Raw genomic sequence first — 57,671 nt, 5'->3', positions numbered from 1 at the left:
CTTGAAGCCCTGCAATATGAGATTCTGAATCTGCTGGACCTGTTCGGTCGCCTGACTCTCGGCGGTCGTAAAGGTGGGTGCGGCCGCGACGACCTTTTGCTTTACAGCCGGGTCCGCCACGTTCGACCAGCTCTTCAACATCTGCTGACGCCAGCTATTGCCCGCGTAGTTGTTCGAAAGCGCGATCTTGAGCGACGAAGTATCGCCCGTCGCAACTTGCGCCGATGCGCTTGCCGACAACGCCACGAAGCAGGCGCCGGCAAGAAACGACAATACTGTTTTCACGTTGCTGTCTCCTTGTAGATGTGTCTTTATCGTCCGACGCCACGCACGCTCACGGCCACGGAATAGAGTGAAGAAGTCGCCGCGATGAACAAGCGATCGCGATTCAACCCGCCGAAGGTCAGGTTCGCCACCACTTCGGGAATGAGTATCTTGCCGAGCAACGTCCCGTCCGGCGCATAACAGTGCACGCCGTCTTCCGCGCTCGTCCAGACATTGCCATGTTCGTCCAGACGCAAGCCATCCGGCACGCCGCTTGGCATGTCCACGAACACGCGGCTATTGCGCAGCGCTCCGTCCTTCGCGACATCGAACACGCGGATATGACGCGGCGCGGTGTCGTCGTGCGATGCCGCCGAATCGGCGATATACAGCAATGACTCGTCCGGCGAGAACGCAAGACCGTTCGGCTTGACGAAGTCATCGCAAACCAGGCGCACGTGCGTGTCGTCGGGGGAGACGCAATACACGTTGCATCGGCCGATCTCGCTTGGCGCACGATGCCCTTCGTAATCGCTCATGATCCCGTAATCGGGGTCCGTGAACCAGATCGCGCCGTGTGAATCGACCACCACGTCGTTCGGTGAATTGAGCCGCTTGCCTTCGTATTCCGATGCAATCACGACGATGCTGCCATCGTGCTCCGTGCGTGTCACGCGGCGCGCGCCATGCTCGCAACTCACGAGCCGCCCTTCGCGGTCGCGCGTATTGCCGTTGCTGTAATTCGACGGCGCGCGATACACGCCCACGCCCATGCCCGGCGCCCAGCGCAACATGCGGTTGTTGGGAATGTCGCTCCAGATGAGCATGTCCGCCGCCGGAAAATACACCGGACCCTCGGCCCACAGACAATCGCCCGTGATCTTCTGCAGTGGCGCATTGCCCTGCATCAGCCACTTGAAACGCGCGTCGTGAATCTCGAACTCTCCTGACTTCATGTGTCTCCTCCTTTTTTGAATCCGTTTCAGCGCATCACCTTGCCGCCCGCGGCCACCGTCACCGCGATGATGAGCACGCCATACACGATGGAGCGCACGCCCGCATCCGCACCTACCGCGTTGAGCACGGCATTCGTGAGAAAGAGGAACATGGATGCGCCCCACACGCCCGTGATGGTCGGCTTGCCCCCTGTCACGAGCGTGCCGCCGATCACGACCACCGCAATCGATATGAGCATGTACTCCACGCCCATGTCGAGCGATGCGCCGCCCGATACCGAAGCGAGCAGCAAGGCCGTGAGCGCGGCGATCATCGAAGAAAGCACGTACGCGATGCAGCGCGTGCGGTGCACGTTCACGCCCGCAAGCCATGCCGCGCGCGAGTTCTGACCGATAGCGGAAAGCTGGCGCCCATACACCGCGCGATGCAAGAGCACGCCCAGCACGAGGGATAGAACCAGCGCCACGAGCGCGATATACGGCACGTTGAGGAAGCGTCCCGTCGCAAAGGCTCCGAGCGCGGGAGGCGGCGGCGGCAGTTGCCGTCCTTGCGTGATGGCGACCGACTGAATGATGAAGCTCGACGACAGCGTGGCGATGATCGGCGGAATGCGCAGCAAGCGAATCAATGCGTAATTCACGATGCCGATCACGATCCCCACGCCCAGCACCGCCGCGATGCCGAGTGCAATGCCGCCGTTCGTGCCGCCCATCACGTGCATGCCGACGACGCCCGCAAGCGCTATCGTCGATGGCACCGACAAGTCGATATTGCCCACGCCCGACGTGATGACGAGCATTTGCCCGAGCCCGACGAGCACCATGAAGACGCCGTAAGTGAGCGCGGTCTGCGCGACATTGCTCGCAATGCCGAAGCCGAAGATCACGACGATGGCGAACCACACCAGCACCGCGCCGACGAACGACCAGGCCCAGGGCGCCTGAATGCTCTTGAGGCGCGTCCAGGTGCTTCCATTCTTGTCCGCGAGTGTGTTCATCGGCGCTCTCCACGTTGCAGCAGCACGCGCAACGAAAGCACGACGATGAGAATCGCGCCTTGCATGCCGACCTGCCAGTCCGACGAAATGTTGAGGAACGCGAGGAACGATGCCGCGAGCGTCAGCGTGATCGCACCCAGCACCGCGCCGATCACCGACACGCGTCCACCGACGAATTCGCCGCCGCCGAGGATCACGGCCGCGATGGAAAGTAGCGTGTAACGCAGTGCAAGGTTGGCATCGGCGGAAGTGGTGAGACCGAGCAGCGACAGACCCGACAGCACGCCGAACACGCCCGCTATGCCATACAGTGTCGCCTTGCTGCGCACGAGCGACCAGCCGAAGCGGCGCATTGCGCGCGGATTGCCGCCCGCACCACGAATGCGCACGCCCGCCGACGAGCGCATGAGCAGCAAGTGACCGATGATCGCGATCAGCACCGACCACACGATAGGCGCGGCGATGAAGGGCGTCTGATAATTCATTGCGTTGCCGAGCCACGTGGGACTCGTGCCGCCAGGCGACGGCAAGAGCACGATTGCAAGGCCGCTCCACACGAACGAAAGCCCGAGCGTGACGACGATAGACGGTATCTGGCGCAACTCGATGAGCGCGCCGACAGCCGCATATGCGAGCACGCAACCGACGAGCGTCAACGCGCCGAGCCACGGCGTCTTCACGAGCAGCGTCGCGCCGATGCACGCGACGAGACTCACGAATGGTCCGATGGAAAGGTCGAGGTCGTTCACGGTGATGATCGCAAGCTGCGCAAGCGTGGCGAGCACGATCGGCACGGCGAGATTCAGCAGCAGGCTGGAACCGAAGTAACTCATCACCGTGGGCTGCATGACGAGAATCGGCACCAACACGGCGACGAGCGAGATGGCGGGAAGCAAGGCGCGCAAACGTGCTTGCGTATTCGATGCGTTGGCGCGGGTGTTACTACTGGCGGGCGTCATGCTGCTTGCTCCTCGAAACTCGCCGCGAGCAGCGCTTCTTCCGTGCATTCGTCCGCATGCAGCACACGCGTGACGTGACTCGAACGGAACACGTAAGTGCGGTCGCAGTGCGACAGTTCCTCGTTTTCGGTCGTGTACCAGATGAACGTGCGGCCTTTCGCGGCTTCCGCATGCACGAGTTGATAGATGTCGCGTTTCGTGCCGACATCGACGCCGCGTGTGGGATCGTCCATCAGGATGAGTTCTGCATTCGATGCAAGCGCGCGGGCAAACAGCACCTTCTGCTGATTGCCGCCCGAGAGCGACAGAATGCCCGCGTTCATCGACGCACCGCGTATGCCGATCTTCGCGCGCCATGCTTCGACCACTTCACGGGCCGCCGCGAGATCGACCAGACCGCGCGCGCGTTTCATGCCGCCCGCAAGCCAGCGCAAGTCCAAATTCTGCGCAATCGACCACACCGGGAACACGCCGTCGCGAGCGCGATCGCCCGCCACGAAAGCGACTCTCGCATTATTCGTCGCGGCTTCGTAGATGGCGAGCAACGCTTCGGTCTGCCCTTGTCCCGCAAGTCCCGCAAAGCCGACGACTTCGCCACGCGCGGCATCGACGGATGTCTCGCGTTTGGCACCCAGCGTCCAGCGAAAATGCCGCTCGTCATTGCGCGCGTTCTGTTCGCGCACCGTGCCCGGCGTCTTGTCGGCTTCGAGATGCTGCCCCATCGCCTGGATGATCGATTCGCGCTTCGCATCGTCACGGCCCAGCACGCTGACGATACCGCCATCGCGCATGACCATCACGCGGTCCGCCACGCGCTCTATTTCACCCAACATATGCGTAATGAGCAGACACGTAATGCCGCTTTGCGCCGCCTTGCGGACGAACGCAAGCAACTGGTCGGCGGTGTGAGCATCGAGCGAAGACGTCGGTTCGTCGAGAATCACGAGACGCACGGGCGCATCCGTCACCGTGAAGCCGCGCGCGATTTCCACCATCTGTTGCTGAGTGAGGGTGAGATCGGAAACGAGCTCATTGCCCTTCAAACCATTGCCGGGAAAAATCTCTTCGAGCTTCTCGCGCATCAACGCCGTGGCGCGACGCCGCCAGCCGCGTCCATGCAATTGCGGGTGCACGACGCACATGTTCTCGGCGACCGTCAGGTTCGCGCATAGCGACAGTTCCTGGAAGACGCAGCGCACGCCTGCATCGCGTGCGGAGTTGGCGTCGTAGCCTTCGGCATGCTTGCCGTCCACTTCGATAGTGCCCTGCGTCGGTTCGTACACGCCCGCGAGCACGGCCATCAGTGTGGACTTGCCTGCGCCGTTATGCCCGGCAATACCCACGCACTCGCCTTGCAGGAAGGTGAAATCGACATCGGCCAGCGCGCGCACGCGGCCGAACGTCTTGCCGATGCCTTCGAAGCGAATCAGCGCGGCGCGCTTACCGGCATGACCGGTGCCGCCGCTGTTACCGGTATCAAAAGTTGCACTCATTCACGTGCTCCATGTGTGGAGAAAGCGGCGCGGCCCTTGCAGGCATGCGCCGCCATGGAGATCACTTCTTGTCGAGCAGCGCGACGGTTTGCGGCAACGTGTAGGTGACATCGCTGATGCCGCCCGGTGGCGTCGCCGCGAGCTTCGCGGGCAATTCCTGTTGCGAGATTTCAAGCAGCGGCACGTTGATGGTCACTTCCTTCGGGATCTTCTTGCCCGCCAGCACTTGCTGCGCGACCCAGAAAGCAAAGCTCACCGCGCCCGGCGGATTCGACAACGAACGCGACTGATAGCCGGTTTTCGTCTGCTCATTCCACCAGTTGAGTTCGGGATACGTGCTGCCGATAATCATCGGCGGCGTGGGGCGATTGGCTGCCTTGAACGCCTGCGCGATACCGAAGGACATTTCGCCTTCGGTCGCGACGCCATCCACTTGCGGCAGCGTCGGCAAGATACCCGCCACGGCCTTTTGCGCGACCGATTGCGTCCAGTCGCCATACACGGAGCCGACGAGCTTCATGCCCGGATGCTTCTTCATGCCTTCGAGCACGCCTTCATGCATGAGGTTGTCGACCGAGATGCCGGCCACGCCACGCACTTCGAGGATATTGCCCTTGCCGTTGAGACGCTGCGCCAGAAAATCGACGCCCTGTTCCGCCCAGCCCTTGAAATCGAAGTTGACGCGATACGCGCAGGGTTCATCGACGATGCCGTCGAACGACACCACGACCACGCCGGCTGCGCATGCCTTCTTGATGGTGCCGTTGAGCGCGGTGGGCGAGACGGCATCGATCACGATGGCGTTATAGCCTTGCAGGATGAGGTTCTGCACCTGTTGCGCCTGCTCCGTGACCTGATTCTCCGCCGTGGTGAACGCGGGCGCGGCGGCGACCTTCTTGTCCTTGACCGCCTGCTCCGACACGGCGTTCCAGCTCTTCAGCATCGACTGCCGCCAGGCGTTGCCGCCGAAGCTGTTGGACAACGCGATCTTCTTCTGCGAGGTATCGCCGGTTGCGACTTGCGCGTGCGCACCGGTTGCGATGAGGCATGAGGCCAGCGCGAGCGCGGCCGTCTTTCCATTGCGGAACATCCTTGTGTCTCCTTTCATGTCGCCTGCTATCGTTGATTGAATTAGCGTTTTGTCAGGCCGAATGCGTATGGACGATCAGGGCGCGTTCGGCCCTCCCCCTGTGTCGAGAGATAAAGAATGGTACGACTGTTCGAGAAAATTGCGGGCGTTGCGCGGGGCGAGGCCGAGGCTTTGAGACGACATCATGATCACACGCCTTTCGTAAGCGCACGGGCGCGAATGCCGGTGCGATGCTTGCCAGGAGTTGCCATTACCTTTGTCTGTCGCGGTCAGGCCAATTGCAGTGGTCAGGCCACTATACCGCCGAGGCAGTATAACGACTGCCTTTGGCTCGCGCAATTCGATTAACGGAACGGGTAAGGAGATGTCTCCGCGAGCGCGGAGCGCGGGCAACGCCGCGCCTGACGAAGATAAGCCTAGCGCGAACGCAGGCGCCGCTCGACCGCGCGGGTCGCGAGCGTCACCGGATAGCAATAAACGAAGAACAACGCGAGCGCGCTCATGTACATGAGCACGGTGAAGCTCGAATGCGCGACCGTCGTGCTGGCGATCTGCGCGGTATCGAGCACGTCGTGAATGCCGACGAGCGATGACAGCGCCGTGCCCGTCGTGATGATCGCGTAGACGTTCATCCATGGCGGCAGCATGCGGCGCATGCATTGCGGCAGCACGATCAGCAAGAGAATCTGCCGGCGCGACATGGCGAGCGAACCGGCGGCATCCCATTGCGTGGAGGGAATGGACTGCACCGCGCCGCGAAATACCTCGGCAATATTCGCGCTCGCCGGCAGCGCGAGCGCCGCAACCACCTTGAGCCAGTCGGGAAACGGCACGATATGTCCGCCGAGATCGAACTCGAACGGAAACACATAGGTCGTGAAAAAAATCAGCACGAGCCACGGCGCATTGCGAAACGCCTGCACCCAAAGCCGCGCCGCCCGCCCGACGATACCGCGAGCCAGCGAGAGCGAACCGACGAACACACCCAGCACCGTCCCGAATGTCAACGCGCCGATGCTCACCGCGACATTGATTGCGAAGCCATGCAGCAACGCGGGCAGCCATCGAACGAAATCGGCAAGCAGCTGCGCGCCGGGAATATCGCGCGGCGCCATGAGCCATAGCACGAGCGCGGCCACGGCAATGGTCGCGCCCGCATAGGCGCCGGGTCTATCGCTGACCATAACCGGGCACCGCAAGCCGCCGCTCTATCCAGCGGCCCGACACGTTGACGAGCGCCGTGAGCGCGTAGAAGAACGCGAGTATCAGCAGCATCAACGCGAGTACGTTGTCACGCTGCGTCCAGATCATGATCGATTGATACGTGATGTCTCCTACCGCGATAGCCGATGCAATCGCCGATGCCTTGACCAGTTCCACCGCATTGTTGACGAGCGCGGGCAGCGCCGCGCGTAACGCCAGCGGCAACTCCACGCGCAAGAAGCGCGTCTTGCGCGAGAAGCCGAGCGAGTCCGCGCCTTCGAGCGTTTCGCGCGGCAAGGCATCGAAACCGGCGCGCAGCGCTTCGGCATGAAACGCGCCCTTGTTGATCGAAAGCACGATCACGACCCACAGAAACGGTTTGAGCGGATTGTCCGCGCCATGCGCCTGCAGATGCTGCGTGATGAGCGTATTGAGCACGAGAAACGCGCAGTACAGTTGCACGATGGTCGGCGTATTGCGCGTGAGTTCGATCACACCGCGCGCAATGCCTTCGAGCAACGCGCTGCTCGAACGCAACGCCACGAGCAAGACCACGCCGACGATTGCGCTGCCGAGCAGCGTCGCCGCAACGATGCCGATCGATAAGCCGATGCCGCTCACGAACGACGCGCGATCGTAGCTATCGAGCAGAAAGCGGTAGTCGAGTCCCGCGTGCTGCGCGCGTGCAATCAACTCGTGCGCGAACGATGTCATTTCGACGACACCTGCGTCGTGTGCCATTGCGCGAGCGCGGGCGATGGCGGGGTGAGACCGTTCTTCGCTTCGACATCGATCAGCCAGCCTGTGCGATGCCAGTCGCGCACGAAGGTATCGATACGTGCGGCCGTGTCCTTTTCGCCCTGCCGCACCCAGATCACCGAAGGCGCGGGCGCGAGTTCGGGCTGCAAGGTTCGATACGCGCGCCACTCGGGATCGCGCTGTTGCAGCGGATAGAGCAGCGGCGCGGCATCGTGAACCGCGGCCACGCAGTTGCCGCCCTTCAGTGCGAGCAAGGACTCGGCCGCGCCGGGAAACGCGCGCGGAATCGCGCCATACTTTTCGACCACGGGTTTGATGTAGCTGCTGCCCTGCGAGATGCAAACCGGTTTGCCGCGCAGATCTTCCCACCGCATGATGCCGCTCGTATTCGCCGTGATCGCCGTGCCGCCCACTTGATAGTAAGGCGTCGCGACATGATCGAGAATCTCGCCGCGCTGCTCGGTGAATTCCATATTGGCGACGAGTATGTCCACCTTGCCCTGCTGCAAGAACTGCACGCGCGTGGAAGGCTGCACTGAAACGAGTTGCGCGTTCACGTTCAGACGCTTCGCAATGTCCTGCGCCAGATCGACATTGAAGCCGCGCAGCTTTTGCGTGGCTGGATCGATGGAACCGAATGGACCGCCTGTGATCATCACGCCCACGACGATCTCATGACGCGAGTCGATGCGATCGAGCGTGGCATCCGCGTGCGCCGTTCCTGCGCTAATGCCTGCGAGAGTCAGCGCGGCGAACGTCGCGCGCTTGAGCGTGAAAAGAAGAGAAGATTGAAGCGATACGGCAGATGACATCGAAGCCTCGGCTTGCATGTTCGAATTGCGGGACACGCTAGCGTAGGCACAGCGCCGCGCGCTGCAAACGAATCTGATCTGCTAAGGAAAGCACGCGCCGAGAAAAGCGCCGTCACGCCGCATATAAGGTTGTGAAGATTGCTTCGTTCGGAAAGCATCGCGCCATTCCTACAATGGGCCTCTCACCCAAGAGGTAGCGCCGGAGCGCCGAATGATTCCCCTTTCTAGCCACGCATGATGTCTCTCGTCTACGGGCGCGCCGTCGCCAGACTCGATATGGAACCGCCAGCGGGCCTCGTCACGATGCGCGACGTCCATCTGTCGTATGGGACCACGCCCGTGCTGCGCGGTATCGATCTGAGCGTGAAGCGCAATCAGGCCGTATCGATCATCGGGCCTTCGGGCTCGGGCAAGTCGACGATACTGCGTTGCATCAACGGCCTCATCACGCCCGAGCGTGGCGAAGTGCGCGTAAACGGTGTGGATGTCGCGGCCTTGACGCGCGACGAGCAGAAGATCGAATTGCGCAAGCGCATTGGCTTCGTGTTTCAGCAATACAACCTCTTTCCGCATCTCACCGCGCTCGAGAACCTCACCATCGCGCCCGTCCGCGTACTCGGCACGAGCCGCGCCGAAGCCGAACACACGGCGCGCGCATTGCTTGCCAAGGTGCGTCTCGCCGATAAAGCCCACGCGTATCCCGGCGAACTCTCGGGCGGACAGCAGCAACGCGTGGCCATTGCACGCGCGCTTGCCATGCAGCCCGAACTCATTCTCTTCGACGAAGTGACCTCCGCGCTCGATCCGCAAACGGTCGGCGAAGTGCTGAACGTAATCGGCGAACTCGTGGACGAAGGCCTTACGTGTGTGCTCGTCACGCACGAGATGCGCTTTGCCGAGGACATCAGCGACCGCGTGGTCTTCACCGAAGGCGGCGTGATCGTCGAGGAAGGCACACCCGCACAACTTTTTCATGCGCCGCGCGACGAACGCACGCAGCGCTTTCTCGACAGCGCGGGCACACGCGTGCGGCGCACGCGTTCGCGCTCATCCCTCACGCTAGCATCGAATCAATCGTGACGACACCCTCCATCGCCCCTCACATCACGCAGCGCGTCGATACGCTCGTCGCTCAAACGCATGCCATTCTCGAACGCGATGGGCTCACGCGTAACGCGCTCGCCAACATCGCGGCCGCATTGCAGACACTTGCAGACCAGCCCGAGCTTTTCACCCGCGAAGCCTTTCCTCCGCCCGATCCGGCCAGTGGCGATACGTCGACGCGCTACCGTCTCAATCCGGGCAGCGATGGCATCGCGCTCTATTTGAACTCGCTGTTGCCCGGCAAGGCGACGATCCCGCATAACCACGACACGTGGGCCGTGATCGTCGCGGTGGAAGGCAGCGAGTTGAACCGCGTGTATCGCCGCACGGACGACCGCAACGACGAGGACCGCGCGAGCGTCGAGGTGGACCGCGAAGTGCTGGTCGAACCGGGCACGCCCATCGCTTTCCTGCCCGACGATATCCACAGCATCCACGTGACCGGCGAGCAGCCTACGCTGCACTTCCATCTCTACGGCAGGCCGCTCGAAACGCTCACGGGACGTCTCGGTTTCGAAAACGGCAAGATCGTTCGATACAACCAGACGCATCTGCACCGTCAGACCCAGGCGGTCGGCTGATGACGGACGAGCGTACCGCGCTCGCCACGCGGCTCATGCACGCGGGTCTCGCTGGCTTCGAGAATGGCGCGGCGCCGGTGAACATGCCTGTGGTACGCACGAGCACCGTGCGCTTTGCCAGCAGCGCCGACTACGAGCGGTTGCACAAACAACGCCACGATGGCGAGGATGTCGCGACTTACGGCCGTCATGGCACGGCGACGCATCGAGCGCTCGAAGCGGTGATCGGCGAACTCGAAGGCGCGGCGCACGCGTTGCTCGCGCCATCGGGTGCATCCGCGATTACGCTGGTGTTCCTGGCGTTGTTGTCGCCGGGCGATCACGTCTTGATTCAGGACAGTGTGTATGGCCCGGTGCGCGAGCGCATCGAGCCTCTGCTTGCGCGGTTCGGCATCGCAGCCACTTACTTTGCCGCGCAAGACGGGCCGCCGCGCCATGCGTTGCGCGCGACGACGCGGCTCGTCTATGTCGAGTCGCCGAGTTCGTTTCTGTATGAGGTCGTCGATCTTCCCGCGTTCGGTGCGTTCGCCCGCGAGCACGGCCTCTTGCTCGCCGCGGACAACACGTATAGCGCCGGCGTTCTGCATCGACCGCTCGAACACGGCGCGCATATCTCCATTCAGGCGACGACGAAGTACATAGGCGGACACTCGGACATCATGCAGGGTGCGGTTGCAACGAACGACCGCGCGCTTGCACTGCGTCTGCGCGATACCCACGATGCTCTCGGCCTGGCTGTCGGCGCGGACGATGCCTATCTGGCGCTGCGTGGCGCGCGCACGCTCGGCGTGCGGCTTGCGCAACATGCGCGGCATGCGCTGGCCATCGCCGAATATTTGCAGACGGAGAGCGCGGTCGCGCGTGTCTATCATCCCGCGTTGCCGGACGATCCGTCACACGCGCTTTGGCGTCGTGATTTTCAAGGCGCGAACGGTCTTGTGTCGTTCGCATTCGCGCGCGGCAAGACGCCCGATGCAACCCGCGCCTTCGTCGATGCCCTGCGTCTCTTTTCTCAAGGCGCGTCGTGGGGCGGCTTCGAAAGCCTTGCGCTCATCGCCCCTGCATCGCGGCTTCGCGTGCATGGCTATTTCACTGAAGATGCACCGGTCGTGCGGCTGCACGCGGGTCTCGAAGACCCCGCCGATCTGATCGACGATCTTCGCCGCGCCTTCCGGCTCACCTGTACCTGATCTCCCATGCCTTCATCATTTGACGCCGTGCGCTTCATCGACGCCAAAACGCTACGCCAGTGGCTCAACGACGGCCGCGAACTCGCGCTGCTCGATGTGCGCGAAGCGGGCCAGTTCGGCGAAGGCCATCCATTCTTCGCCGTACCGTTTCCCTTCAGCCGGCTCGAACTCGATGCGCCGCGCCTCCTGCCGCGTGCCGATGTGCGCATCGCGCTATTCGACGATGGCGCCAACGAAGACGCCGTGGCGCGTCGCGCGGCAGCCCGTCTGCAAGGGCTCGGCTACGGCGATATCGCGATCCTGCAAGGCGGCACGGCCGCATGGCGGCAAGCAGGCTATACGCTCTTTCGCGGCGTGAACGTGCCGTCGAAGACCTTCGGCGAACTCGTCGAACACGAATACGGCACGCCACATGTCAGCGCCGCGCAACTGCAACGCTGGCGCGCCGAACGCGGCGGCTGTCCGATCTCGCTCATCGACTCACGCACGCGCGACGAACATCGCAAGATGGCGATTCCGGGCGCGGTGTGCGTGCCGAACGGCGAACTGGCGGCGCATATCGACGCCTTCGCGGGCTCGCCCGATACGACCATCGTCGTGCATTGCGCGGGGCGCACGCGCAGCATCATCGGCGCGCAGACCTTGCGCAATCTCGGCATCCGTCGCGATGTCTTCGCGCTGGAAAACGGTACGCAAGGATGGGCGCTCGCCGGTCTTGCGCTGGAACACGGCAGCACGCGCAGTTACGCGGACATCATCCCGAGCGCGGCAAGCGCGCACGACGAGGCCAAGGCACGCGAGCGTGCGCAAGCGCTTGCGCGACGCTTCGGCGTGATTGCGCTCGATGAGGCGAACGCGAACCAGTGGCGTCGCGATACCGCACGCACGACCTATCTGCTCGATGTCCGCACGCCGGAGGAATACGCGCGCGATGGTCTGCCCTTCATTGCCCATGCGCCGGGCGGTCAGCTCGTGCAGGCGACGGATCAGAGCGTGGCGGTGCGTCATGCGCGTCTCTTGTTGATCGACTACGACGGCATCCGCGCGCCGGTCATCGCTCACTGGCTCGTGCAATTGGGCTACGAAGCGGCGACCGTCGACGTGGCCATCGTGTCGAAGTGGAATACGCATGCGCCCGCTGCCGCTGCGCTGGATCGAACCGATCTCCTCGAAGAAGCGCCATCCGCGAACGCAATCGTGCTCGACCTGCGGTCGAGCGCGGCGCATGAGAACGGCCGGCCGGTTGGCGCGCGCTGGACCGTTCGCCCGCGCGTCTTCGATACGTTGACCGCCTTGCATGCGCGTCTCGACACGCCGCTGGTTTTGTTTGCCGATGCAGCGTCGGAAGCATCGGCGCGTCTCGTCGCAGCCGATCTGCGCGAAGCAGGTTTCGCCAATATCGAACTCGCCGCGTTTGGGCTCGATGCGTGGGAGCAACGTGGCTTGCCCGTGGATCGCGATGCCGTGAAGTTGCCGCAAGAGACGCGCATCGACTATCTCTTCTTCGTGCATGACCGTCATGATGGCAACCTCGATTCCGCGCGCGCGTATCTCGCATGGGAGACGGGGCTGATTGCGCAATGCGAGCCGGACGAGCTCGCCGCGTTCAAGGTCGGCCGGGCGGCGGAACTCGTCTGACGCCGCTTCTCCTTACATGACGAAGCGGGTCGCGCGCGTCAGCTCGCCGGCTGTGCATCCGTTTTCTCATGGAGCCGATGCGCGTAGCGCGAGGCGTCGAAATCGGCGGGAACGTCGCCATGCATGCGCGCTTCGTGCACATCGAGGTCTTCGAGAAACAGATCTTCGCTAATGCGCCGGATCACGGCCGGTATGTCGCGCTTCATGCTCGGCACGTCGCCGACGGGCACGCCACGGCTCACGAACGCCGCCGGATTGAACACATGAATGTTCTTCAGAAACGGCGCGCTGCCCGGCGTTTTCTCGAGATATTCCAGTGCATCTCCAAGATACGGATGCGCGCCGAGGGCGTCGTCGCGTTCGTCGGCGGCAGCGTCGTATCGATCGCGCCAGAGCAGAACGTGATCGGCTATCCGCGCAAGCTCGGGCCGTGCATGCAGGTCCACCGCGTAACCCGTGCCGGCGATGACGAAATCGAACGCGAACGTTTCGTCGCCGACTTGCGCCTTCACTTGCTTGCCCGCGGCTTCGGCATGCTGCCAGGGCGCGCCGAGATGCAAATGAAAATTGTCGAAGCGCGCGACGCGATCGATCGCATCGGCGGGCGCGGTCGAACCGGCGCGTCTGAAGCGCAGGGCGAGCTGCCAGCGCGTGGCATCGGGCAGAGCGGGGAAGTTGTCGTAGGCGCCGGGATATGCCTTCGCGCGGCTCACGGGCACCGAAGGCAGCGACGCACGCCGCACGAACAGATGCACGGTGGCCGCGCCGGATTCGAGCGCGGTCGCGGCGGCATCGAAGGCCGAGGCCGCCGAGCCGATCACCGCCACCGACTTGCCGCGCAACGCGTTGAAATCGATCGCGTCGGTGGTGTGAGCGACGTGCGTGGCGGGCAGACCGGCGAGCGGCGGCACGATATTCGGCCGGCCGTTGCCCGCGACGCCATTGCCTAAAATTACCTTGCGCGCGGTTTCTACGCGCGTCTGAGTGCCTTCGTCGGTCCGCACTGAAAGATGCAGCCGGAAATGCGTGCCCAACGGTTCGATCAGTGTCAGGGTCGTGCCGTATCGAATGGGAATGGCGAGAAAGTGCCGGTACCACGCGAGGTATTCGGCCCATTGCTCGCGTCCGATGCGCTCGATATCCGCATACGACGCTTCGCCATGCCGCGCCTCGTGCCACGCCTGAAAGCTCAAACCCGGCAAACCGGCCTCGGGTCCGGCGAGATTTTTCGGCGTGCGCAGGCGATTCATCCGCGCATAGGTTTGCCAGACGCCCGCGCGCGTATCGTCGGGCGCGGCATCGATCACGCTCACCCGGCCGATGCCCGCGCGCCGCAGCCCGAACGCGAATGCCGCGCCCGTCTGGCCGCCGCCGACGATCACGACGTTATGGTCGATGCCCTCGCGGCTCGCGACCCAGTCGTCCGGATCGGGACCAATGAGGCGCAGCGTTTCGCGTGCTTGCTGATCGAAGGCTTGGGTCATGGAACGGGGCATCCTGGGATTGTCGGGATACCGAGTATCGAGCCTCGGATTGGCGGTGCAAACGAAGGAATCGTGCTTTTCTAATGAGCACGCCGCGAACCGCGCCCATATCCTTATGCCAATCCGCTATTTCGTTTGCGCCTCGCGCGGTGATAGCCTCGAACGCCTGGAAAACCGAAGGAAGACCGCACGACATGAAGACCTATCCCGTTCGCACCTTCGAGGACGTGCGCGAGCGCTTGCTTGCCCGCCAGGAGATCGCGCTGCTCGACGTGCGTGAAGAAGATCCGCATGCGCAGAGCCATCCGCTGTTCGCAGCCAATTTTTCGTTGACGCGTCTCGAACTCGACGTGCATGCGCGTCTGCCGCGCCGCGATGTGCCGATCGTTCTCTTCGATGCCGGCGAAGGTCTCGCCGTGCGCGCCGCCGACAAGCTCGACGCGCTCGGCTACACGAACATCGCGCTGCTCGCAGGTGGTCTCGATGGCTGGATTCGCGCGGGCGGCGAAGTCTTTCGCGATGTCAACGTGCCGAGCAAGGCCTTCGGCGAGTTCGTCGAAGCGAAGCGTCACACGCCTTCGCTTTCCGCTGAAACGCTCGACGCGCTACAGAAGAACGGCGACGATCTCGTCGTGCTCGACGCACGCCGCTTCGACGAATATCAGACCATGAACATTCCGGGCAGCGTGAGCGTGCCCGGCGCGGAACTCGTGCTGCGCGCACGCGCGCTCGCGCCCGATCCGGCTACGCGTATCGTCGTGAATTGCGCGGGGCGCACGCGCAGCATCATAGGCGCGCAATCGCTCGTGAATGCAGGGCTGCCGAACAAGGTGGCGGCGCTGCGCAATGGGACCATCGGCTGGACGCTCGCGGGGCAGACGCTGGAACACGGCAGCAAGCGCCGTTTCGAGGATGACACGGGACGCGCGCCTCGCGATCTGCAAGCGTCACGGCAGGCCGCGTTTGCCCTTGCGCAACGTGCAGGCGTTCGACGCTCCTCGCTCGATGAAGCCGCGCGCTGGGCGCGCGATACGTCGCGCACCACGTATCGTTTCGATGTACGCACGCCAACCGAATACGAAGCCGCGCACGCGCCCGGTTTTCAGAGCGCGCCGGGCGGTCAGCTCGTGCAGGAAACGGAGATGTTCGCGCCGGTGCGCGGCGCGCGCGTCGTGCTCTTCGACGATGACGGCGTGCGCGCCAACATGACCGCCTCATGGCTCGCGCAGATGAACGTGGAAGCGTATGTCGTCGATGAAGCCGGCCCCGATGCGTTGACCGAGAGCGGCCCGTGGCGTCCCGAACGGCCCGCGCCCGCTCCCGTGCCGACCATCGCGCCAAAGGAATTGTCGGCTTTACTCGACGATCCCGCGAACGGCGTCGTGTTGCTCGACGTTGCACCGAGCGCAAACTACGTGAAGGCGCATATCGTCGGCGCGCACTGGATTCTGCGTTCGCGCATCACGCCCGCTCACGACGATCTGCGCGACCTTCCCGATGCGAAGCGCTACGTCGTCACATGCGGCACGAGCGCGCTTGCGCCCTACGCCGCAACGGAAATCGCGACGCTCACGAACAAACCCGTGCATGTGCTCGAAGGCGGCAACGCCGCATGGGTGCGCGCCGGTTTGCAGACCGAAGGCGGGGAAGCACGGCTTGCGTCGCCACGCATCGACCGGTATCGCCGTCCGTATGAAGGCGTGGGCAATGCGCGCGAAGCCATGCAGGCTTATCTCGACTGGGAATACGGCCTCGTTGCGCAACTGGAGCGCGATGGCACGCATGGGTTCTTCGTGGTGTGATGTCGGGAGAAAGGCACGTGGTCGGTTCTCATGACGACGCGCCTTTGCGCAATAGCCGCGAACGGTGTTCTATATCAATGGTCGGGGTTCCAAGCTGCGTTGGGTTTTGGATCGCGGGGCATGCTCGTGTTCGCTCGATGAACCCGAGCCGAGGTTGGCTTGACATCGTCTCGTACGTTCTAATGCGGAAATACGCGAAAAACGTCCAATCCCAGCGCTCACGACCGCCGCAGAACCCGCGACAAAACCTCCTCCTCCAACTCCGCAAACCCTTCCGCCGCACGCGAGCGCGGACGCGGCAGCGCCACTTTCGTATCCAGCGTGATACGCCCTTCCTCGATCAGCACCACGCGGTCGCCAAGCGACACCGCTTCCTGCACGTCGTGCGTGACAAGCAGTGCGGTGAATCGATGCTCTCGCCACAGCCGTTCGATCAACCCGTGCATTTCGATGCGCGTCAACGCATCGAGCGCACCGAGCGGTTCATCGAGCAGCAGCAAGTCCGGCCGATGCACCAGCGCCCGCGCCAGCGCCACGCGTTGCCGCTGACCGCCCGACAAATGCGAAGGCCAGTCGCGTTCGCGCTCGGAAAGGCCCACTTCAGCAAGCGTCGCGCGGGCTTCGTCACGCGCCGAACGCGGCAGACCGAGCATCACGTTGTCGAGCACGCTCTTCCACGGCAAAAGACGCGCGTCCTGAAACATGATGCGAACCTGCAACTCGGCATCCGGCGTAGCGGCCCGGCGTTGCAGCACGCCAGCCGTGGTCGCTTCGAGGCCGGCGATCAGCCGCAGCAGCGTGGACTTGCCGCAGCCGCTGCGTCCGACGATCGACACGAAACTGCCGCGCTCGATCGAAAAATCGAGCTTCGACAACACCGTGCGCTCGTCGAAACGCTTCTCCACGCCTTGCAGCGATACCGCGAGATCGCCCTCCGCCGCACGCACGACCGAGCCTGGACGAGGAGCATGACGCGCGATAACGGCTCGTTCGAGAGAGGGATTCACCGTGCTCATGTGCGCGCCTTGGTCTGATAAGCCGGATGCCAGCGTAGCGTGACGCGCTCGATGGCCCTTGCCGCCATGTCGGCGAGCTTGCCGAGCAGCGCGTAGAGCAGAATGCCGACGAGCACCACATCGGTCTGCAAAAACTCGCGGGCGTTCATCGTCATATAGCCAATGCCCGATTGCGCCGAAATGGTCTCGGCGACAATCAGCATTACCCACATCAGCCCGAATGCGAAGCGCACGCCGACGAGTATGGAAGGCAACGCGCCCGGCAAGATCACATGCCGATACAACGCCATGCCCGACAGCCCGTAGCTGCGCGCCATCTCGATGAGATCGCGATCCACCGAACGAATGCCGTGATACGTGTTCACGTAGATGGGAAAGAACACGCCGAGCGCAACCAGCACGAGTTTCGCTTCCTCGCCAATGCCGAACCACAGGATCAGCAACGGAATCATCGCGAGTGCAGGGATGTTGCGGATCATCTGCACAGTCGAATCGAGCGCAACTTCCGCAGGCTTGAAAAGCCCCGTGGCCAGGCCGAGCACGAAGCCGGTGGCGCCGCCCATCGCAAAGCCCGCGAGTGCACGCCACGCACTGACCTTCACGTTGGCCCACATGTCGCCGGACAAGATGAGCGCCCACGCCGCCTTCACCACGGCGAGCGGTTCGGGCAGCACGCGCGAAGAGAGACCGCCCGTGCGCGCCGCCGCTTCCCATGCGACGAGAATCAGCAGCGGCACGATCCAGGGCAGCGCCTTTGCACCGATGCCGCTCAAAGCCGTTCGAGCAGATTGATTTGCCATGACGATACTCAGCTTTGCGCGACCTTCGGCAGTTCGGACGTGCCGATCACTTCGCCGAACGGCCCCGAGAGCGGCCCGTTCGCCGCTTCTTTTTGCTGGCGCGGCAAGAGCGGGAACACGAGTTCGGCGAACCGATACGACTCTTCCAGATGCGGATAGCCCGAGAGAATGAAGGTATCGATACCGAGTTCCGCGTACTGCTTCATGAGACCGGCGACCTGTTCCGGATTGCCGACGAGCGCCGTGCCCGCGCCGCCGCGCACGAGGCCGACGCCGGCCCACAAATGCGGATACACCTCGAGCTTATCGCGATTGCCGCCATGCAACGCGGCCATGCGGCGCTGTCCTTCCGAATCCATTTTCGCGAACGATGCTTGCGCGCGCTGAATGGTTTCATCGTCGAGCTTGCTGATGAGGCGGTCCGCGTCGGCCCAGGCTTCCTTTTCGGTTTCACGCACGATCACATGAAGGCGAATGCCGAACTTGATGCTGCGGCCTTCGGCGGCAGCGCGCTTGCGGATGTCCGCAAGCTTCTTCTCGACCTCGGCGGGCGGCTCGCCCCACGTGAGATAAGTGTCGATATGCTTGGCTGCGATCTCGTGCGCAGCCGGCGACGACCCGCCGAACCATAGCGGCGGATGCGCCTTCTGCACCGGCGGATACAGCACCTTGCCGCCTTGCGAACGCAGATGCTTGCCGTCGAAATCGATACTGCCGCTGTCGTGAGACTTTTCGAGCAGACCGCGCCAGATGCTCAGGAACTCGTCGGTGATCTCGTAGCGCGTGTCGTGGCTTTCGAAGACGCCATCGCCCGCGAGTTCGGTCGGGTCGCCGCCCGTCACCACGTTGATGAGCAAGCGCCCGTTGGAAAGCCGGTCGAACGTCGATGCCATGCGCGCCGAGAGCCCCGGCGTACTCAAGCCCGGCCGGATCGCGACGAGAAACTTGAGGCGCTTGGTGGCGGGAATCAGGCTCGAAGCCACGACCCAGGCGTCCTCGCAAGAACGGCCCGTCGGCAAGAGCACGCCTTCGTAGCCGAGCGTGTCGGCGGCGACCGCGATCTGGCGGAAGTAGTCGTAATTAGCGGCACGCGCGCCTTGCGACGTGCCGAGATAACGACTGTCGCCATGAGTTGGAATGAACCAGAAAACATTCATCGGGAGGTCTGCCTTTCGAATTCGTTGTGTCGTGAAGACGGGCATGCGGCTTTGCGAAACAGCCCGGCGCTCGGGTCAGTCTAGCGACGCGGCGACGCTTGCCCAACCATCGATTCGCGCTAAGAATGTGCGCGAAACTGCTAACCCGAATTTACTGAGAATTACGCGACGTTCCAGCGCGCTTCGGTGACGTCGAGCTTCTTCGGAATGAGCTTGAGGTTGCTGAAAACGTCGGCGATCTGCTGCTGATATTCGAGCGTTGCAGGCGCGACGCTCTGCACGCCGTAAGCCGTCCGTTTCAGCGCGACTTCGAGAATGCCCGCATCGAGACCGACGAGGGGCGCGAGTTGCGTGGCGACGGCAGGGATGTTGTCGCGCGCCCAGCGATCGACCAGATCCAGTTCTTCGAGCACGGCACGCACGAGTTGCGGTTGCGCGGTCGCGAACTTGCGCGTGGCGAGGTAGTACTGGATGTTGCGCACGAGGTTCGTGCCATCGGTGATTTGACGTGCGTTCGCCTGCTTCTCGGCGGCGGCGAGATACGGGTCCCAGATTGCCCATGCATCAACGCTGCCTTGCACGAAGGCGGCGCGCGCATCGGCGGGGGCGAGATAGATGGGCTGGATATCCGTGTAGGCCAAACCCGCTTTCTTGAGCGCTTCCACGAGCAGATAGTGAACGTTGGAGCCTTTGTTCAGCACGACTTTCTTGCCGCGCAACTCGGCCACCGTTCGAATGGGCGAATCCTTCGGCACGACGATGGCTTCTGCGCGCGGCGCGGATGGCTCGTTGCCGACATAGACGAAATCGACGCCCGCGGCTTGCGCGAAGATCGGCGGCGTTTCACCGACGGTGCCGATATCCACCGCGCCCGCGTTGAGCCCTTCGAGCAATTGCGGACCAGCGGGAAATTCGAGCCATTGCACGGTGACGCCTTGCGCCGCAAGCCGCTTGTCGAGCGTGCCGCGTGCCTTCAACACCACGAAGTTGCCGTACTTCTGATAGCCGATGCGCAAGGTCTTGCTTGCATCGGCGGCAAAGAGGCGGCTCGACGCGAAGGCGCCTGCGCTGACGGCGGCCAGTTGCGCGAGCGCACGCCGGCGCGACAGCGAGAGAGAACGATCGGACATGCGGAGTTCCTTGGGATAGGGTCGTAAAGCAGAGGCAGACAGGCGCCAGAACGTCTTCAGAAAAGACGTCTATAGCCATCAATCCCTACTATGCGAGACGCGCGCCAAAAGCGGAACCAAGCAAATGTCATTTGCAAATGAATACGCCGTGACGCGGCTAAGCGCACGGCGCATATAAGGCGGTGGATGCGTGTGTGCGAATAAGCTTATGCGTTATTCGCGGGGAAAAAGCGATTGCCGGGTCTTGGCAAACCGAAGTGCTCGCGCAACGTGTTGCCCTCATACGCGCGCCGGAAAATGCCACGCCGCTGCAATTCCGGCACCACCTTGTCGACGAAATCGTCGAGACCCGCGGGCAGATACGGGAACATCACATTGAAGCCGTCGCTGCCTTCCTCGGCGAGCCACTGCTCCATTTCATCGGCGATATCGTTTGCCGTGCCGATCATCTGCAAGCCCGAAAAGCCGCCCGCGCGTTGCGCCAGTTGCCGGATGGTCAGCCCTTCCGTGCGAGCCATTTCGACCACGCGTTCGCGCGCGCTCTTGCTCGCATTGGTCTCGGGAATCTCGGGCAAGGGACCATCGGGATCGAACGAGGAGACATCGTGGCCGAGCGCGATGGAAAGCGAAGCGATACCGCTTTCGTAATGCACGAAGGTATCGAGCAATGCGCGCTTCTCGCGTGCTTCCTCGCGCGAGTCGCCTACCACGACGAACGCGCCGGGAAGAATCTTCAGATGCTCGCGCGGGCGGCCGAGTGCATCGAGCCGGCTCTTTACATCCGCAAAAAAACGCTTGCCCGCGGCCAGATTCGGTTGCGAGGTGAAGACCGCGTCGGCGGTTTCGGCCGCGAGTTGCTTGCCCGCTTCCGATGATCCGGCCTGCACGACGATCGGCCAACCCTGCACCGGCCGCGCGATATTCAACGGGCCGCGCACCGATAGATATTCGCCCTTGTGACCGAGCACGTGAAGTTTGGCGGGATCGAAGAAGAGGCCGCTCTCGGTGTCGCGCACGAACGCGTCGTCGGCCCAGCTGTCCCACAGGCCCGTGACGACATCGTAGAACTCGCGCGCGCGGCGATAGCGCTCGTCGTGCTCCATGTGATCCTCGCGGCCGAAGTTCAATGCGGCATCCGGGTTCGACGTGGTCACGAGGTTCCATCCGGCGCGTCCGTCGCTCAAGTGATCGAGCGAGGCAAAGCGCCGCGCGATGTGATACGGCTCGTCGAATGTCGTCGATGCCGTCGCGACCAGCCCGATCTTCTCCGTCACCGAAGCCAGCGCGGAAAGCAGCGTGAACGGCTCGAAGGATGTCGCGGTGTGGCTGCGTTTGAGCGCGTCCACGGGCATGTTGAGCACGGCGAGGTGGTCGGCCATGAAGAATGCGTCGAAACAGGCGCTCTCAAGCTTCTGCACGAACTGCTTGAGATGGCGGAAATTGAAGTTGGCATCCGCATACGCGCCGGGAAAACGCCACGCGCCGGTATGCAGGCTCACCGGCCGCATGAATGCGCCGAGATGCAGTTGTCGGGAAAGGGTCATGTGAAAATCGGTTCGAGTCCAGGTCAGCGCTTACGTTACTTCAGGCATGCAAACGTTGCTTGGATCGACGATGAACCGACGCGCCGGAATCGTGGCGCGTCGATGCGGATGCGGATTCAGTGCGGCGGAAGATCGGCGGGCGACTGAAATAGATCGACCGTATAGCCCATGTTGAAGTAGCCCGCGCGCGCATAGAGCGCGATGTGTTCGAGCCGGTCGGCGCGCGTGCTTTCGTCGTCGGGCAGCTCGATTACGCTCGTGGCATTGCAGCCGCATGCGGCGCGCGCACGTTCCAGCGACCGCAATTGCCAGCGCTCACGCATGCGTCCGGCGGGCGCGTAGATGGCTTGGAGATAGTGCGACAGGAACTGCGGCATGGCTCATCCCCTTCAAATGGTGAATGAATCAAATCTAGGCCGCCCGCAACGCTTTCACAAACAAGGTTTTCTGCAAAGCAATACACCGCCTGCATGCCTTATATAGCGCTCAAACCGCCCGTGACGGCAAACGAAAAGGCGCTATATCGATAGCGCTCGATATTATTTGTCGCGAGGCGCTGCCGCCTCTAGCATCACGTCTCTCCCAACTTATCAGCTTTTGCCCCATGAAAATAAAGTCGCCGATAAAAACCGCGCTGTTTTCCCTGCTGCTTGCATGCGGCGTGATGAGCGCCGCACCGTTGTTCGCGGCGAATCAGACGGTGCGCGTGGGCATCATGTCGGGCGAGGACGAGGATGTCTGGCGCACGGTAGCGGCCAACGCAGCCAAACAGGGCCTGACGGTGAAGGTCACCACTTTCGCGGATTACACCCAGCCGAACGAAGCGCTCGCGCAACACGATCTCGACGCCAACTCGTTCCAGCACAAGCCTTATCTCGATGCGCAGATTCAGGCGCGCCATTACGACATCGTGCCGGTCGGCTTTACTTACGTGCAGCCTATCGGCCTCTATTCGCGCAAGGTGAAGTCGGTCGCCGCGCTGCCGCAGAACGCAACCATCGCCGTGCCGAATGATCCGAGCAATGAAGGCCGTGCGCTCTTGCTGCTGCAGGCGAACGGCGTCATCAAGCTGCGCGACAACGTCGGGTTGCTGCCGACGGCGCGTGACATTGCCGACAATCCGAAGCATGTCCAGATCAAGGAACTCGATGCGGGCATCGTTGGCCGCGCGATCGGCGACGTGGACGCTGCCGTGGTGAACACTGACTGGGCCATCAAAGCGGGCATCCAGATTCCGCAGGAACGCATTGCGCAGGAGAAAGTGCCGGGCAATCCGTATCGCAACTTTCTGGCGGTGAACGCGAAAGATGCACAGGCGCCGTGGGTCAAGACGCTGCAGACGAGTTATCAGCAGGCCAACGTCGCCGCGACGATCCTGAAGGTGTATCACGGTGCGACCTTGCCGGCATGGGACGGCGCGCCGCAGAAGTAACGCGCGTGTGATGTAAGCGACGACGCCCGGCATGACCGGGCGTTGATCGTTTGAGCGCTTCTCGAATCGCCTAAACCGCCTCTTCCACTCGATACCCCGCCGGCACATCGAGCCCGAGATGCCCGCGCAAGGTAGTCCCTTCGTAAGCGCGCCGGAAGATTCCGCGCTTTTGCAGAATTGGCACGACGCCATCGACGAAGGCTTCGAGCCCGCCCGGCAACGCGTCGGGCATGAGGTTGAAGCCATCGGCGGCGCCGTTTTCGAACCAGTGCGCGATGTCCTCGGCAACCTGTTCGGGCGTGCCGACGATCACGCGATGCCCGCCGCCGCCCGCCAGCGCGCGGATGAGTTCGCGCACCGTATAGCCATGCGCGCGCGCCTGCGCGATGGTCGCGTGAAAGAACGTGTGATTACCGTTGCCGTTGTTGGGCAGCGTAAGATTCTCGGGAAGATGCTCGTCGAGCGAGAGCGAATCGGCGGGAATGCCGAGCGTGCCGGCAATCCGGTTCAGGCTGTAGCGCCATGGAATGAGATCGACGAGTTCATCGCGACGGCGGATGGCTTCGGCCTGCGTCGCGCCGATGATCGTCGTGAGACCCGCGAGCACTTTCACCGCATGCGGCCCGCGTCCGTAACACGCCGCACGCGCGTTCAGATCCTCGCGATACGCCTTCGATTCGTCGAATGATTGCGACGCCGAGAACACCGCTTCCGCATGACGCGCCGCGAGATCACGCCCGTCGCCGGATGCGCCCGCCTGCACGAGCACCGGATGCCCTTGCTTCGAGCGCGGCAGATTGAGCGCGCCTTGCACCGCGAAGAAGCGTCCGCGATGCGCGGCGGGATGCAGCTTGCCGAGATCGACGAACTGGCCGGTCGCTTTGTCGGCAACGAGCGTGTCGTCCTCCCAGCTATTCCACAACGTCTTCACGAGCGTGGCGAACTCTTCCGCACGCGCATAGCGTTCGGCGTGATCCGGGACGGCTTCCAGCCCGAAGTTGCGTGCCGAAGGCAGATCGGCCGTCGTTACCATGTTCCAGCCCGCGCGGCCGCCGCTGATCAGATCGAGCGTGGCGAAGCGCCGCGCAAGGTTGAACGGCTCGTTGTAACTCGTGGATGCCGTCGCGATCAGCCCGATATGCTTCGTCGCGGCCGCGACGCTCGCGAGCAGCAGCGTGGGTTCGAGCGCCGTGATCGGGCGCATGTCGAGTTGGTCGGTGATCGCGGCGCTATCGGCGAGGAAGATCGCGTCGAGACAGCCACGCTCCGCGATCTGCGCGAGACGCACGTAATGATCGATATCGACGAAGGCGCGCGGATCGGCGTCGGCCAGACGCCATGCGGAAGGCACGAAGCCGGAATGAAGCGCATTGATGTTCAGATGCAACTGGCGCGGGGCTTCGCCGCTCATGGGTGACACTCCGGGAAAAGTCGGACCTTCGATTGTCCGATGCGAACCGGGTGCCGCGCCACGAACGATTTCGTGGATTCATATTCGCTGGGGCGCTAAGGGACTAGCGGCATTTATCGATAGCTCGCGCCGACGTGCGGCGCTTGCAGATAGGCGCCGTTGCCAAACAGCTTCTCGCGCAGGGTGCCTTCTGCATATTCGGTCTTGTATGCACCGCGCCTTTGCAGCTCGGGCACGAGATATTGGACGATATCGTGGAACGTGCGCGGCGACTCTACCCACGCGAGATTGAAGCCGTCGATATCCGTTTCTTCCACGAGCGCCTGCAATTCGTCGGCAACCTGAGCCGCATCGCCGACCACGACCGCGCCGCGTCCGCCGATCGTCACGAATTCCACCGCATCGCGCACGGTCCACACGCGTTCCGGGTCCAGCTTGCTGAACGATGCAAGTGCGGACTGGCCGGCATCGGTATCGACGTAAGCGAGGGTATCGTCGGGCTTATAGCGCGAAAGATCGATGCCCGTCCAGCCGGATAACAACGCCAGGGCACCTTCGTAACTCGCGCGCGCCTGATACGCGGCATAGCGTGCCTGCGCGCGTTCGGCGGTTTCATCGACGATCACGGTCAGCATGGCGAACAGCAATGCGCTGTCCGGTGCGCGGCCCGCTTCCGTGAGCGCGGTGCGGATGGACTGCGCCGACTTGCGCAAGCCATTGCGCGTGGGCGCGCCGAGAAAGATGCATTCCGCATGCTTGGCCGCGAATGCCGTGCCGCGCGTCGATCCGCCCGCCTGGAACAGAAGCGGCGTGCGCTGCGGCGAAGGCTCGCACTGGAAAATACCCTCGCTTTCGAAGTAGCGGCCCTTGTGTGTGATCTTGCGCACGCGCGCGGGGTCGGCGTAGATGCCGCGTTCGGCATCGCGCAGCAATGCGCCTTCTTGCCAGCTTCCTTCCCAAAGTTTGTAGCAGACTTCGAGAAACTCATCGGCGCGATCGTAGCGTTCGTCATGGGCGCGCAGTTCCGTCTGCCCGAGACTCAACGCGCCGCTTTGCAGATACGACGTCACCACGTTCCATGCGACGCGTCCCCGGCTCAACTGATCGAGCGTGGTGAAGCGCCGCGCCAGCAGATACGGCGCTTCATAAGCCACCGATACCGTCACGCCGAAGCCCAGGTGCTTGGTCGCGTGCGCCATCAAGGGAATCAGCGGCACGGGGTCGTTCATCGGCACCTGGGCGGCGGTGCGCAACGCGGCGGCGGGACTGTCGCCGTAGACATCGTAGATGCCGGTGACATCGCCGAGAAAGAGGCCGTCGAAAAAGCCCTCTTCCAGCACCTTTGCAAGCTCGACCCAATAGCGGGTGTCGAGATAGCCGATTGAATCGTCTGCAGGCGCTGTCCACTGACCGGGCGCGAGATGCCCCACGCAATTCATCATGAAGGCATTGAACCGGATCTGGCGAGGCATAATCGACTTGGCTGGACGCGTGAAAACCTTCAAGTCTAGTCATTTGATCGCGCTTGGAGAAAGGCCGTATCGTCATGCGCTTATTACCGTCGGAAGAATATGCAAAGCGTGGATGCATCTATAAGCGGCATCCATGAAGCTGGCGCGCCGTCTTGCTCCGACGAACCCGCGCATTTCAGATTCGCACGCTATTTGTCTTCCCGCCCGCGCGCCAGCGGCATGTCGCCCTTTCGCTATACATACGTATAAATGCCGAAGGTGTTTGCAGAAGCCATGATGTCGTCAGATTGACACCGGCCCGTCAGGCGTTTCCAAGAAGCGAACGCCCCGGCCCGATGACGTGGCCCGTGATTCGCCATGCGCGGATCACGGTTCGATGAACCGCGCCAAGGTCCGCCGGGCTAGCGCGCAGCCTTGGTGGATGCTCCGATGAATCTCGACGCTCTCGACCTTTCGCGCCTTCAGTTCGCCTTCACGGTCTCGTTTCACATCATCTTTCCGGCATTGAGCATCGGGCTTGCGAGTTTCATCGCCGTGCTCGAAGGCTGCTATCTCAAGACCGGCAAGCCGCATTACAAGGTGCTTTGTCTCTACTGGTCGCGCATCTTCGCCGTGGGCTTCGGCATGGGCGTGGTGTCGGGCGTGGTCATGGCCTATGAGTTCGGCACCAACTGGTCGGGCTTCGCACGCTTTGCCGGACCCATCACCGGTCCCTTGCTCACCTATGAAGTCATGACCGCCTTCTTTCTCGAAGCGGGCTTTCTCGGCATCATGCTGTTCGGCTGGGAGAAGGTCGGCCCGAAAGCGCATTTCGGCGCGACGATCATGGTGGCGATCGGCACGCTGATCTCCACGTTCTGGATTCTCTCGTCCAATAGCTGGATGCAGACGCCGCAAGGCTTCAGGATCGAGAACGGACACGTGGTTCCGGTCGACTGGTTCGCCATCGTGTTCAACCCGTCGTTCCCGTATCGGCTCGCGCATATGACGCTTGCGGCGTTCATCGTCGCCGCGCTCGTGGTTCTGGCAACGGGCGCATGGCATCTGCTGCGCGGCAGGCGCGACGCGGAAACGCGAACCATGGTGTCGATGGCGCTCTGGCTGCTGCTCGTGCTCGCGCCGGTTCAGGCGCTCGTGGGCGACCAGCACGGTCTCAACACGCGGCGCTATCAGCCTGCGAAGATCGCGGCGATAGAAGGCCTTTGGCAAACCGAGAAAGGCGGCACGGCGCTCAATCTCATCGGCTTTCCCGATATGAACGCGGAAGTCACGCGTCATGCGATCCAGATCCCGCATCTCGGCAGCTTGATTCTCACGCATAGCTGGGATGGCGAGATTCGCGGGCTCAAGGACTTTCCCAAAGCGGACCGGCCGAATTCGTCGCTGATCTTCTGGACCTTCCGCGTGATGGCCGGTCTCGGCATGCTGATGATTCTCGTCGCCGTGACGGGTAATCTGCTCAGACGCGGCGGACGCTTATTCGAAGCGCGCTGGTTTCAGTGGACCGCCGTCCTGATGGGCCCGACTGGTTTCATCTCGCTGCTCGCCGGATGGATCACGACGGAAGCGGGCCGCCAGCCCTGGGTGGTCTATGGCGTGTTGCGCACCTCCGATGCAGTCTCGCCCATCACACAGGCTTCCGCCGGGCTTTCCCTGCTGCTGTTCGTGCTGGTGTATTGCCTCGTCTTCGGCATCGGGCTCTACTACATCTTCCGCATGATCGGCCAGGGACCGCAAGGAACGCCGCCGCTGCCTGCCGACGCCACGCGCGATCCCACCGAAGCCACGGGCCGCCGCCCCTTCTCCGCCGTCTCGCGCTAACCGTGCGGCACGCCAAATCACGTGAGGTGACGACATGGATCTGACAATCGTTTGGGCGGCGATCATCGCCGCAGGCATCTTCATCTACGTGGCGCTCGATGGCTTCGACCTCGGCGTCGGCATGATCTTCCCGTTCTTTCCCGACGATGCCGAACGCGACCTGATGATGCACAGCATCGCGCCGATATGGGACGGCAACGAAACCTGGCTCGTGCTCGGCGGCGCCGCGTTGTTCGCGGCCTTTCCGCTTGCGTATTCGATCGCGCTGTCGGGGCTTTACCTGCCGATCATCTTCATGCTGGTGTGTCTAATCTTTCGGGGCGTGAGCTTCGAAGTGCGCGCCAAGGCAACGCGCACGAAAAATATCTGGAACCTGTTCTTCATCTGCGGCTCGGCTGGCGCGAGCTTTTTTCAGGGCGTGATTCTGGGTGCCTATCTGCACGGCATACCCGTGAGCCAGAACGCATTCTCGGGCGACCCGTTCTTCTGGATCGCACCTTTTCCGTTTCTCACAGGGCTTGGTCTCACATGCACCTATGCGCTGCTGGGCGCGGGTTATCTCGTCCTCAAGACGGATGGCGATCTGCAACGACGCATGCGCGCGCTCATCCTTCCGCTCACGGCCGTGCTGCTTGCGTTCATCGCGGTCATATCCGTGTGGACGCCGCTCACCGATGCGCGCATCGCCGAACGCTGGTTTCATTCGTCGTTTCATCTCTGGCTGTATCTGGTGCCGGTCGCGGTGGTGCTGACGGCGGTCGCCATGTACTTCGCGATCGAGCGCGAGTCAGAGGCCGGTCCGCTCGCTATCGCGCTGCTGCTCGTGTTCCTGGGATATATCGGGCTGCTCTTGAGCGTGTGGCCTTATGCGTTGCCCGGCAGCGTGACCTTATGGGAGGCGGCATCGCCGGAAACGAGTCAGGCGTTCACGCTCGTGGGTGCGGTCATCATCATTCCGATCATTCTGGCTTATACGACGGTGGGCTACTGGGTGTTCCGGGGCAAAGTGAAGCCCGGCTCGGCTTATCACTAATCTCGCGCGGAGGATGACGCTTATGAAACCGAGCCCGGCACTCCGCCGCTTTCTCTGGTTCGTGCTGCTCTGGTGCGTGGGTGTGGCGGGTACCGCGCTCCTTACTTACCCGTTCCACTATCTGGCCGTCAAGGCGATGGGGCATTGACCGAGCCGACGTTCTCGCGCAAAGAGCATCGACAAAACGTCCACACGCAGGCGTCTTCGCGTTGCCAAAGCGGCAATCCGGGCTGCGATGCACGCCGGGCGTCTGGATTGCTGGCATGAGGAGATTGCCGCCAAAATCTCCACGCCATCGCCATGACTACCTTGCGCCTGATTCTCGGCGATCAGTTGAACCCCGCGCATAGCTGGTTCGTCGAGCCCGACGCCACCGTGCATTACGTCATGATGGAGGTGCGTCAGGAGACGGATTACGTGCTGCATCACGCGCAGAAGATCATCGCCATCTTCGCGGCGATGCGCCGTTTCGCGGACGGTTTGCGTGAGGCTGGACATCGCGTTCACTATCTGAAGATCGACGATACGGCCAACGAGCACTCCGTTCCCGCGAATCTGGACGCGTTGATTGCGTCGCAGGCAATCGATCGCTTCGAGTATCAGGCACCCGACGAATGGCGGCTCGATCATCAGCTCGACGCTTATGCGAAGGCGCTGCCGATCGCCACGCAAATGGTCGACAGCGAACACTTCTTCACCGGGCGCCACGAAACGAAGCAGTTCTTCGACATCCACGGCAAGGGACAATGGCTGATGGAGCGGTTCTATCGGCATATGCGTACCCAGCATGGCGTGCTGATGGAAACGGAGCATCGGCCAGCAGGCGGCCAGTGGAATTACGATCACGACAATCGCCGCGCATGGCATGGCGAGCCGCCGCCGCCCGAAGACCCTCGGCCGGTGCATGACCATTCGAAGCTATGGCGCGATATCGTCGCCGCAGGCGTGAACAGCTTCGGCAATCCGCAGGCCGCGCGTATTCGCTGGCCGCTCGATCGTGCAGAAGCGCTTCAGCATCTCGCGCGCTTCATCGAGGAAGCCTTGCCGAACTTCGGCGCATGGCAGGACGCAATGAGCACGCACGAGCCGCGTCTCTTCCACTCGCAGCTTTCGTTCGCGCTCAACACGAAGATGCTCAACCCGCGCGAAGTGGTCGAAGCGGCTGAAGAGGCGTATCGCGCGCACCGTGCCGAATTGCCTTCGGTGGAAGGCTTCATTCGGCAGATCATCGGCTGGCGCGAATACATTCGCGGCGTGTACTGGGCGCAGATGCCGCGCTACGCAAGCAAGAACGTGTTCCGTCACAAGCGCGCGCTGCCGCAGTGGTTCTGGTCCGGCGACACTCGCATGCGTTGCCTGAAGCATGCGGTCGGCCAGTCGCTCGAAGAGGCGCACGCGCATCATATTCAACGGCTGATGATCATCGGCAATTTTGCGTTGCTCGCAGGTCTCTCCGTCCCCGAAGTCTGTGCGTGGTATCTCGGCGTTTATATCGATGCCTTCGAATGGGTCGAATTACCCAACACGCTAGGCATGAGCCAGTTTGCCGACGGCGGCTTGATGGCGAGCAAACCTTATGTTTCGAGCGCCGCGTACATCGACCGCATGAGCGACTACTGTAAAGGCTGCGCATACGACAGAAAAGGCCGCAACGGAGAAGACGCTTGTCCCTTCAACGCGCTCTACTGGGACTTTCTCGCGCGCAACGAGGCGACGCTCGGGCGTAATCATCGGCTTACGATGATCTATAAGCAGTTGAGCCGGATGCCCGATGAAGAACGCGCGGCCATAGCCACGAAAGCGCGTGCGCTGAAGGCGAATCTGGATTCGCTATGATGGCCCGCACGGTGTAACGTTGGCTGGCACGCAGCGCTTGAGAACTGGACTTCACTGGAGACATGACATGAAGCACTTGCCGAGATTCCGGCCTCTGATTTGCGCGACGGCCATCCTGCTCACCGGTTGCGCCACCAGCATGCAGAACGGCACGACGCATCTTAGCCCTGCACAGTGCCGCGATCTGACCGCGCTCAAGAACAATGCGCCGATCACATCCGAGCGTAATCGCAGCGAATTGGCGGCGCTGGAAACGGCGGGCTATCACCCGTCCATGTTTTTCGATCCGTATTACCCCGACGATCTGCAAGCGGCGCAACGTCAGGTGGATCGTTGGTATCAAGTGGAATGTCAGCCGATGCCGCCAAGCTGAAACGCCGCGTGCCGACTCGGGACGAGGGAACGCGCCCGATATAATCAGGTTTTGACAAACGAGGATCTCGCATGAAATTCGTCATTGCTTTGCTTGCTGCTTCGACTCTTGCATCGACTGCATTCGCTGCAAACCCGGTCGACAAGTTGCCGTCGGGTGTCGTCGTCGAACACATCAAGCAAGGAACGGGACCGCAACCTACCGCCGACGACGTCGTGCGCGTGAACTATCGCGGCACGCTCGCGAACGGTACCGAATTCGACGCGTCGGACAAGCACGGCGGCCCGGCCAGCTTCCCGCTCGGTCGCGTGATTCCCTGCTGGACGCAAGGCGTGCAGAAGATGAAAGTCGGCGGCAAGGCCAAGCTGACGTGCCCGGCAGCGACCGCTTACGGCGAACGCGGTATAGGCTCGATTCCGCCGAACAGCGATCTCACGTTCGAGATCGATTTGCTTGGAATCGGAAAGTAAGCCGTTACCAAAATCGCTTAAAGACATGCTGCCTTGCCCGGAAGTTGTCCGGCAAGGCAGCATGCCAGGGCGCTCGCGGCACCGGTCAATCAGGCAGCCGCTTCACGCAACGGCGCCGGCGGAACAACCGTTTCGACACGACCGGTCTTTACGTCATAGACCAAACCCGACACCACTAGATCATCCGGCAACGTCGTATTGGCCTTGAGCGCCGCGACGTCCAGCGCGACTGCCTGGTAGGGCTCGGTAATGGCAAGGGCATCGAGCGCGGAAGGCTCGACGTCGAGATACTGCGCAAGCAGCGCAGGCGCATGCCGATGGCATCCGATGATTCCGCAATCCGTATGCTGAAGCAGCACGAGGTTGCGCCCGCCATTCGGGCGTCCGGCCGCACGCGCCACGACGCTCAGCACGGCCAGCGTTTCGAGCAATGATCGATTGAGACGCCCGCCCACGTTGCGGATTACCGCCGCTTCGCCTTGTTCCAGCCCAAGCACGGCGGCAGGATCGACACGCGGATCCACACAGCCAACGACAATCGTCCCCAGCGACGGCAGCATCTTCAGTTCAGGCTCGAACCGCGTTTGAACGAAGTGCGCGTTACGTTCCGCGATGAGATGGTTGAAGTCCATGTCCTTTCTCCTGGCGATCAGGGCAAATAGCCCGATGGTTGTATTCGGTGCGCGGCGCCCGCTCGAGACATACTTTTAGACCAAGCCTTCGCGGCTTTAAAGGACCGCCACTATCTGCTCGGCTGCGGCCCGGGCGATTTGCGACGCAATGTTCGTCGTCTCACTCGATGCGAGCGGATGCGGAAATTGCTTGTACCTTAACGTTCCGCGCCGTTACGATCCATGTCGTAGTTGCCACCATTCAGGACATCACACGGCGGGACTAACCATGCATCGGATCGGTTTCATCGTGCCGCAAAGGTTTCAGATGATGAGTCTTGCGGCCTTGACGGCGTTCGAACTGGCGAACCTTCCGCCGACCGGCCCGTACTACGACATTCGTCTGTTGTCCGAACACGGTGGCTTGATCGAGTCGTCGGGTGGCATGACGCTTTCGACGGAGGCTTTCGACGACCCGGCTTTCGACACTGTCATCGTCGGGTCGATCACCGAACTCAAAATGCCTTCATTCGATGCGAATCTGATCGCGTTCGTGCAAGCGGCGGCCAAGGCATCGAGACGGATTGCTTCCATTTGCAGCGGCGCTTTCGTGCTCGCCGAAGCGGGACTGTTGGACGGACGGCGCGCGACCATGCACTGGGCGCATGCACCCGAATTCAGGGCGCGTTTTCCGGACGTGACGACGGACGAGGACCGGATCTTCATCAACGATGGCCCGGTCTGGACCTCGGCCGGCATGACCGCCGGCATCGATCTCATTCTGGCGCTGATCGACAATGACCTCGGCCCGGATGCCGCGAAGCTCGTCGCCCGGCTTCTCGTGATGCATCAGCGTCGGCTCGGCGGGCAGAAGCAGCATTCCGCGTTGCTCGAGATGACGCCTAGGTCCGATCGTATCGAGTTGGTCGTCGCGCACATTCGCCGCAATCTGCGCAATCCACTCACGGTCGAGGAACTCGCGGCGGTGGCGAACCTTAGCCCGAGGCAATTCAGCCGAGCGTTCATGGCCGAAACGGGTCAGTCGCCGGCCAAGGCCGTTGAACAGATTCGGCTGGAAGCCGCGAGATTCATGATCGAGCAAGGGCGTCACACGATCAACGTGGTCGCCGATGAAACCGGCTTCGCCGACCGCGAACGCATGCGTCGCGCGTTCTTGCGGACCTTTGGCGTACCCGCCGATGTGCTGCGCAGGAACGCACGCAGCGAACTGCGTTGAAAACTAGCTGATCGTCGCTTATGAATGACCGTTCTTTTCATGTAGGCAACGCATTGCTCGACTAATAGCAGCGACATGTGCTTTTATGTTGCGTCGCAACATTTATCGGCCTATCATGGGCCTGTGCATTGCTCGCGGTTCCACTAGCCGCGCTCGCATCGTCAAGTTGCAGTCGACAATCGACAATCGTCAGTAGGCCATCCGCCTAGTTTCCACTATCAAAGGAGCGCCTACATGGCCGCATCTACGTCCGCTTTCCCCCTTCGCGACCTCTCGACCAGCTGGTTCGAAACGCTCTCCGACGCAAGCGAGATGTTCCGCGCGACCTCGCAGGTGGTGGGACATCGCACGGTCCGCATGGCGATGGCGGGACCGCTGCCGAGCGAGCGCGATCAAACCGAATTCAGCCTGATGAGCACCGAAAAGAAAGAAGCCGCGACGGAAGCGTTGCAAGCGCTCGGCTCCGGCTGTCTCACCCTTGCCATCACCCTCGCCGCCGACACGACGCGGCTCATCTGGGAAGCCTCTTCCGCGACTATCGCGCTGGCATCCAGCCAGACTGCGTCACAATGGCTGGAGCGGCAGGCCGTTTTGCTTGGCGTCGTCAATAATGCGCCGATCAATCCGCTGCGTCTGGCCAATTCGGCCACGCACGTGATCCAGGAAACGCTTGCTCCCATTCACGACCGCGCGACAGCCAATGCCAAACGGCTAGGTGCCTTGTGAGCACCGCGACTGTCCCGCTACGGCGCCGACGTGCCGCCGCGCGCCAGTCGAAAAACGGCGAAGCGAAGGCAGATATCGTGGTGAACCTTCAGGGCGTATCGGAAACGATGCTGTGGACGTTGTATGACCGCGCGTGCGAGGCCAGACGGCCGAACCCCGTCTTGTCCGATCCCGAGAGTTCCAGAATCTGCGCTGCGATCGATTATGACTTCGCGGGACGCTTCGGTGTCCCGGACGGCTCGTTCGCGGCACGCGCCGCCGAAATCGATCATCTGGTCTTGCGCTGGCTCGAAGATCATCCGAATGGCGTAGTCGCTTCGCTGGGCGAAGGCCTTGAAACTCAGGCACACCGTGTCGATAACGGCCGCATGAAGTGGCTCACCGTCGACCTTCCCGCTGCCATCGCGTTTCGGGAGAATTTTTTGCAGCCATCTAAGCGCTTTCGTCACATTGCGGCGAGCGCGCTCGATCCGCTGTGGGCAAAAGAGATCGATTCGGACGGCGATGTGCTGGTCGTCGCTCAAGGCTTGCTGATGTACCTCGACCCGGCGGCGGTGCAGCGCCTGTTCAACGATATCGCCGCGCGCTTTCCCAAAGCCCAGATGATCTTCGATGTCATACCGCAATGGTTTTCGTCGCTGACCATGTGGGGTGTGATGAAAACGCCGTACTATCGCTTACCGCCAATGCCGTGGGGCATCGATACCAACGACATCGAAGCTTGTCTGCGCGCGTGGTCACCGGGCATCGAATCGGTGAGCTTGCTCGAATACCGCGCGCCGCGTGGCTGGCCGAGGCTCGCGGACAACTTGATCCGCATGCATCCGGGCAGCGAAAAGTATCTGCCGTGTCTGGTGCATGTGACGCTGGGTCGGTAGGATTATTTCACTTTCGCTTTGCTTCTGCGTGCAAGTCGCGGGGCGCATGACTCGACACCTGAGTCGTTTGCCAGTTCCAAACGCCTTCCCAGGCAAACCATCCTCCGTCTACCGACACTTCCTGTGCGCGTCTCCACGGGTGCTGTCGCAGTCCGCGCTGGCAATCGAACGAACCTCCCTCGCTCGTCTACCGCTTGGCCTGCAAGCCACGCAAGCCCTACCGCAAGTCCAACGCGTTCCCCATCAAGACCGCCTTTTTTGACATTCGGAACGATTCATGCTGATTGTTAAGGATCACCGAGGGTCGTGGTCAGGGGATGTCTCCTGACGCGGTGATTTCGCCGGGCAGAGAGTCGACAGACCCGCCATTGCGCGCCGCCCGTGGCAGGCCCGTCGCGGGTGCTTTTTGGCTTTTGCCGAATACCTCGGGCGCCTTGCCATTGCGCTTGCAACAGACCTTCAACTGGAATCAAGGGACGACATGAACTACAAACCCATGCCTTCGGGCAATGCAGAGCAGCACCCCGCCGATAAAACCGATTCGCTGACTGACGACGAAGTCCAGGAAAAACTGGATAACGGCGACAGTGAGAAGATCGACTCGGTGCTCGACGATCTGGATGTCACGGACAGCCCGGAGGACAAGGATCAGGCAGACAAGCCGGCTACCTAAAATACGACGTGGTAGAGCACGAGAGGCGCTCATTGAACGCGGGCGCTCGATGTCGCGAATTGCGCGGCGCTTGAGCGTTGCCAAGCGTAAAGCACGGACCAAGCCGAAAACCGAGCGCAAACCGCTTGGCGGCAGCTTTGTCTTCGTGGCGGTGAGGCTTCGATGGCGTATCGAACCATCATTCGCCCCCGGTGCTCAGCCAGCTCGTGCAAATAATCCCTCGCAGCCGGCGCAGAGCGCGCAAACTGCGTGTCTGCGGAAACGTTCTGCGAGCAGCGATCATGCACTCACCCATACATGGCCCACGACCTTTCGTCGAACAAAACCGGGGACTCGACCCGCGCCGGGACGATCTGTTCTTCGCGGCCGCCACCACCACGCGCACGCCGATGCTGGTGGCGGACGCGCGCCTTCCCGACTACCCGATCATTTTTGCCAACGATGCCTTTCGCAAGCTCACGGGTTACACCGACGCCGAGATCTACGGCCGCAATTGCAGGTTTCTGCAAGGTCCGGACACCGACCTGACGGCGCTTGCCGATCTCCGCGTCGCGCTGAAAGAAGGCAGAGAGTTTGCCGCCGAAATCCTGAATTATCGAAAGGACAAGACGACATTCTGGAACGAGCTTTTCATTGCGCCCATCTTCACCGAAGAGAACGAACTCGTGTACTTCTTCGCGTCCCAGGTCGATGTGAGCCGCAGGCACGAAGCCGAAGAAGGTCTGCATCAGGCGCGGAAAATGGAAGCGCTCGGTCAACTGGCCGGCGGCGTGGCGCACGATTTCAATAACCTGCTGCAAGTCATGGTCGGTTATGTCGATCTGCTCGACCTCAGCGTCAAGACCGATGCACGCGACGAAACCATCCTGAAGAACATCGCCAAGATTCGCGGCGCGGTCAAAACGGCGTCGTCGCTCACGCAGCAAATGCTGTTGTTCGCGCGCAAGCAGGTGCTGGTCGGGCGCACGGTGAACCTGAACGGCATCTGCGACGACTTGCTGGAACTCGCGCGTCACACGCTCGGCGACACCATTTCAATCCGCACGGAATTTGCCAGTGACTTGCGCAATTGCCAACTGGACGTCGGGCAACTCGAAATGGCCATGCTCAATATCATCCTGAATGCGCGCGACGCATTGAGCGGCCAAACCGACGCGCAAGTGCTCCTGCGCACGGATAACTTCGAACTGACGAAGGCCAATTCAACAGGCCTCGTCGATCTACCCGAAGGACGCTACGTCACGCTATCCATCACCGACAACGGCACGGGCATGACGCCGGAAGTCGCCGGCAAGGTGCTGACGCCGTTCTTTACCACCAAGGGCCGTGGCAAGGGCACGGGGCTTGGCTTGAGCATGGTGGCTTCGTTCGCGCGTCAGACAGGCGGCGCGCTCACCATATCGTCCGACTACGGCGTCGGCTCGACGCTCACGTTCTATTTCCCCTCGGTGGATGTGGCCGAGGAGGCGTCGCAAGACACCTCGCACGTGATCAGCCAAAGAGGAACCGAGAAAGTACTGATCGTGGATGACCGGCGCGACGTGGGCGAAGTCGCGCAAGCCATGCTCGACGAAATGGGCTATTCGACGAAGCTCGCGCTCAACGCAGCGGACGCGCTGGCCATTCTCGCATCCGACGAAGCATTCGATTTGCTCTTCACGGACTTCGTGATGCCGGGTGCCTTGACCGGCGCGGGACTCGCGCGCGAAGCCAAGCGTCTGAAGCCCGAACTGCGTGTACTGGTGGCGACGGGCTACGCCGAAACCATCGAGGATATCGCCGATGCAAATGGCGTGCGCTTCAAGGTCATCCACAAGCCTTATCGTCAGGCCGATCTTGCACGCGAAGTACGCCTGGTGCTGGACGACCCGCGCTGGCGATAACGTCGCCGTGCCTATCCGCTAAAACCGTTCGATCCTGCACGACCTCCCCCGCTTCAGATGCGACGCTCACGTCATGGCAGCAACGCTATCAACGTCCGGGAGTCGTCATGGCAGATCATCGGAAAGTGCAAGGCATCGAGCTCTACGACAGCCCGGCAGGCGGCTGGGGGGCGCTCAACGCCACCGCGCGCGCCGTGCGGCAGCAAATGGACGCCTTCAAGGCGCCGCTCACGCTCTTGCGCACCAATCAGCCCGACGGCTTCGACTGCCCCGGCTGCGCGTGGCCGGATAAAGAGCATCGCTCGACATTCCAGTTCTGCGAGAACGGCGCCAAGGCCGTGACTTGGGAAGCCACCAAGAAGCGCGTCCCGCCTGAATTCTTCGCCAGACACACCGTCACGTCTTTGCTCGAATGGTCCGACTACGACCTCGAAAACGAAGGCCGCCTGACGCATCCGATGGCCTACAACAAGACCACGGACAAATACGAGGCCATCGAATGGGACGCCGCGTTCAAGCGCATCGGCGAAGTCATGCGTTCGCTCGCCTCGCCGGATGAAGCCGAGTTCTACACGTCGGGGCGCGCATCGAACGAAGCCGCCTTCCTGTACCAGCTTTTCGCACGCGAATACGGCAGCAACAACTTCCCCGACTGCTCGAACATGTGCCACGAAGCGACGAGCGTCGGCTTGCCGCAATCGATCGGCATCGGCAAGGGAACGGTCTCGCTCGAAGACTTCGATCATTGCGAACTGCTCATCGCGATGGGACACAATCCCGGCACGAACCATCCTCGCATGATGGGTACGCTGTGGGAAATGGCGCGGCGCGGCGTGCCCATCATCGTGTTCAATCCGTTGCGCGAGCGCGCGCTGGAACGTTTCGCCGATCCCCAAGACGCCGTCGAAATGGCCACCATGCGTTCGACGGACATCGCCTCTTCGTACTATCAGGTGAAAGTGGGCGGAGATGCGGCGGCGCTCAAGGGCATTCAGAAGGCGATCATCGCGCTCGACGACGCCGTCGATGCCGATGGCACCGTCATCGACCATGAGTTCATCCGAGGCCACACGAACGGCTACGAAGCCTTCGTCGCCGATCTGCACGCCACCGAATGGGCCGATATCGAGAAAGCCAGCGGCCTCACGCGCGACGAACTCGAACTCGTCGCGCGCGCCTACGTGAAGTCGAACGCGACCATCGTCACGTATGGCATGGGAATTACGCAGCACAGCAAGGGCACGGCCAACGTGCATCAGATCGCCAATCTGCTGTTCATGCGCGGCAACTTCGGCAAGCCGGGCGCGGGCATCTGTCCGTTGCGCGGACATTCGAACGTGCAGGGCAATCGCACGGTCGGCATCACGGAAAAGCCGCCCGCCGACATGCTCACGCGCATGGAAGCGACTTACGGCTTCGTGCCGCCCAAGGCGCATGGGCACGACGCCGTGCGCGCCATTCAGGCCATTCTCGATGGCAAATCTAAGGCGCTGTTTTGTCTGGGCGGCAATTTCTCGGTCGCCCTGCCCGACTCGACCAAATGCTTCGCCGCCATGCGCAAGCTCGATCTTGCCGTGCACATCAACACCAAGCTCAATCGCAATCACCTTCTCACGGGCAAGGAATCGTTCATCTTCCCTTGTCTCGGGCGCACGGAGATGGACGAGCAGGCGAGCGGCGCGCAAGCCGTGACCGTCGAGGATTCGATGTCGATGGTGCATGCCTCGCGCGGCAAGCTGCCGCCCGCGTCGCCTTCGTTGCGCTCGGAGCCTGCGATCATCGCGGGCATTGCGCAGGCGACGCTCTTGCATAGCAAAGTGCGCTGGCTCGACATGATTGCCGACTACGACCGCATCCGCGATGGCATCGAAGCCGTATTCTCAGGCTTCGAGCGCTTTAACGAGCGGATTCGCATACCGGGCGGTTTCCGCCTGCCCTTGCCGCCGACCGAACGCGTGTGGACGACGCCATCGGGCAAAGCGGAGTTCATCACGTTTGGCGGACTGAACGAAGAGAACGCGCTCGAAGCCGACGACGTGCTCAAGCTCACGACCTTGCGCAGCCACGACCAATACAACACGACGATCTACGGACTCGACGACCGCTATCGCGGCGTGTTCGGCCGTCGCGATGTGATCTTCATGAACGAAGCGGACATGGCCGTGCAGCAGCTCGAACATGGAGATGTCGTCGATGTCGAAACGGCCCTGCCTGGCCATGCCAACGATGGCACGCAGAAGCTCGCGGGCTTCACGGTCATCGCGTACAAGATCGCTCGCGGCTCCATCGGGGCTTATTATCCCGAGGCGAACGTGCTGGTGCCGCTCGACTACATCGACAAGGAAAGCGGCACACCATCGTACAAGTCGGTGCCTGTGCGCATAGCGAAAGCAGCGGCCGCCTAATCCGATGCCTGCGTCCCGAAGCCCGCCGACAAGCCGCTCGCCCGCAGCACGCGCGCCTGCACCGCGCGCTCGACGACACTCTTGCCGCCCGCGCTCGCGATCGTGAGAAAACGCCGCGCCCGAGTAATGCCGGTATAGACCAGCTCGCGCGTCAGCACGGGGCTCAAGCGCTCGGGCAGCACGAGCGCCGCATGCGTGAACTCGGAGCCTTGCGACTTGTGCACCGTGAGCGCGAAGACGGTCTCCACGGCTTGCAGACGGCTTGGCAGCACCCAGCGAATGCGTTCGCTGCCATCGCCCGCGGCGAAGGCTACGCGCAGGCTCCAGGTGCCATCGTGCACCGGCAAGGCAAGCGTGATGCCGATATCGCCGTTCACGAGCCCAAGCTCGTAATCGTTGCGCGTCACGAGCACCGGGCGGCCGAGATACCACTCCGCGTTCGCGGCAATCAAGCCTTCCTCGTGCAGCATGCGTGCAATGCGCTTGTTCAGCCCTTCCACGCCCCACGCGCCGCGACGCAGCGCGCACAGCAACTGAAACGCGTCGTGAGCGTGAAGCACCGCGCGCGCCCATGCGTCGAAGGCGGCGGCGGCGGCGTCGTGGGCGGGCTGCCGCTCGCGCATCGTTTGCAGATAATGCCGATAACCCTGACGCTCCGATACTTCGCTGGCGTGCCCCGCCGTGCCTTCCACGGCGAGCGCCTTCAGCACCGCGTCGCTATCCGGCGGACATTCGACGAAGGCGAGATCGTCGTGGCCATGCGACCAGACTTTCTGGACTTCGAGCGCATCGCCCTTGTTGACCGCATCGGCGAGTTGCCCGATACCGCTCGCCGCCGAGAAGCGATGACTCACCCGCAGCATCGCGATGGACTGGTCGAGCGCGCTGCCGTTCGCATCGATGTATTCGCCGTCTAAATGCTCGCCCGTCGCCGCTTCGATCCACGCTTGCGTTGCGGGCGTGTAATGCGCCTTCGATGCGCGTCTGCACAATTCGCCGAGTACCGCGCCCGCTTCGACGGACGCAAGCTGGTCCTTGTCGCCGAGCAGGATCAGGCGCGCGTCCGGCGGCAGCGCGGCGAGCACGGCGTTCATCATCTCCAGATCGACCATGGAGGCTTCGTCGATCACGAGGACATCGAGCGACAGCAAATTCTCCGCATGATGCCGAAAGCGCCGCGAATCCGGCACCGTTCCGAGCAAGCGATGCAACGTGGTCACGGCGACGGGAATCGCCGCGCGGATGTCGGCGCCGTTCGCGAAGGCATCGAGCGGCAGTCGCGCGACCGCGCCCGCGATCGATTCGTTCAGACGCGCGGCGGCCTTCCCCGTTGGTGCGGCGAGGCGAATGCGCAACGCGCGCGCGTCGCCGCCCGTGGCAAGCGCCTGTGCCTGCAATAACGCCAGTAGCTTGACGACGGTCGTGGTCTTGCCCGTGCCCGGCCCGCCCGTCACGATGCTGAAGGCGCTTTTGGCGGCGAGCGCGCAGGCGATCTTCTGCCAGTCGGTCGCCGCCGATGCGGAGGAAAACAGCGTGTCGAGCGCGGCGCGCAACGCGGCTGCATCGGGCGCGTTCGCGGAGGCATCGAGCCGTTTCCGAATGGCGCGGCACACGTCCTGTTCGTAGCGCCAGTAGCGCCGCAGATAAAGCCGCGTGCCGGTGAACACGAGCGGCGTCGCACCCGCGCCATGGCCGACGAGCGCGGCATGCGTCAGCGCTTCCTGCCAGCACGCGAGTGTCACGCCTTCGAGCACTTTGGATGGCAGCAGGTCTTTTTCCTCGTCGTCGCTCGCGTCCGGGTCGAGATGGCCATCGGGCGGCAACGAGAGCACGAAGCCGGGATCGGCCAGCGTCGCGGCGAGATCGAGGCAGGCGTGTCCGCGTCCGAGTTGATGGCTCGCCAAAGCCGCCGCGAGGATCAGCAGACCGTGCGCGTCGGCGGCTTCGCGGGCGAGGAAACGGGCGAATGCGGCATCGACTTCACGCAGCCATCCCCGCTTTACCCAGGCATCGAGCAGATGCGCGGTGTCTTCGGTCGTATCGAAGACGGATTGCGTGAGTTCGCTCTCTTCGAAGGAAAATTCGGCTTGCGTGCCGGACGGCAAAAGGCTCATTCCCACTCCGTTTCTGCGATGACAGCGCGGGCCTCGCCCATGAACAACGCGTCGAGTTGCTCGATCAGCGCGCGTGGCGGACGTTCGGCGTAGAGACCTTGAGTCGGGGCGTCGAGGCCGCGCACGAAGAGATAAACCGCGCCGCCGATATGCTCGTCGTAGTCGTAATCCGGCTGACGCGCCTTGAGCAGCCGATGCAACGCAAGCGTGTAAAGCACGAACTGCAGGTCGTACCGCGAGCGCAGCATCTGCGCGCGAATGCGCTCGGTCGTGTAGGCCGAATCGTCCGAACCGAGCCAGTTCGACTTATAGTCCGCCACGTAATAGCGCCCTTCGTGCTCGAACACGAGGTCCATGAAGCCCTTCAGCATGCCGTTGAGTTGCGCGTGTTCGAGCGTGGGCCGCGCGGCGCCGCCGGCCGTATGCGCGCACACGAGCCGGTCGACGGCGGTCGTGTCGACGTGCCGCGCCTCGAACCAGAACTCCATTTCGGCGAGCGACGTGTCGAGGTCCGCCAGCGCAATGGCAGTCGCGCGCATGCCGTGCGCGGCCTTCACGACGAAACGCGTCGATACGATCTTCAGGATCCACGCGGTGAGCGGCGCGATCCAGCGCTCCCAGCCACGCACGGCGCAGCGCCGCGCGACGAGTTCGCGTAACGCGGCGGGGTCGTCGGCGGTGTGTTGGAAGCCTTGTTGCGCGGCCCATTCCAGCAAGTCGTGCAAGAAGCTGCCTTGCTCCGAGCCACGCGGAAAGTCATGCAGCGTGCGTCCGGACGATGACACCGCGCGCGGTGCATCGGCGTCTTCTTCCTGCGACGCTTCGCTTTGCGCATCGCGCGTTTCGATGAAGACGTCTTCGACCGGCGTATCCGGCGCGGCATGCGTGCCGCCCGACGTCTTGAGACTCGAATAGCTCGCTATCCACCAGGCTTCGCGCACCACGCGCACCGACTTGCGGGCGTCGCTGGCGAGCGCGGTTTCGGCACGCGCGGCAAGGCGCTCGGCGCGAGCCTCGGGTGCGGGCAAAACCGCGATATTCGCCGATGCCCCGAACACATCGCTCAGCCGGTCGAATAATTCGGCCGGGACGACAGGCTCCCGCCCGCCCGTCAAATAACCGATGGCGCTGCGTTCGAGCGCTTCGAGCGGCGCCATGCCGATCCACGTCGCATAGCGCGCGCGCGTCAGCGCCACGTATAACTTGCGCAGGTCTTCCCCGAGGCGTTCGTCGTCGGCCTTGACGAGGATGTCTTCGTCGCCGTCGAGCGTAACGTTGAGCTCGCCGGTTTCATCGTGCCATTTCAAGGGTAGATCCTTCGGCGTCACCGCACGATGCGCGCACGCAAAAGGCAGAAACACGAGCGGATACTCCAGCCCCTTCGATTTGTGGATGGTCACCACCTTGACGAGATCGCCGTCGCTTTCCAGACGCATCTGGCGCGCATCGCCGCCGCTGCCTTCGAGCGCCGCCTCGTGTTCTTCCACCAGATGCCGGATCAACCCGTGCTCGCCTTCGATCAGCACGCTTGCCTGTTGCAGCAGTTCGGCCAGATGCAGCAGGTCGGTCAGCACGCGCTCGCCGTTGCCGGCTTGCAGTTCGAAAAGACGCGCGGGCACGTCGAAGTCGTTGAGAAGGCGCCGCAGCATCGGCAAGACGCCCTGACGCCGCCAGCTTTCGCGATAGCCGCGAAATTGCAGCACGCACGCTTCCCATTGCGTTTCGTTGCTGAAGAGCGCGTCGAGTTCGCCGAAGTCGAGTCCGAGCGTCGGCGTGGAAAGCGCGGCGCGCACGAGCCGTCCGTCTTCCGGTTCCGCGCAGGCGGCAAGCCAATGCACGAGTTCGCCCGCCTGGTCACTCGCGAATACCGAGTCCTTGTCCGACAGATACACCGAACGCACGCCGCGCGCGCGCAACTCCCGCCGGATGGCTTCGGCTTCGGTGCGGTTGTTGACGAGCACGGCGAGATCGGCGGGAGAGAGCGAACGGCGGCCACGCGATCCCTCGAAGCCCGCTTCGCCGCGCTGCCCAAGGTTGAGCAAACGCACGATTTCGCTTGCGCAGCCCGGCGCCATCCGCTGAATGTAGGCGGTCTTGCTCGTCGGCTTGCCGTCGTCGCTGGGCGGCAGGCACCAGACGGTGAGCGCGCGTGGCGTTTCGCCATCGATGACGAACGCATCGTCGCGGCCTTGCGCGCTCACGTTGATGAACGGCACCGGGTTGTCGTCGCCGCTGCGAAACAGGAACGCGCCTTCGCCGTCCGCGCGCGCTTCGGCCATGTCGAAGCAATGGTTGGCGGCATCGACCATGGCGGCCGTCGAGCGGAAGTTCTTCGCGAGCGTGAAGAGTTGCGTGCCCGGCGCGCGGCGCGCGGCGAGATACGTGTAGATGTCCGCGCCGCGGAAAGCGTAGATGGCCTGCTTCGGGTCGCCGATCATGATGAGCGCCTGTCCCGCGTCTTGCGCGTGATAGACGGCATCGAAGATACGGTACTGGACGGGATCGGTATCCTGGAACTCGTCGATCAGCGCGACCGGAAACTGATGACGGATGACTTCGGCAAGACGCGCGCCGTTCGCGCCATGCAACGCGGCATCGAGCCGCGCGAGCAGATCGTCGAAGCCCATTTGCGCGCGCCGTGCCTGTTCGCCCGCAAAGCGCTCCGCGACCCAACGCGCCGCGTGCGTGAGAATCTCGGTGCGGCTCGCTTCGAGTGCGATGAGATCGGCCTGCAAGGTCAGCATGGCTTCGAAGGCTTCATGTGACGGCGGCTCGCCTTCGCAATGCTCCGCGAGCGCGGTGGGCGTAAGCCGCGACCACGCGGTGCTCGTCAGATCGGGCATGAGCGCGTGCGGGTCGTGCGCCCATTCGACGAGCGTCCTGAGCCAGCGGTCGCAATCGCTTTTGCCGTAACTGCGCGGCTTGAACCGCTTGGCAAGCCGCGCCTGATCGATCAACTCGCCCATGATCTCGGGCCACGTCTTCCACGGCTCCTTGATCTGCGCGAGACGCAAGGCGCGCGCATCGAGCACATCGGCGGGGGCTTGCGCATCGGGCAAACGCTCGGCTAGGTCGATGAGATTGCGCAGCGTCTTTTGCAACTCGCGCGGACCGGATACCCACGTGGCCACCGTTTCCGCGCGGCGTTCGTCGAGCGGCGCTAAAAACGTGCGCCAGTAATCTCGTACGACTTGCGCCAGCAGATCGCTTTGATCGGTTTCGAGCGTCTGGTCGAAGAGGCTGTCGCTATCGAACGCATGCTCGCGCAGCATGCGGTTGCACCACGCGTGAATGGTCGACACCGCCGCCTCGTCCATCCATTCGGCCGCGAGTTGGAGCCGGCGCGCGCAGGCAGGCCACGCTTCGGGCTCGTATTCTTCGCGCAAGGCCTGCAGCAGGTCTTCGTCTCCAAAGTCGAGCGCTTCGATTTCGTTTGCGTCTTGCTGGAAGTAGCGCGCCGCTTCGGTCAGCCGCGCGCGGATACGGTCGCGCAGCTCCTTGGTCGCGGCATCGGTGAAGGTGACGACGAGAATCTCGGGCGGCGTGAGCGGGCGCGCCGCGCCGTTGCCGGGATCGTGACCGAGCACGAGCCGCACATACAGCATGGCGATGGTGAAAGTCTTGCCCGTGCCCGCGCTCGCCTCGATCAGACTGCGCCCCGCAAGCGGAAAACGCAGTGGATCGAGCGGCTGGACGGTCTGCGAATCGAATGCGTTCATGCCTTGGCAGCCTTCTCTTTCTTGACCACGGTAGAGACGAGCGGGTCGAGCAGATGCTCCGCCAGTTCCGCGAATTCGCCGCTTGCCGCGAGCGCGGCGAAGTGGGGATACGCACGCAGTAGCGAGGCATTTTTCTGCACTTCGCCCTTGTTGTAGTCATCGCCTTCGTACTTGCGGCGCGCGGCGCCGTGCGCTTCGGCGGGCTCGATGCGATGTTTGAAAAGCCACTCGAGCGCGGATTCCAGCGCGAACGGCAGCGGCCGCGTCATGCCGCGCTCCCAGACCTGCAGAAGCGTGGTCATATGCCGCCGCGCCACGCTCGCTTCGAGCGGCGCGAATTCGACGACGCCCTTCTTGCTGACGATCACGGTCGTTACCTCGCGTCCGTCGAGATTCGCCGCGAGGTGTTCCACCCATGCGCCCGTGAGCCTTGCATACCGATACGCCTTGCCCGAAACGAGTTCGCGCGTTTCCATGATGAGGCGTGCCTCGCGGCCATCGGCGTCGGCGCGCCAGTTGCCGAGCCAATCCGCGAGCGCGAGCGTCTGCGTCGCGCCTTCGATCGTGAAGCGCACTTCGCGATCGCGCTCCATAGCCACCGGCCAGCGCTCGACCTCCTTGCGCCACGCTTCGAAGAGCTTGTCCATCGGTTCGAGCAGCTTGCCGCTCGCGATGTCGCCGAAGCCGCCCGTCGCCAGATCGCCACGGCGGCGGATCATCGCCATGCGGGTTTCGCGGGCTTCTTCCAGCGCGCCTTCTTGCAACGCGCCCGTTTCGTTCAATATCGATGCCTGCGCGCGGATCAGTTCGTCCTGAAGCTTCCAGATGGCGAGCGCATCGAGCTCGAAAGGCTCGTCGTCCTCGCTCGCCATCTGCTCCACTTCGAACGACACGCGCAGACGTTGCCGGAAGAACTGGCGCACCGGATTCTTCAGAAAGTCGGCGAGTTCGCGCAGCGTGAGCGGCTCTTCGCGCACGAGCGGCGCGAGCGTTGCAAGCGGCGTGTCATCGGATTGGGCGTGCCCCGGTCGGCTCGACGCCCGCCATTCGGCCGCATAGGTAAAGAGCGGCGATGCCTCGTCGTCCGCGTTGAAGTAATCCGCGCTGAACGGTTGCAGGCGATGCTCCACGGTCAGCGCATTCACGAGCGATGCGGCTTCGTCGAAGAGACGCCAGCCTTGCGCCAGATGATCGCGCAGTTGCCCGATCAGCACCGAGGGCGGCCGCTCGCTGTTGTCGTTGATGCTGCGCCCGACCCACGAAACATACAGATGGTCGCGCGCCGACAACACCGCTTCGAGCAGCAGATAACGGTCGTCCTCGCGACGCGAGCGGTCGCCCGGCCGGTAGTAGCCGCGCATCAGGTCGAAGTCCATCGGCACGCGCGCGCGCGGATAGTCGCCGTCGTTCATGCCGAGCAGGCAGACGTGACGGAACGGAATGGCGCGCATCGGCATGAGGGTCGCGAAGGTCACCGCACCCGCGAAGAAGCGCTGCGACAGCGCGCCCTGGTCGAGTTGCGAAAGCCAGTAGTCGCCGACGACGGAAAGCGGCAATTCATCGTCGAGGCCCGCTTCGTTGCAGGTGTCGAGCCAGTCCTGCAGCACGTTGTCGAGACGCGCGAACGTGTAGGCGTCTTCGGCGTCGTCGCTCTCGAAGAACGCGACGCGCAGCGCGCGCAGGCGTTCACACCAGACAGGCACGGTGGCCGGCTCGCGCAGACTGCGCCAGGTGTGATCGAGCGCATCCAGAAGGCGCACGAGCGGCCCGAGCAACGCGGCATCAAGGCCGCCGACTTCGCCGAACGGTTCGATGTCGTTCCACGCTTGCGCATCGCTACCGACGGCGTAGCCGAGCAGCATGCGGCGCAACCCGAACGCCCACGTATGCGGCGCGGCGCTTGCCTGATCGCGCGGCAAGCCGAGACTCGCGCGCTGTTCGGCATGCAGACCCCAGCGCACGTTGGCGCCGCGAATCCACGAACGCAGACGCGGCAAATCGCTTTCCTCCATGCCGAAACGGCGGCGCAACGCGGGCACGTCGAGCAGATCGAGCAGATCGCTCACCGCGAAGCGCGAGTGCGGCAGGCCGAGCAACGCCTCGAGCGCGCCGAGCAGCGGATCGGCGGCGCGCTGTCCGCGATCGGCCACGCTGAATGGAATGTAGCGCGGATCGCTGCGCTCGAAGAGACCGAACACCGCCTGAATATGCGGCGCGTAGGTTTCGATATCCGGCACCATCACGATGATGTCGCGCGGCCTCAATTGCGGGTCCGCATTGAACGCGGCGAGCAACTGATCGTGCAGGATCTCGACCTCGCGCTGCGGGCTATGCGCGATATGAAAGCGTATCGACGTATCGAACTCCGGGTCTACTTCGGGCCAGTGGTCGCGGCTTTCCCGCACCGGCCGAAGGTCGCGGATATCGTCCTGCAACTGCTGCAGCATGGTGTCGGCTTCGCGCTCTTCGAAGAGATCGATACGCTGCCCGATACTCGCGAATTGCGGGCTATAACTCTCGCGCGCCTCGGCGCTGTCGAATTCGTCCAGCAAGCCGATGAAGTCGCGTCCCTGCTTGCCCCACGACGCAAGCAGCGGATGCGCATGCAGATGCAACTGTTCCGGCTGCAATTCGGCGGGCGCGCCTTCGCGACGCGTCTGCCGCGCGTGCGAGGCGCGCAGCAATTCCTTGTCGGGCACGATGTCGGCCCAGTAATGCGCGCACGGATTCGGCACGCACATGAGCACCTGCGACCAGCGCGACAACGCCGCCAGCGCTTCCAAGGACTGACGCGGCAGACTCGATATGCCGAACACCACGATGCGGCGCGGCAGGCCCGCCGGCCGCTTGCCTTCCGGCCAGCTCGCTGCGCGCTGCATGAAGGCTTCGTGGACCGCCGCGCGGCCGCCGAGCGACGAGATTTCGTTGGGATTGTCGTGCGGGCTTTGTTCGACATCGGCCAGCAGCGCGCGCCAGAGCGCCGCCTGCCAGCGCTGTTCGGCGGGTAGCGCATGCGCCTGCCCGCGCGCGTCGATCACGACATCCTCGCCCGAGGCCCACTTCGCGAGCCAGTCCGCGCGATACATCTGATACTGATCGAACAGATCGGCAATGCGCTCGGCCAGTTGAAAGCGCTTGCGGCGGTCGTCGTCATGACGGATGAAGCGCCGCAGCGGTTCGAATTCCTCGCGCCCGACGAGCGCGGGCACCACGCGCATGAGCCGCCAGACGACGCGCGCCTTGTCGAACGGCGAGACTTCCGCGACCGCGTCCGCGCCCAGCACCGCGCGATACGCCTGCCAGATGAAGCGCGAAGGCAGGCTGATATCGAGCGCGGCGGCGATACCGCAACCGCCCTCGCCGCTCGCGGCATCCACATGCGCGGCGAGCGCCAGCTTGAGCCACTGCGCGATACCGTTGCTTTGCACGAGGATAATCTCGTTTTCCAGCGGGGCGAGCGGATAGCGCTTCATCCACTCGACGAGCAGATCGCGCAGCCGCTCGGAGCGGTTGCCGTGGATGAGCATGAGCCCCGGCGACAGCGAATTCGGCTTCAAAAAAGGCTCCGTGAAGAGTTCGACGGCGACAAGACATCGATTCTAAGCGACGCAGCCAGCGGCCCGCGCGCATGGGTAACCTACAAACCGTCGTCACGCGGCTTGCGCCCGCACAGCGCGGGCGCGTCGCTTAACCGTTATGCTTGCAAAAAAGAACGCTGTAACAACGGAGACGACATCTCATGCTGACGATCTGGGGCCGGGCCAACTCGGTCAACGTACACAAAGTGCTATGGTGCTGCGACGAACTCGGGCTCGCTTACGAGCGCATCGACGCGGGGCTGCAATTCGGGCGCAACAACGAACCCGACTATCTCGCGATGAATCCGACCGGCCGCGTTCCCACGCTCGTCGACGACGACTTCGTGTTGTGGGAATCGAATTCCATCATTCGCTATCTCGCGATGCAGTACGGGCAGAATCAGGCGCTCTATCCGGCGGAACCGAAGGTGCGAGCGAGCGTGGACCGCTGGCTGGACTGGGCGCTTTCCACGCTGCAACCCGCCGAGCGGCCCGTGTTCTGGGGCTACGTGCGCACGCCCGCAGCCGAGCGCGACCCCGCTCAACTCGATAGCGCCGCGCGCGAAGTCGAGAAACTCTGGCGCATGGTCGACGCGCATCTCGAAGGGCGCGAGTATTTCGAAGGCAGTACCTTCACACTCGCGGATATCGTCATCGCGGCGTATGCGCGGCGCTGGTTCGGAATCGCGGAACTTGCGCGTCCGACGCTGCCGGAGCTCGAACGCTGGTATGGGCAACAGGCTTCGCGCGAAGGCTTCCGGCGCCATGTCTCGGCGCCGCTGACCTGAACTTCCACCCGGCATTGAAGCATCGACATGACTATCGAACTGCATACCTGGAATACGCCCAACGGACGCAAGATCAGCGTCGCGCTGGAAGAAATGCAACTGCCCTACTCCGTGAAAACGGTGAACATCTCGAAGGGCGAGCAACACGCGCCGGATTTTTTGCGCATCAGCCCGAACAACCGGATTCCGGCGATTATCGATCCCGACGGCCCGGACGGACAGCCGATCAGCGTGTTCGAATCCGGCGCGATTCTGCTTTACCTCGGCGAGAAGACGGGTCAGTTCTTGCCCGCGAGTCTGCGCGATCGCGTGCCGGTGCTCGAATGGCTCATGTGGCAAATGGGCGGCTTTGGACCCATGCCGGGACAAGTGCATCATTTTCGCGCCGTGGAAGCGGAAGCCGACCGGCGCTATGGCCTCAAACGCTATTCGGACGAAACGCGCCGGCTCTACGGCGTGCTCGACAGGCGGCTCGCGCAAGTGGAATTCGTCGCGGGCGCGTTGTCGGTGGCGGATTTCGCCATTCTTGGCTGGGCGTGGCGGCACGAGCGTCATCAGGTTTCCCTCGACGACTATCCGAACGTCAAGCGCTGGTACGACACGCTATTCGCGCGCGAAGGCGTGAAGCGCGGCTTCGAGATCAAGCTCGACGACAATTAAGGCACATGTAATATTGGGAGCCTCGAGCAGAATAAAACAGCACGCCGCCACGGAGGAGACGACCATGACAGCCGGCCACTACGACGAAGGGCTTCCCAAGACCGCCGCCAACTACGCGGTGCTCACGCCGCTGATGTTCATCGAGCGCGCCGCGACGGTGTATCCGACGCGGCCGGCCGTCGTGCATGGCGACGTGCGCCGCAACTGGAGCGAGACTTACGCGCGCACGCGGCGGCTTGCATCGGCGCTGATTTCGCGTGGCATCGGCTTGGGCGATACGGTCGCCGCCATGCTGCCGAACACGCCCGAAATGGTCGAAGCGCACTTTGGCGTGCCAATGACGGGTGCCGTGCTCAACACGCTGAACACGCGGCTCGATGCAGCGACGCTTGCCTTCATGCTCACGCATGGCGAGGCAAAAGCAGTGATCGTCGATCGCGAGTTTTCCGGCGTGATGCGCGAGGCGCTGAAAAGCGTGCCGCAACCCGTGCTCGTCATCGACGTGAACGATCCGCAGTACACCGGCGCGGGGGAAAGCATCGGCGAGATCGATTACGAAAGCCTGCTGGCAAGCGGCGACCCCGCCTGCGAATGGTCGCCGCCATCGGACGAATGGAACGCCATCTGCCTGAATTACACCTCGGGCACGACGGGCAATCCGAAGGGTGTGGTCTATCATCATCGCGGCGCCTACACCAACGCGCTCAGCAATATCCTCGAATGGGACATGCCGAAGCACGCGGTGTACTTGTGGACGCTGCCCATGTTCCATTGCAACGGCTGGTGTTTTCCGTGGACGGTCGCGGCGCGCGCGGGCGTGAACGTGTGTCTGCGCCGTATCGATGCAAAGACAGTGTTCGATCTCATTCGCCGCGAAGGCGTCACGCATTATTGCGGCGCGCCGATCGTGCAGAACTTGCTCGTGAATGCGCCCGACGAACTGAAGACGGGCATCGCGCACAGGGTCCACGCCATGGTCGCGGGGGCCGCGCCGCCCGCCGCGATGATCGAAGGCATGGAGCGCCTGGGCTTCGAACTCACGCATGTCTACGGGCTCACCGAAGTCTACGGTCCCGCGACCGTCTGCGCGCGGCAGGCCGAGTGGAGCGAACTCGACATCGGCGAGCGTGCGCGGCTCAATGCACGGCAAGGTGTGCGCTACCACTTGCAGGATGCGGTGAGCGTGCGCGACTCCCTCACCATGGAGCCCGTTCCCGCGGATGGCGAGACCATCGGCGAGATCATGTTTCGCGGCAACATCGCGATGAAGGGTTATTTGAAGAACGTGCCCGCCACCGAGGAAGCGTTTCGCGGCGGCTGGTTCCATACGGGCGATCTGGCGGTCGCTTATCCGGATGGCTACGTGCGTATCAAGGACCGCAGCAAGGACATCATCATCTCCGGCGGCGAGAACATATCGAGCATCGAAGTTGAAGACGTGTTGTACCGGCATCCGGCGGTGCTGGCGGCCGCCGTCGTTGCGAAGCCCGATGCGCGCTGGGGTGAAACGCCTTGCGCGTTCGTCGAATTGAAGGCGGGCGCCGAGGTCGGCGCGGAAGAACTGATCGCGCATTGCAGGAAGCATCTGGCGGGCTTCAAGGTGCCGCGCGCCATCGAATTCTGCGAGTTGCCGAAGACATCGACCGGCAAGATACAGAAGTTCGAGTTGCGCAAGCGCGCGGGCTCGGTTGCGGCAATCGACGTTTGATGGAGACAACGCGATGAACGAAGCGCTCGTGACGTCCGAACCCGATGCCTACGGCGTCGAAGGCGCGGTCAGGCTCACGCTGAACCGGCCCGAAGCGTTCAACGCGCTTTCCGAAGCCATGCTCGATGCACTCGAACGCGCGTTGCAGGACATCGCGCGATCGCAGGCGCGCGTGGTCGTGCTGGGCGGCGCAGGCCGTGCGTTCTGCGCCGGGCACGACTTGAAGGAGATGCGCGCGGCGCCGTCGCTCGATTACTACCGAGCGCTCTTCGAGCGCTGCTCGCGCATGATGCTGACCATTCAGCAAATGCCGCAGCCGGTAATCGCGCGCGTGCACGGCATTGCAACGGCGGCGGGTTGTCAGCTCGTTGCAATGTGCGATCTCGCGGTGGCATCGGGCGAGGCGCGCTTCGCGGTATCGGGCGTGAATCTCGGGCTATTCTGCGCGACGCCGAGCGTGGCGTTGTCGCGCAACGTGTCGCGCAAGGAAGCGTTCGAAATGCTCGTGACGGGCGATTTCATCGACGCGCACACGGCTCTGGAACGCGGGCTCGTGAATCGGGTTGCCTCACCGGATGCGCTCGATGAAGCGGTAGGCGCGCTTGCAAAGAGCATCGCGAAGAAGCCACGCGCGGCGGTTGCGGCGGGAAAGCGGCTGTTTTACCGGCAGATCGAGACGGGTATCGAAGACGCGTACGCGCTTGCATCCGAGACGATGGCCTGCAACATGATGGACGGCGACGCGCTCGAAGGCACGCAGGCGTTTATCGAAAAACGTCCGGCGCGCTGGAGCAACGAGTAATGCTCAGCCCGCGTGCTCCACGGGATGCTGTTCGAGCCACGCGTTTTCCGCATCGTCGTAAAGCCGGGAGCGCGTGAGAAAGCGCAGACCCGAAGGCCGTTCCAGCGAAAACATGCCGCCGTTGCCCGGCACGCAATCGATGATCAACTGGGTGTGCTGCCAGTACTCGAACTGCGATTCGCTCATGTAGAACGGCACGCCGCCAATCTCGCCGAGCTTTACGTCCGAGCCGCCGACCATGAACTCGTTGGTGGGAAAGCACATCGGTGCGCTGCCGTCGCAGCATCCGCCGGACTGATGAAACAGAATCTCGCCGTGTTCCGCCTTGAGCTTGCCGATCAGTTCGATGGCCGCGGGCGTCGCGATCACGCGCTCTATTACCTGTTCGCTCATGATGTCCCCGTTATTCGTTCGAAGCGGAACCGCCGCGTGAGCGGCGGCCCCGTTTTACAGCCGATGGATCAGAAGAAGCCGAGCGGCTTGTCGCTATAGCTGACGAGCAGGTTCTTCGTCTGCTGATAGTGATCGAGCATCATCTTGTGATTCTCGCGTCCGATACCCGATTGCTTGTAGCCGCCGAACGCCGCGTGCGCCGGATACGCGTGATAGCAGTTGGTCCACACGCGTCCCGCCTGAATGCCACGGCCAAAGCGATACGCACGCGTGCCATCGCGCGTCCACACGCCCGCGCCGAGACCGTACAGCGTGTCGTTGGCGATTTCGAGCGCTTCCTCTTCGTTCTTGAAAGTCGTCACCGAGACCACCGGCCCGAAGATTTCCTCCTGGAAGATGCGCATCTTGTTGTGACCACGGAACACGGTCGGCTTGATGTAGTAGCCTTTTTCGAGCTCGCCGCCCAGCGCGTTACGCTCGCCGCCAGTCAGGCATTCGGCGCCTTCCTGCTTGCCCAGATCGATATACGACAGAATCTTTTCGAGCTGTTCCTGCGATGCCTGCGCGCCGATCATCGTCTTGCTGTCGAGCGGATGGCCTTGCGTGATGGCTTCCACGCGCTTGAGGGCACGTTCGATGAAGCGGTCGTAGATCGATTCCTCGATCAACACGCGCGACGGGCACGTACACACTTCGCCCTGATTCAGCGCGAACATGGCGAAGCCTTCGAGCGCCTTGTCGAAGAAACTGTCGTCGGCGTTGAGGACATCGGCGAAGAAAATGTTCGGGCTCTTGCCGCCCAGTTCCAGCGTCACCGGAATCAGATTCTGACTCGCGTATTGCATGATGAGCCGGCCCGTGGTCGTCTCGCCCGTGAACGCAATCTTCGAGATGCGCTTGTTCGATGCGAGCGGCTTGCCCGCTTCCAGCCCGAAGCCGTTCACCACGTTGACGATGCCCGGCGGCAGCAGGTCTTCGATCAGTTCGAGCAGAACGAGGATAGATGCCGGCGTCTGCTCGGCGGGCTTGAGCACGACGCAATTGCCCGCTGCGAGCGCGGGCGCGAGCTTCCACACGGCCATCAGAATGGGGAAGTTCCACGGAATGATCTGCCCGACCACGCCTAGCGGCTCGTGGAAGTGATAGGCGACTGTGTCGTCGTCGATCTGCGAGATCGAGCCTTCCTGCGCGCGCACGGCGCTCGCGAAATAGCGGAAGTGATCGATGGCGAGCGGGATGTCGGCCGCCATGGTCTCACGCAACGGCTTGCCGTTATCGATGCTTTCCGCCACCGCGATACGCTGCAGATTCGCTTCCATGCGATCCGCGATCTTCAGGAGCAGGTTCGCGCGCTCGGTCGCCGAAGTCTTGCCCCATGCGGTCTTGGCGGCATGGGCGGCGTCGAGAGCTGCTTCGATATCGGCTTCGCGCGATCGGGGAATCGAGGTGAAGGCCTCACCCGTGATCGGCGAAATATTGTCGAAATACTCTCCCCCCGCGGGCGGCGTCCACTTGCCGCCGATGAAGTTTCCATACTGCTTCTTGTACGGGTAATCGGTACTCAGGAACTGCATCTCCGCATGGTTCATCTGTGTGCTCCTCGCATGTCGACATGGTTGGCCGGCGCAATGTCGATAGCTGTCGCCGGCGGCTTACTTCTGCGAGTTCCGTGCCATTCGGGGTATACGCCTAACGACGCTTATGGCGCTTGATGAAGCGCGTGGCGCGTCGCGTAGCGCGTTGTCCATTTTCGGAACACTTGTCGTGCCCTGTAGCGATGCGGCACAGCCCGAGTCAGGACGAACGCTTATGGCACGGGGATTCATATTGCCAAGCGCATCGCTCTTGTCTAACGTCACGTCCATCCTTACTGAATGTTTCCATAAGGCTTGGAGCACATTTTGCGTGGGGTGAATTCAAGTAAAAGCAGAAGCGCGTACATGGCTTATCGATACGCGCAAAGGAGACCACAATGAACAGTACGATCAATCCAGGGCCTGCGCCGCACGGCCCACATGGTTTTTTTTCGAAGGAAGCGACCATCGCGCGGCCCGGCTTCTCACGCTGGATGGTGCCGCCCGCCGCGCTCGCGGTCCACTTGTGTATTGGCCAGGCTTACGCGTTCTCGGTGTTCAACGCGCCGCTCACGCGTGTGATCGGCATTACGCAGACCGCGCCCGATGACTGGTCGCTCACGACACTCGGCTGGATATTTTCACTGGCCATCGTGTTCCTGGGACTGTCGGCGGCATTCGCGGGCAAGTGGCTCGAAAAGGTCGGTCCGCGCCGCACCATGTTCACGGCCGCTTGCTGCTTCGGCGGCGGTTTTCTCGTGTCGGCGCTCGGCGTGTCGCTGCATCAGATCTGGCTGCTGTATCTCGGCTATGGCGTGATCGGCGGAATCGGGCTGGGGCTGGGTTATGTATCGCCGGTATCGACGTTGATCCGCTGGTTTCCGGACCGGCGCGGCATGGCAACGGGCATGGCGATCATGGGCTTCGGCGGCGGCGCGATGATCGCGGCGCCCGGCTCGGTCGCCTTGATGAACCACTTCAAGAGCGCGACGAGCGTCGGCGTGACCGAGACCTTCGTCGTGCTCGGCGTGCTGTATTTCATCTCGATGACCATTGGCGCGCTCGCCATTCGCGTCCCGCCGGCCGACTGGAAACCGGCAGGCTGGACCCCGGCCGCGACGTCGAACAAGATGATCACGAAGAGCCACGTGCATATCGATCAAGCGCTCAAGACGCCGCAGTTTTATCTGCTGTGGCTCGTGCTGTTCCTGAACGTGACGGCGGGCATCGGCGTGCTCGGGCAGCCTTCGGTGATGATTCAGGAAAGCTTCAAGACATCGATCACGGCGGGCGCTGCGGCGGGCTTCGTCGGCTTGCTGTCGCTCTTCAACATGGGCGGGCGTTTCGTGTGGGCGTCGGCGTCGGACTGGCTCGGGCGCAAGAACACATACTTCGTGTTCTTCGCGCTCGGCGCCGTGCTGTACTTTCTCGTGCCGCAGTTCGCGCAGTCAGGGAACATCGCGCTTTTCGTCGCGGCTTACGGCGTGATCCTGTCGATGTACGGCGGCGGATTCGCGACCATTCCGGCGTATCTCGCGGACATGTTCGGCACGGCCTTCGTCGGCGGCATTCACGGACGGCTCTTGACCGCGTGGGCGGCGGCGGGCATCGCGGGACCGGTGCTCGTCAACTACATCCGCGCGTACGAAGTGGCGCATGGCGTCGCGAAAGCGGATGCCTACACGATGACGCTGCACATCATGACAGTGCTGCTCGTGATCGGCTTTATCTGCAACCTGCTCGTGAAGCGGGTGGATGAAAGCCATCACATGAGAACTGCTGGCTAAGAGGAGAGAGACGATGGATGATCGACAAGCAGGTGCGCCCGCGAACAAAGGCTTGATGCTCGTGTTCTGGCTGTATGTGCTGATTCCGCTCGCGTGGGGGGTGACGAACACGTTGACGCAGGCGGGGAAGTTGTTTCATTGATTGAATTGACTGAGGCGGCGCCGGACGCTTGGTTGCGTCGGGCGCGTCGCCTCTCGTCGTGGCTTCGTTCCCTCAATGCCCCCGCGCCTCAAGCCGTTTCAAACCGCGCCGCGCCAGCGTGCTCATGAACAAGCTTCCGCAAACGAGTGCGGCAACGTAAAAACC

At 62.8% G+C, this 57,671-nt stretch carries 48 protein-coding genes (1 of these 48 cut by a window edge); 24 read left to right on the top strand and 24 right to left on the bottom strand.

Annotation, left to right across the window (positions count from 1 at the left end; genetic code table 11):
* The 9 genes from ACYQ47_RS08995 to ACYQ47_RS08955 all read right to left on the bottom strand — a co-directional run.
* Positions 1–285 carry the 5' portion of an ABC transporter substrate-binding protein gene (locus ACYQ47_RS08995; RefSeq protein ID WP_250469236.1) on the bottom strand. It extends 738 nt beyond the left edge of the window, so only the first 285 of its 1,023 coding nucleotides appear in the window; its start codon is at positions 283–285; its stop codon lies off the left edge, out of view.
* A 26-nt stretch (positions 286–311) separates the two neighbouring features.
* Positions 312–1,220 (bottom strand): SMP-30/gluconolactonase/LRE family protein, encoded by a 909-nt coding sequence (locus tag ACYQ47_RS08990; RefSeq protein WP_250469235.1) that lies wholly within the window; start codon positions 1,218–1,220, stop codon positions 312–314.
* A 26-nt stretch (positions 1,221–1,246) separates the two neighbouring features.
* Positions 1,247–2,218, bottom strand: a complete 972-nt coding sequence (locus tag ACYQ47_RS08985; protein ID WP_459905150.1) for an ABC transporter permease — start codon at positions 2,216–2,218, stop codon at positions 1,247–1,249.
* Positions 2,215–3,177 (bottom strand): ABC transporter permease, encoded by a 963-nt coding sequence (locus ACYQ47_RS08980; protein ID WP_250469233.1) that lies wholly within the window; start codon positions 3,175–3,177, stop codon positions 2,215–2,217. Before ACYQ47_RS08980 ends, ACYQ47_RS08985 begins: the two co-directional genes overlap by 4 nt.
* Positions 3,174–4,670 carry a sugar ABC transporter ATP-binding protein gene (locus ACYQ47_RS08975; protein ID WP_250494498.1) on the bottom strand — a complete coding sequence of 499 codons (1,497 nt, stop codon included), beginning with the start codon at positions 4,668–4,670 and terminating at the stop codon, positions 3,174–3,176. The genes ACYQ47_RS08980 and ACYQ47_RS08975 overlap by 4 nt, the downstream gene beginning before the upstream one ends.
* 61 nt (positions 4,671–4,731) lie before the next feature.
* Positions 4,732–5,760 (bottom strand): ABC transporter substrate-binding protein, encoded by a 1,029-nt coding sequence (locus tag ACYQ47_RS08970; protein WP_244830909.1) that lies wholly within the window; start codon positions 5,758–5,760, stop codon positions 4,732–4,734.
* 416 nt (positions 5,761–6,176) lie between these two features.
* A complete protein-coding gene (locus ACYQ47_RS08965) occupies positions 6,177–6,944 on the bottom strand; it encodes an amino acid ABC transporter permease (protein ID WP_459905149.1) in 768 nt (255 codons plus the stop codon).
* Entirely contained in the window at positions 6,931–7,704 is a 774-nt protein-coding gene (locus ACYQ47_RS08960) for an ABC transporter permease subunit (protein WP_404989385.1), read from the bottom strand. The genes ACYQ47_RS08965 and ACYQ47_RS08960 overlap by 14 nt, the downstream gene beginning before the upstream one ends.
* Positions 7,674–8,534, bottom strand: a complete 861-nt coding sequence (locus ACYQ47_RS08955; protein WP_459905148.1) for a transporter substrate-binding domain-containing protein — start codon at positions 8,532–8,534, stop codon at positions 7,674–7,676. Before ACYQ47_RS08955 ends, ACYQ47_RS08960 begins: the two co-directional genes overlap by 31 nt.
* A 234-nt stretch (positions 8,535–8,768) precedes the next feature.
* Here ACYQ47_RS08955 and ACYQ47_RS08950 point away from each other — a divergent pair, with 234 nt between their 5' ends.
* From ACYQ47_RS08950 to ACYQ47_RS08935, 4 genes are read left to right on the top strand one after another with little or no spacing between them, the layout of a single operon-like run.
* Positions 8,769–9,614: an amino acid ABC transporter ATP-binding protein gene (locus ACYQ47_RS08950; RefSeq protein WP_284503464.1), complete on the top strand. Its 846-nt coding sequence runs from the start codon at positions 8,769–8,771 to the stop codon at positions 9,612–9,614.
* Complete coding sequence (locus ACYQ47_RS08945) at positions 9,611–10,219, top strand: cysteine dioxygenase family protein (protein ID WP_459905146.1); 609 nt, start codon at positions 9,611–9,613, stop codon at positions 10,217–10,219. The genes ACYQ47_RS08950 and ACYQ47_RS08945 overlap by 4 nt, the downstream gene beginning before the upstream one ends.
* Positions 10,219–11,409: a cystathionine beta-lyase gene (gene metC, locus ACYQ47_RS08940; protein ID WP_309846902.1), complete on the top strand. Its 1,191-nt coding sequence runs from the start codon at positions 10,219–10,221 to the stop codon at positions 11,407–11,409. The genes ACYQ47_RS08945 and metC overlap by 1 nt, the downstream gene beginning before the upstream one ends.
* Before the next feature lie 6 nt (positions 11,410–11,415).
* Positions 11,416–13,047, top strand: coding sequence for a rhodanese-like domain-containing protein (locus ACYQ47_RS08935; protein WP_459905145.1), 1,632 nt, complete (start codon positions 11,416–11,418; stop codon positions 13,045–13,047).
* Between the two features lie 38 nt (positions 13,048–13,085).
* On the opposite strand, the gene ACYQ47_RS08930 is transcribed toward ACYQ47_RS08935, so the two are convergent.
* Positions 13,086–14,531, bottom strand: a complete 1,446-nt coding sequence (locus ACYQ47_RS08930; protein WP_459905144.1) for an NAD(P)-binding domain-containing protein — start codon at positions 14,529–14,531, stop codon at positions 13,086–13,088.
* A 194-nt stretch (positions 14,532–14,725) separates the two neighbouring features.
* Between ACYQ47_RS08930 and ACYQ47_RS08925 the strand changes: the two genes are divergently transcribed.
* On the top strand, positions 14,726–16,333 hold the full coding sequence (locus ACYQ47_RS08925; RefSeq protein WP_459905143.1) for a rhodanese-related sulfurtransferase: 1,608 nt from the start codon (positions 14,726–14,728) through the stop codon (positions 16,331–16,333).
* Positions 16,334–16,551: 218 nt separating this feature from the next.
* Here ACYQ47_RS08925 and ACYQ47_RS08920 read toward each other — a convergent pair whose 3' ends face one another.
* The 6 genes from ACYQ47_RS08920 to ACYQ47_RS08895 form a co-directional block, all read right to left on the bottom strand.
* The gene (locus ACYQ47_RS08920) at positions 16,552–17,349 is read right to left on the bottom strand and encodes an ATP-binding cassette domain-containing protein (protein ID WP_459905142.1); all 798 of its coding nucleotides are present in this window, start codon (positions 17,347–17,349) and stop codon (positions 16,552–16,554) included.
* Positions 17,346–18,149, bottom strand: a complete 804-nt coding sequence (gene ssuC, locus ACYQ47_RS08915) for an aliphatic sulfonate ABC transporter permease SsuC (RefSeq protein ID WP_459905140.1) — start codon at positions 18,147–18,149, stop codon at positions 17,346–17,348. Before ssuC ends, ACYQ47_RS08920 begins: the two co-directional genes overlap by 4 nt.
* 8 nt (positions 18,150–18,157) lie before the next feature.
* On the bottom strand, positions 18,158–19,306 hold the full coding sequence (gene ssuD, locus ACYQ47_RS08910) for an FMNH2-dependent alkanesulfonate monooxygenase (RefSeq protein ID WP_244830918.1): 1,149 nt from the start codon (positions 19,304–19,306) through the stop codon (positions 18,158–18,160).
* A 161-nt stretch (positions 19,307–19,467) separates the two neighbouring features.
* Positions 19,468–20,436: a sulfonate ABC transporter substrate-binding protein gene (locus ACYQ47_RS08905; protein ID WP_459905139.1), complete on the bottom strand. Its 969-nt coding sequence runs from the start codon at positions 20,434–20,436 to the stop codon at positions 19,468–19,470.
* 206 nt (positions 20,437–20,642) lie between these two features.
* On the bottom strand, positions 20,643–21,980 hold the full coding sequence (locus ACYQ47_RS08900) for an LLM class flavin-dependent oxidoreductase (protein ID WP_459905138.1): 1,338 nt from the start codon (positions 21,978–21,980) through the stop codon (positions 20,643–20,645).
* Between the two features lie 116 nt (positions 21,981–22,096).
* Positions 22,097–22,357 (bottom strand): hypothetical protein, encoded by a 261-nt coding sequence (locus ACYQ47_RS08895; RefSeq protein WP_244830921.1) that lies wholly within the window; start codon positions 22,355–22,357, stop codon positions 22,097–22,099.
* Positions 22,358–22,584: 227 nt separating this feature from the next.
* Between ACYQ47_RS08895 and ACYQ47_RS08890 the strand changes: the two genes are divergently transcribed.
* Positions 22,585–23,412 carry a MetQ/NlpA family lipoprotein gene (locus tag ACYQ47_RS08890; RefSeq protein ID WP_250469220.1) on the top strand — a complete coding sequence of 276 codons (828 nt, stop codon included), beginning with the start codon at positions 22,585–22,587 and terminating at the stop codon, positions 23,410–23,412.
* A 70-nt stretch (positions 23,413–23,482) separates the two neighbouring features.
* Here ACYQ47_RS08890 and ACYQ47_RS08885 read toward each other — a convergent pair whose 3' ends face one another.
* Complete coding sequence (locus ACYQ47_RS08885; RefSeq protein WP_459905137.1) at positions 23,483–24,823, bottom strand: LLM class flavin-dependent oxidoreductase; 1,341 nt, start codon at positions 24,821–24,823, stop codon at positions 23,483–23,485.
* Between the two features lie 113 nt (positions 24,824–24,936).
* Positions 24,937–26,295 carry an LLM class flavin-dependent oxidoreductase gene (locus ACYQ47_RS08880; RefSeq protein ID WP_459905136.1) on the bottom strand — a complete coding sequence of 453 codons (1,359 nt, stop codon included), beginning with the start codon at positions 26,293–26,295 and terminating at the stop codon, positions 24,937–24,939.
* A 429-nt stretch (positions 26,296–26,724) separates the two neighbouring features.
* Between ACYQ47_RS08880 and ACYQ47_RS08875 the strand changes: the two genes are divergently transcribed.
* The 6 genes from ACYQ47_RS08875 (at position 26,725) to ACYQ47_RS08850 (ending at position 31,828) form a co-directional block, all read left to right on the top strand.
* Positions 26,725–28,116, top strand: coding sequence for a cytochrome ubiquinol oxidase subunit I (locus tag ACYQ47_RS08875; RefSeq protein ID WP_244830925.1), 1,392 nt, complete (start codon positions 26,725–26,727; stop codon positions 28,114–28,116).
* A 34-nt stretch (positions 28,117–28,150) separates the two neighbouring features.
* Positions 28,151–29,149, top strand: coding sequence for a cytochrome d ubiquinol oxidase subunit II (gene cydB, locus ACYQ47_RS08870; protein WP_250494486.1), 999 nt, complete (start codon positions 28,151–28,153; stop codon positions 29,147–29,149).
* 22 nt (positions 29,150–29,171) lie between these two features.
* Positions 29,172–29,297, top strand: coding sequence for a hypothetical protein (locus tag ACYQ47_RS08865; protein ID WP_459905135.1), 126 nt, complete (start codon positions 29,172–29,174; stop codon positions 29,295–29,297).
* 152 nt (positions 29,298–29,449) lie between these two features.
* The gene (locus tag ACYQ47_RS08860) at positions 29,450–30,985 is read left to right on the top strand and encodes a cryptochrome/photolyase family protein (RefSeq protein WP_459905134.1); all 1,536 of its coding nucleotides are present in this window, start codon (positions 29,450–29,452) and stop codon (positions 30,983–30,985) included.
* A 67-nt stretch (positions 30,986–31,052) separates the two neighbouring features.
* Entirely contained in the window at positions 31,053–31,358 is a 306-nt protein-coding gene (locus tag ACYQ47_RS08855; protein ID WP_244830928.1) for a DUF4148 domain-containing protein, read from the top strand.
* A gap of 71 nt (positions 31,359–31,429) precedes the next feature.
* On the top strand, positions 31,430–31,828 hold the full coding sequence (locus tag ACYQ47_RS08850) for an FKBP-type peptidyl-prolyl cis-trans isomerase (RefSeq protein ID WP_250510961.1): 399 nt from the start codon (positions 31,430–31,432) through the stop codon (positions 31,826–31,828).
* Positions 31,829–31,917: 89 nt separating this feature from the next.
* Here the strand turns inward: ACYQ47_RS08850 and ACYQ47_RS08845 are convergent, their stop codons facing one another.
* Positions 31,918–32,460, bottom strand: coding sequence for a carbonic anhydrase (locus ACYQ47_RS08845; protein WP_459905133.1), 543 nt, complete (start codon positions 32,458–32,460; stop codon positions 31,918–31,920).
* Between the two features lie 268 nt (positions 32,461–32,728).
* Between ACYQ47_RS08845 and ACYQ47_RS08840 the strand changes: the two genes are divergently transcribed.
* The 6 genes from ACYQ47_RS08840 (at position 32,729) to ACYQ47_RS08815 (ending at position 40,241) form a co-directional block, all read left to right on the top strand.
* Positions 32,729–33,676: a GlxA family transcriptional regulator gene (locus ACYQ47_RS08840; RefSeq protein ID WP_250527587.1), complete on the top strand. Its 948-nt coding sequence runs from the start codon at positions 32,729–32,731 to the stop codon at positions 33,674–33,676.
* Positions 33,677–33,910: 234 nt separating this feature from the next.
* Positions 33,911–34,402 (top strand): polyhydroxyalkanoate granule-associated phasin, encoded by a 492-nt coding sequence (locus ACYQ47_RS08835; protein ID WP_459905132.1) that lies wholly within the window; start codon positions 33,911–33,913, stop codon positions 34,400–34,402.
* A complete protein-coding gene (locus ACYQ47_RS08830; RefSeq protein ID WP_459905131.1) occupies positions 34,399–35,280 on the top strand; it encodes a class I SAM-dependent methyltransferase in 882 nt (293 codons plus the stop codon). The genes ACYQ47_RS08835 and ACYQ47_RS08830 overlap by 4 nt, the downstream gene beginning before the upstream one ends.
* A gap of 481 nt (positions 35,281–35,761) precedes the next feature.
* Positions 35,762–35,953: a hypothetical protein gene (locus ACYQ47_RS08825; RefSeq protein WP_459905130.1), complete on the top strand. Its 192-nt coding sequence runs from the start codon at positions 35,762–35,764 to the stop codon at positions 35,951–35,953.
* Between the two features lie 281 nt (positions 35,954–36,234).
* Positions 36,235–37,836 (top strand): histidine kinase famiy protein, encoded by a 1,602-nt coding sequence (locus ACYQ47_RS08820; protein ID WP_250494479.1) that lies wholly within the window; start codon positions 36,235–36,237, stop codon positions 37,834–37,836.
* 107 nt (positions 37,837–37,943) lie between these two features.
* On the top strand, positions 37,944–40,241 hold the full coding sequence (locus ACYQ47_RS08815) for an FdhF/YdeP family oxidoreductase (RefSeq protein WP_250494478.1): 2,298 nt from the start codon (positions 37,944–37,946) through the stop codon (positions 40,239–40,241).
* On the opposite strand, the gene recD is transcribed toward ACYQ47_RS08815, so the two are convergent.
* Genes recD through recC form a run of 3 tightly spaced genes read right to left on the bottom strand, consistent with a single transcriptional unit; the run spans position 40,238 to position 49,631 of the window.
* Positions 40,238–42,355 carry an exodeoxyribonuclease V subunit alpha gene (recD, locus tag ACYQ47_RS08810; protein ID WP_459905129.1) on the bottom strand — a complete coding sequence of 706 codons (2,118 nt, stop codon included), beginning with the start codon at positions 42,353–42,355 and terminating at the stop codon, positions 40,238–40,240. The genes ACYQ47_RS08815 and recD overlap by 4 nt on opposite strands.
* Positions 42,352–46,074, bottom strand: a complete 3,723-nt coding sequence (gene recB, locus ACYQ47_RS08805; RefSeq protein WP_459905128.1) for an exodeoxyribonuclease V subunit beta — start codon at positions 46,072–46,074, stop codon at positions 42,352–42,354. Before recB ends, recD begins: the two co-directional genes overlap by 4 nt.
* Positions 46,071–49,631 carry an exodeoxyribonuclease V subunit gamma gene (gene recC / locus ACYQ47_RS08800; RefSeq protein ID WP_459905127.1) on the bottom strand — a complete coding sequence of 1,187 codons (3,561 nt, stop codon included), beginning with the start codon at positions 49,629–49,631 and terminating at the stop codon, positions 46,071–46,073. Before recC ends, recB begins: the two co-directional genes overlap by 4 nt.
* 182 nt (positions 49,632–49,813) lie before the next feature.
* Between recC and ACYQ47_RS08795 the strand changes: the two genes are divergently transcribed.
* From ACYQ47_RS08795 to ACYQ47_RS08780, 4 genes are all read left to right on the top strand, one after another.
* Positions 49,814–50,440 carry a glutathione S-transferase family protein gene (locus ACYQ47_RS08795; protein ID WP_459905125.1) on the top strand — a complete coding sequence of 209 codons (627 nt, stop codon included), beginning with the start codon at positions 49,814–49,816 and terminating at the stop codon, positions 50,438–50,440.
* A 27-nt stretch (positions 50,441–50,467) separates the two neighbouring features.
* Positions 50,468–51,100, top strand: a complete 633-nt coding sequence (locus ACYQ47_RS08790) for a glutathione S-transferase family protein (protein WP_459905124.1) — start codon at positions 50,468–50,470, stop codon at positions 51,098–51,100.
* A gap of 64 nt (positions 51,101–51,164) precedes the next feature.
* Positions 51,165–52,808, top strand: a complete 1,644-nt coding sequence (locus ACYQ47_RS08785) for an acyl-CoA synthetase (RefSeq protein WP_459905123.1) — start codon at positions 51,165–51,167, stop codon at positions 52,806–52,808.
* 13 nt (positions 52,809–52,821) lie between these two features.
* Positions 52,822–53,610: an enoyl-CoA hydratase gene (locus tag ACYQ47_RS08780; protein ID WP_459905121.1), complete on the top strand. Its 789-nt coding sequence runs from the start codon at positions 52,822–52,824 to the stop codon at positions 53,608–53,610.
* Positions 53,611–53,613: 3 nt separating this feature from the next.
* On the opposite strand, the gene ACYQ47_RS08775 is transcribed toward ACYQ47_RS08780, so the two are convergent.
* Both ACYQ47_RS08775 and adh read right to left on the bottom strand, forming a co-directional pair.
* A complete protein-coding gene (locus ACYQ47_RS08775; protein WP_244830944.1) occupies positions 53,614–54,003 on the bottom strand; it encodes a DUF779 domain-containing protein in 390 nt (129 codons plus the stop codon).
* Positions 54,004–54,071: 68 nt separating this feature from the next.
* Positions 54,072–55,592, bottom strand: a complete 1,521-nt coding sequence (gene adh, locus ACYQ47_RS08770; protein ID WP_244830945.1) for an aldehyde dehydrogenase — start codon at positions 55,590–55,592, stop codon at positions 54,072–54,074.
* A gap of 383 nt (positions 55,593–55,975) precedes the next feature.
* Here adh and ACYQ47_RS08765 point away from each other — a divergent pair, with 383 nt between their 5' ends.
* Together ACYQ47_RS08765 and ACYQ47_RS08760 are read left to right on the top strand one after the other, a co-directional pair.
* On the top strand, positions 55,976–57,364 hold the full coding sequence (locus ACYQ47_RS08765; RefSeq protein WP_459905120.1) for an L-lactate MFS transporter: 1,389 nt from the start codon (positions 55,976–55,978) through the stop codon (positions 57,362–57,364).
* 13 nt (positions 57,365–57,377) lie between these two features.
* On the top strand, positions 57,378–57,506 hold the full coding sequence (locus ACYQ47_RS08760; RefSeq protein WP_244830947.1) for an MFS transporter small subunit: 129 nt from the start codon (positions 57,378–57,380) through the stop codon (positions 57,504–57,506).
* The last annotated feature ends 165 nt before the right edge of the window (positions 57,507–57,671 follow it).

This window comes from Caballeronia sp. HLA56 (assembly GCF_054655155.1).
Note: the sequence above shows the minus strand (reverse complement) of the source record. Positions and strands in the feature narration are given on the sequence as shown.

What these genes read in the sequence shown, in the direction of transcription:
- ACYQ47_RS08990 (WP_250469235.1), bottom strand. Translation starts at nt 1,220, where the DNA reads ATGAAGTCAGGAGAGTTCGAGATTCACGACGCGCGTTTCAAGTGGCTG.
- ACYQ47_RS08985 (WP_459905150.1), bottom strand. Translation starts at nt 2,218, where the DNA reads ATGAACACACTCGCGGACAAGAATGGAAGCACCTGGACGCGCCTCAAG.
- ACYQ47_RS08980 (WP_250469233.1), bottom strand. Translation starts at nt 3,177, where the DNA reads ATGACGCCCGCCAGTAGTAACACCCGCGCCAACGCATCGAATACGCAA.
- ACYQ47_RS08975 (WP_250494498.1), bottom strand. Translation starts at nt 4,670, where the DNA reads ATGAGTGCAACTTTTGATACCGGTAACAGCGGCGGCACCGGTCATGCC.
- ACYQ47_RS08970 (WP_244830909.1), bottom strand. Translation starts at nt 5,760, where the DNA reads ATGTTCCGCAATGGAAAGACGGCCGCGCTCGCGCTGGCCTCATGCCTC.
- ACYQ47_RS08965 (WP_459905149.1), bottom strand. Translation starts at nt 6,944, where the DNA reads ATGGTCAGCGATAGACCCGGCGCCTATGCGGGCGCGACCATTGCCGTG.
- ACYQ47_RS08960 (WP_404989385.1), bottom strand. Translation starts at nt 7,704, where the DNA reads ATGGCACACGACGCAGGTGTCGTCGAAATGACATCGTTCGCGCACGAG.
- ACYQ47_RS08955 (WP_459905148.1), bottom strand. Translation starts at nt 8,534, where the DNA reads ATGTCATCTGCCGTATCGCTTCAATCTTCTCTTCTTTTCACGCTCAAG.
- ACYQ47_RS08950 (WP_284503464.1), top strand. Translation starts at nt 8,769, where the DNA reads ATGATGTCTCTCGTCTACGGGCGCGCCGTCGCCAGACTCGATATGGAA.
- metC (WP_309846902.1), top strand. Translation starts at nt 10,219, where the DNA reads ATGACGGACGAGCGTACCGCGCTCGCCACGCGGCTCATGCACGCGGGT.
- ACYQ47_RS08935 (WP_459905145.1), top strand. Translation starts at nt 11,416, where the DNA reads ATGCCTTCATCATTTGACGCCGTGCGCTTCATCGACGCCAAAACGCTA.
- ACYQ47_RS08930 (WP_459905144.1), bottom strand. Translation starts at nt 14,531, where the DNA reads ATGACCCAAGCCTTCGATCAGCAAGCACGCGAAACGCTGCGCCTCATT.
- ACYQ47_RS08925 (WP_459905143.1), top strand. Translation starts at nt 14,726, where the DNA reads ATGAAGACCTATCCCGTTCGCACCTTCGAGGACGTGCGCGAGCGCTTG.
- ACYQ47_RS08920 (WP_459905142.1), bottom strand. Translation starts at nt 17,349, where the DNA reads ATGAGCACGGTGAATCCCTCTCTCGAACGAGCCGTTATCGCGCGTCAT.
- ssuC (WP_459905140.1), bottom strand. Translation starts at nt 18,149, where the DNA reads ATGGCAAATCAATCTGCTCGAACGGCTTTGAGCGGCATCGGTGCAAAG.
- ssuD (WP_244830918.1), bottom strand. Translation starts at nt 19,306, where the DNA reads ATGAATGTTTTCTGGTTCATTCCAACTCATGGCGACAGTCGTTATCTC.
- ACYQ47_RS08905 (WP_459905139.1), bottom strand. Translation starts at nt 20,436, where the DNA reads ATGTCCGATCGTTCTCTCTCGCTGTCGCGCCGGCGTGCGCTCGCGCAA.
- ACYQ47_RS08900 (WP_459905138.1), bottom strand. Translation starts at nt 21,980, where the DNA reads ATGACCCTTTCCCGACAACTGCATCTCGGCGCATTCATGCGGCCGGTG.
- ACYQ47_RS08895 (WP_244830921.1), bottom strand. Translation starts at nt 22,357, where the DNA reads ATGCCGCAGTTCCTGTCGCACTATCTCCAAGCCATCTACGCGCCCGCC.
- ACYQ47_RS08890 (WP_250469220.1), top strand. Translation starts at nt 22,585, where the DNA reads ATGAAAATAAAGTCGCCGATAAAAACCGCGCTGTTTTCCCTGCTGCTT.
- ACYQ47_RS08885 (WP_459905137.1), bottom strand. Translation starts at nt 24,823, where the DNA reads ATGAGCGGCGAAGCCCCGCGCCAGTTGCATCTGAACATCAATGCGCTT.
- ACYQ47_RS08880 (WP_459905136.1), bottom strand. Translation starts at nt 26,295, where the DNA reads ATGCCTCGCCAGATCCGGTTCAATGCCTTCATGATGAATTGCGTGGGG.
- ACYQ47_RS08875 (WP_244830925.1), top strand. Translation starts at nt 26,725, where the DNA reads ATGAATCTCGACGCTCTCGACCTTTCGCGCCTTCAGTTCGCCTTCACG.
- cydB (WP_250494486.1), top strand. Translation starts at nt 28,151, where the DNA reads ATGGATCTGACAATCGTTTGGGCGGCGATCATCGCCGCAGGCATCTTC.
- ACYQ47_RS08865 (WP_459905135.1), top strand. Translation starts at nt 29,172, where the DNA reads ATGAAACCGAGCCCGGCACTCCGCCGCTTTCTCTGGTTCGTGCTGCTC.
- ACYQ47_RS08860 (WP_459905134.1), top strand. Translation starts at nt 29,450, where the DNA reads ATGACTACCTTGCGCCTGATTCTCGGCGATCAGTTGAACCCCGCGCAT.
- ACYQ47_RS08855 (WP_244830928.1), top strand. Translation starts at nt 31,053, where the DNA reads ATGAAGCACTTGCCGAGATTCCGGCCTCTGATTTGCGCGACGGCCATC.
- ACYQ47_RS08850 (WP_250510961.1), top strand. Translation starts at nt 31,430, where the DNA reads ATGAAATTCGTCATTGCTTTGCTTGCTGCTTCGACTCTTGCATCGACT.
- ACYQ47_RS08845 (WP_459905133.1), bottom strand. Translation starts at nt 32,460, where the DNA reads ATGGACTTCAACCATCTCATCGCGGAACGTAACGCGCACTTCGTTCAA.
- ACYQ47_RS08840 (WP_250527587.1), top strand. Translation starts at nt 32,729, where the DNA reads ATGCATCGGATCGGTTTCATCGTGCCGCAAAGGTTTCAGATGATGAGT.
- ACYQ47_RS08835 (WP_459905132.1), top strand. Translation starts at nt 33,911, where the DNA reads ATGGCCGCATCTACGTCCGCTTTCCCCCTTCGCGACCTCTCGACCAGC.
- ACYQ47_RS08825 (WP_459905130.1), top strand. Translation starts at nt 35,762, where the DNA reads ATGAACTACAAACCCATGCCTTCGGGCAATGCAGAGCAGCACCCCGCC.
- ACYQ47_RS08820 (WP_250494479.1), top strand. Translation starts at nt 36,235, where the DNA reads ATGCACTCACCCATACATGGCCCACGACCTTTCGTCGAACAAAACCGG.
- ACYQ47_RS08815 (WP_250494478.1), top strand. Translation starts at nt 37,944, where the DNA reads ATGGCAGATCATCGGAAAGTGCAAGGCATCGAGCTCTACGACAGCCCG.
- recD (WP_459905129.1), bottom strand. Translation starts at nt 42,355, where the DNA reads ATGAGCCTTTTGCCGTCCGGCACGCAAGCCGAATTTTCCTTCGAAGAG.
- recB (WP_459905128.1), bottom strand. Translation starts at nt 46,074, where the DNA reads ATGAACGCATTCGATTCGCAGACCGTCCAGCCGCTCGATCCACTGCGT.
- ACYQ47_RS08795 (WP_459905125.1), top strand. Translation starts at nt 49,814, where the DNA reads ATGCTGACGATCTGGGGCCGGGCCAACTCGGTCAACGTACACAAAGTG.
- ACYQ47_RS08790 (WP_459905124.1), top strand. Translation starts at nt 50,468, where the DNA reads ATGACTATCGAACTGCATACCTGGAATACGCCCAACGGACGCAAGATC.
- ACYQ47_RS08785 (WP_459905123.1), top strand. Translation starts at nt 51,165, where the DNA reads ATGACAGCCGGCCACTACGACGAAGGGCTTCCCAAGACCGCCGCCAAC.
- ACYQ47_RS08780 (WP_459905121.1), top strand. Translation starts at nt 52,822, where the DNA reads ATGAACGAAGCGCTCGTGACGTCCGAACCCGATGCCTACGGCGTCGAA.
- ACYQ47_RS08775 (WP_244830944.1), bottom strand. Translation starts at nt 54,003, where the DNA reads ATGAGCGAACAGGTAATAGAGCGCGTGATCGCGACGCCCGCGGCCATC.
- adh (WP_244830945.1), bottom strand. Translation starts at nt 55,592, where the DNA reads ATGAACCATGCGGAGATGCAGTTCCTGAGTACCGATTACCCGTACAAG.
- ACYQ47_RS08765 (WP_459905120.1), top strand. Translation starts at nt 55,976, where the DNA reads ATGAACAGTACGATCAATCCAGGGCCTGCGCCGCACGGCCCACATGGT.
- ACYQ47_RS08760 (WP_244830947.1), top strand. Translation starts at nt 57,378, where the DNA reads ATGGATGATCGACAAGCAGGTGCGCCCGCGAACAAAGGCTTGATGCTC.